42 protein-coding genes and 2 pseudogenes are annotated in these 46,108 nt (G+C 30.1%); 38 read left to right on the top strand and 6 right to left on the bottom strand.

The genetic code is table 11. The features are described from left to right. From N4A42_RS01770 to N4A42_RS01755, 4 genes and pseudogenes are all read left to right on the top strand, one after another. Positions 1 to 679: pseudogene (locus tag N4A42_RS01770) on the top strand (tRNA uridine-5-carboxymethylaminomethyl(34) synthesis enzyme MnmG); the annotation flags it as partial. A gap of 87 nt (positions 680 to 766) precedes the next feature. Next, positions 767 to 1,330 carry a hypothetical protein gene (locus N4A42_RS01765; protein ID WP_294069006.1) on the top strand — a complete coding sequence of 188 codons (564 nt, stop codon included), beginning with the start codon at positions 767 to 769 and terminating at the stop codon, positions 1,328 to 1,330. Beyond that, the gene (locus N4A42_RS01760) at positions 1,323 to 2,180 is read left to right on the top strand and encodes a class I SAM-dependent methyltransferase (RefSeq protein WP_294069003.1); all 858 of its coding nucleotides are present in this window, start codon (positions 1,323 to 1,325) and stop codon (positions 2,178 to 2,180) included. The genes N4A42_RS01765 and N4A42_RS01760 overlap by 8 nt, the downstream gene beginning before the upstream one ends. A gap of 211 nt (positions 2,181 to 2,391) precedes the next feature. Beyond that, positions 2,392 to 2,970 (top strand): OmpH family outer membrane protein, encoded by a 579-nt coding sequence (locus N4A42_RS01755; protein WP_294069000.1) that lies wholly within the window; start codon positions 2,392 to 2,394, stop codon positions 2,968 to 2,970. 34 nt (positions 2,971 to 3,004) lie between these two features. Here the strand turns inward: N4A42_RS01755 and holB are convergent, their stop codons facing one another. From holB to N4A42_RS01740, 3 genes are all read right to left on the bottom strand, one after another. After that, positions 3,005 to 4,162 (bottom strand): DNA polymerase III subunit delta', encoded by a 1,158-nt coding sequence (gene holB / locus N4A42_RS01750; RefSeq protein ID WP_294068997.1) that lies wholly within the window; start codon positions 4,160 to 4,162, stop codon positions 3,005 to 3,007. 216 nt (positions 4,163 to 4,378) lie between these two features. Next, positions 4,379 to 5,578, bottom strand: coding sequence for a T9SS type A sorting domain-containing protein (locus tag N4A42_RS01745; protein WP_294068994.1), 1,200 nt, complete (start codon positions 5,576 to 5,578; stop codon positions 4,379 to 4,381). A 102-nt stretch (positions 5,579 to 5,680) separates the two neighbouring features. Further along, positions 5,681 to 6,388 (bottom strand): helix-turn-helix transcriptional regulator, encoded by a 708-nt coding sequence (locus N4A42_RS01740; protein ID WP_294068991.1) that lies wholly within the window; start codon positions 6,386 to 6,388, stop codon positions 5,681 to 5,683. A 678-nt stretch (positions 6,389 to 7,066) separates the two neighbouring features. Between N4A42_RS01740 and pgk the strand changes: the two genes are divergently transcribed. Genes pgk through N4A42_RS01725 form a run of 3 tightly spaced genes read left to right on the top strand, consistent with a single transcriptional unit; the run spans position 7,067 to position 11,628 of the window. Beyond that, on the top strand, positions 7,067 to 8,257 hold the full coding sequence (gene pgk / locus N4A42_RS01735) for a phosphoglycerate kinase (protein ID WP_294068988.1): 1,191 nt from the start codon (positions 7,067 to 7,069) through the stop codon (positions 8,255 to 8,257). Continuing rightward, on the top strand, positions 8,250 to 9,278 hold the full coding sequence (locus tag N4A42_RS01730) for a hypothetical protein (RefSeq protein ID WP_294068985.1): 1,029 nt from the start codon (positions 8,250 to 8,252) through the stop codon (positions 9,276 to 9,278). The genes pgk and N4A42_RS01730 overlap by 8 nt, the downstream gene beginning before the upstream one ends. After that, a complete protein-coding gene (locus tag N4A42_RS01725; RefSeq protein WP_294068982.1) occupies positions 9,250 to 11,628 on the top strand; it encodes a hypothetical protein in 2,379 nt (792 codons plus the stop codon). Before N4A42_RS01730 ends, N4A42_RS01725 begins: the two co-directional genes overlap by 29 nt. Position 11,629: 1 nt before the next feature. Here the strand turns inward: N4A42_RS01725 and N4A42_RS01720 are convergent, their stop codons facing one another. Further along, a complete protein-coding gene (locus N4A42_RS01720) occupies positions 11,630 to 12,319 on the bottom strand; it encodes an SH3 domain-containing protein (RefSeq protein ID WP_294068979.1) in 690 nt (229 codons plus the stop codon). Positions 12,320 to 12,441: 122 nt separating this feature from the next. Between N4A42_RS01720 and N4A42_RS01715 the strand changes: the two genes are divergently transcribed. Next, complete coding sequence (locus N4A42_RS01715) at positions 12,442 to 14,088, top strand: LysM peptidoglycan-binding domain-containing protein (RefSeq protein ID WP_294068976.1); 1,647 nt, start codon at positions 12,442 to 12,444, stop codon at positions 14,086 to 14,088. 23 nt (positions 14,089 to 14,111) lie between these two features. Then, on the top strand, positions 14,112 to 15,092 hold the full coding sequence (locus N4A42_RS01710; RefSeq protein ID WP_294068973.1) for a DUF4837 family protein: 981 nt from the start codon (positions 14,112 to 14,114) through the stop codon (positions 15,090 to 15,092). 50 nt (positions 15,093 to 15,142) lie between these two features. Here N4A42_RS01710 and tatA read toward each other — a convergent pair whose 3' ends face one another. Beyond that, positions 15,143 to 15,331, bottom strand: coding sequence for a twin-arginine translocase TatA/TatE family subunit (tatA, locus tag N4A42_RS01705; protein ID WP_294068970.1), 189 nt, complete (start codon positions 15,329 to 15,331; stop codon positions 15,143 to 15,145). Positions 15,332 to 15,444: 113 nt separating this feature from the next. Between tatA and N4A42_RS01700 the strand changes: the two genes are divergently transcribed. The 29 genes from N4A42_RS01700 (at position 15,445) to N4A42_RS01560 (ending at position 45,740) form a co-directional block, all read left to right on the top strand. Next, positions 15,445 to 16,314 carry a M23 family metallopeptidase gene (locus N4A42_RS01700; protein ID WP_294068967.1) on the top strand — a complete coding sequence of 290 codons (870 nt, stop codon included), beginning with the start codon at positions 15,445 to 15,447 and terminating at the stop codon, positions 16,312 to 16,314. Then, positions 16,314 to 17,816, top strand: a complete 1,503-nt coding sequence (locus N4A42_RS01695) for a GH3 auxin-responsive promoter family protein (protein WP_294068964.1) — start codon at positions 16,314 to 16,316, stop codon at positions 17,814 to 17,816. The genes N4A42_RS01700 and N4A42_RS01695 overlap by 1 nt, the downstream gene beginning before the upstream one ends. Before the next feature lie 26 nt (positions 17,817 to 17,842). After that, complete coding sequence (locus tag N4A42_RS01690) at positions 17,843 to 19,534, top strand: hypothetical protein (protein ID WP_294068961.1); 1,692 nt, start codon at positions 17,843 to 17,845, stop codon at positions 19,532 to 19,534. Between the two features lie 3 nt (positions 19,535 to 19,537). Continuing rightward, a complete protein-coding gene (locus tag N4A42_RS01685; protein ID WP_294068958.1) occupies positions 19,538 to 20,590 on the top strand; it encodes a hypothetical protein in 1,053 nt (350 codons plus the stop codon). Next, positions 20,583 to 21,638: a dTDP-glucose 4,6-dehydratase gene (gene rfbB, locus N4A42_RS01680; protein WP_294068955.1), complete on the top strand. Its 1,056-nt coding sequence runs from the start codon at positions 20,583 to 20,585 to the stop codon at positions 21,636 to 21,638. The genes N4A42_RS01685 and rfbB overlap by 8 nt, the downstream gene beginning before the upstream one ends. A 2-nt stretch (positions 21,639 to 21,640) precedes the next feature. Further along, positions 21,641 to 22,510 (top strand): glucose-1-phosphate thymidylyltransferase RfbA, encoded by an 870-nt coding sequence (rfbA, locus tag N4A42_RS01675; protein WP_294068952.1) that lies wholly within the window; start codon positions 21,641 to 21,643, stop codon positions 22,508 to 22,510. Further along, a complete protein-coding gene (gene rfbC, locus N4A42_RS01670; RefSeq protein WP_294068949.1) occupies positions 22,507 to 23,052 on the top strand; it encodes a dTDP-4-dehydrorhamnose 3,5-epimerase in 546 nt (181 codons plus the stop codon). The genes rfbA and rfbC overlap by 4 nt, the downstream gene beginning before the upstream one ends. Further along, positions 23,049 to 23,912 (top strand): dTDP-4-dehydrorhamnose reductase, encoded by an 864-nt coding sequence (gene rfbD, locus N4A42_RS01665; RefSeq protein WP_294068946.1) that lies wholly within the window; start codon positions 23,049 to 23,051, stop codon positions 23,910 to 23,912. Before rfbC ends, rfbD begins: the two co-directional genes overlap by 4 nt. A gap of 23 nt (positions 23,913 to 23,935) precedes the next feature. After that, positions 23,936 to 24,742: a 3'(2'),5'-bisphosphate nucleotidase CysQ gene (cysQ, locus tag N4A42_RS01660; protein ID WP_294068943.1), complete on the top strand. Its 807-nt coding sequence runs from the start codon at positions 23,936 to 23,938 to the stop codon at positions 24,740 to 24,742. 1 nt (position 24,743) lies between these two features. After that, a complete protein-coding gene (locus tag N4A42_RS01655) occupies positions 24,744 to 25,178 on the top strand; it encodes a DUF2061 domain-containing protein (RefSeq protein ID WP_294069011.1) in 435 nt (144 codons plus the stop codon). Continuing rightward, a complete protein-coding gene (cysC, locus tag N4A42_RS01650; RefSeq protein WP_294068940.1) occupies positions 25,175 to 25,777 on the top strand; it encodes an adenylyl-sulfate kinase in 603 nt (200 codons plus the stop codon). Before N4A42_RS01655 ends, cysC begins: the two co-directional genes overlap by 4 nt. Then, entirely contained in the window at positions 25,770 to 26,675 is a 906-nt protein-coding gene (gene cysD, locus N4A42_RS01645) for a sulfate adenylyltransferase subunit CysD (protein ID WP_294068937.1), read from the top strand. The genes cysC and cysD overlap by 8 nt, the downstream gene beginning before the upstream one ends. A 53-nt stretch (positions 26,676 to 26,728) precedes the next feature. Further along, entirely contained in the window at positions 26,729 to 27,994 is a 1,266-nt protein-coding gene (cysN, locus tag N4A42_RS01640) for a sulfate adenylyltransferase subunit CysN (RefSeq protein WP_294069008.1), read from the top strand. Between the two features lie 44 nt (positions 27,995 to 28,038). Continuing rightward, positions 28,039 to 29,058 (top strand): UDP-N-acetylglucosamine 4,6-dehydratase (inverting), encoded by a 1,020-nt coding sequence (pseB, locus tag N4A42_RS01635; protein ID WP_294068935.1) that lies wholly within the window; start codon positions 28,039 to 28,041, stop codon positions 29,056 to 29,058. After that, positions 29,058 to 30,209 carry a UDP-4-amino-4,6-dideoxy-N-acetyl-beta-L-altrosamine transaminase gene (gene pseC / locus N4A42_RS01630; RefSeq protein WP_294068933.1) on the top strand — a complete coding sequence of 384 codons (1,152 nt, stop codon included), beginning with the start codon at positions 29,058 to 29,060 and terminating at the stop codon, positions 30,207 to 30,209. The genes pseB and pseC overlap by 1 nt, the downstream gene beginning before the upstream one ends. Next, positions 30,202 to 30,906, top strand: coding sequence for a pseudaminic acid cytidylyltransferase (gene pseF, locus N4A42_RS01625; protein WP_294068931.1), 705 nt, complete (start codon positions 30,202 to 30,204; stop codon positions 30,904 to 30,906). Before pseC ends, pseF begins: the two co-directional genes overlap by 8 nt. Continuing rightward, entirely contained in the window at positions 30,890 to 31,906 is a 1,017-nt protein-coding gene (pseG, locus tag N4A42_RS01620) for a UDP-2,4-diacetamido-2,4,6-trideoxy-beta-L-altropyranose hydrolase (protein WP_294068930.1), read from the top strand. The genes pseF and pseG overlap by 17 nt, the downstream gene beginning before the upstream one ends. After that, on the top strand, positions 31,900 to 32,535 hold the full coding sequence (locus N4A42_RS01615; RefSeq protein WP_294068928.1) for a hypothetical protein: 636 nt from the start codon (positions 31,900 to 31,902) through the stop codon (positions 32,533 to 32,535). Before pseG ends, N4A42_RS01615 begins: the two co-directional genes overlap by 7 nt. Then, complete coding sequence (locus N4A42_RS01610; RefSeq protein WP_294068926.1) at positions 32,528 to 33,214, top strand: methionyl-tRNA formyltransferase; 687 nt, start codon at positions 32,528 to 32,530, stop codon at positions 33,212 to 33,214. Before N4A42_RS01615 ends, N4A42_RS01610 begins: the two co-directional genes overlap by 8 nt. Further along, positions 33,192 to 33,902: a PIG-L family deacetylase gene (locus tag N4A42_RS01605; RefSeq protein WP_294068924.1), complete on the top strand. Its 711-nt coding sequence runs from the start codon at positions 33,192 to 33,194 to the stop codon at positions 33,900 to 33,902. Before N4A42_RS01610 ends, N4A42_RS01605 begins: the two co-directional genes overlap by 23 nt. A 3-nt stretch (positions 33,903 to 33,905) precedes the next feature. Continuing rightward, on the top strand, positions 33,906 to 34,964 hold the full coding sequence (gene pseI / locus N4A42_RS01600; protein WP_294068922.1) for a pseudaminic acid synthase: 1,059 nt from the start codon (positions 33,906 to 33,908) through the stop codon (positions 34,962 to 34,964). A gap of 73 nt (positions 34,965 to 35,037) precedes the next feature. Further along, positions 35,038 to 36,222 carry a hypothetical protein gene (locus tag N4A42_RS01595; RefSeq protein ID WP_294068920.1) on the top strand — a complete coding sequence of 395 codons (1,185 nt, stop codon included), beginning with the start codon at positions 35,038 to 35,040 and terminating at the stop codon, positions 36,220 to 36,222. Between the two features lie 32 nt (positions 36,223 to 36,254). Then, a complete protein-coding gene (locus tag N4A42_RS01590) occupies positions 36,255 to 37,601 on the top strand; it encodes a hypothetical protein (RefSeq protein ID WP_294068918.1) in 1,347 nt (448 codons plus the stop codon). A 5-nt stretch (positions 37,602 to 37,606) separates the two neighbouring features. Further along, positions 37,607 to 38,977 (top strand): O-antigen ligase family protein, encoded by a 1,371-nt coding sequence (locus N4A42_RS01585; protein WP_294068916.1) that lies wholly within the window; start codon positions 37,607 to 37,609, stop codon positions 38,975 to 38,977. Continuing rightward, positions 38,974 to 40,083 carry a glycosyltransferase family 1 protein gene (locus tag N4A42_RS01580; RefSeq protein WP_294068903.1) on the top strand — a complete coding sequence of 370 codons (1,110 nt, stop codon included), beginning with the start codon at positions 38,974 to 38,976 and terminating at the stop codon, positions 40,081 to 40,083. Before N4A42_RS01585 ends, N4A42_RS01580 begins: the two co-directional genes overlap by 4 nt. Positions 40,084 to 40,115: 32 nt before the next feature. Beyond that, a complete protein-coding gene (locus N4A42_RS01575; RefSeq protein WP_294068900.1) occupies positions 40,116 to 41,798 on the top strand; it encodes an O-antigen ligase family protein in 1,683 nt (560 codons plus the stop codon). Further along, positions 41,773 to 42,879 carry a DUF1972 domain-containing protein gene (locus tag N4A42_RS01570; RefSeq protein WP_294068897.1) on the top strand — a complete coding sequence of 369 codons (1,107 nt, stop codon included), beginning with the start codon at positions 41,773 to 41,775 and terminating at the stop codon, positions 42,877 to 42,879. The genes N4A42_RS01575 and N4A42_RS01570 overlap by 26 nt, the downstream gene beginning before the upstream one ends. A 566-nt stretch (positions 42,880 to 43,445) precedes the next feature. Beyond that, on the top strand, positions 43,446 to 44,042 hold the full coding sequence (locus tag N4A42_RS01565; protein ID WP_294068894.1) for a hypothetical protein: 597 nt from the start codon (positions 43,446 to 43,448) through the stop codon (positions 44,040 to 44,042). 342 nt (positions 44,043 to 44,384) lie between these two features. Continuing rightward, positions 44,385 to 45,740 (top strand): undecaprenyl-phosphate glucose phosphotransferase, encoded by a 1,356-nt coding sequence (locus tag N4A42_RS01560; RefSeq protein ID WP_294068891.1) that lies wholly within the window; start codon positions 44,385 to 44,387, stop codon positions 45,738 to 45,740. Here N4A42_RS01560 and N4A42_RS01555 read toward each other — a convergent pair. Beyond that, positions 45,737 to 46,108 (bottom strand): annotated as a pseudogene (locus N4A42_RS01555) (glycosyltransferase WbuB); the annotation flags it as partial. The gene N4A42_RS01560 and the pseudogene N4A42_RS01555 overlap by 4 nt on opposite strands.

Genomic DNA, 46,108 nt, shown 5'->3' with positions numbered 1-46,108 from the left:
TCCGTTTACTTTAAAAAGAGATGAAGCTTATATTGGTGTTTTAATTGATGATCTTATTACTAAGGGTACAGAAGAGCCTTATCGTATGTTTACTTCAAGAGCAGAATACAGAACACTTTTACGGCAAGATAATGCAGATTTTAGGTTAACACCAAAAGGCTATGATTTAGGTTTGGCTTCTGAAAAACGTTTAAGAAGAATGGAAGAAAAGCAATTAAAATCTGATGCTTTTGTTCAATTTTTTAAAGACACAAGCGTAAAACCAGATGAGATAAACCCTGTTTTAGAATCAAAAAAATCAGCAAAAGTTAAGCAACAAGATAAGATGTTTAAGCTATATGCGCGACCAAATATTACAATAGATGATATGCGAAAAGTAGCTTCTGTTGGTAGTTATATTTTAGATAATGATTTAGATGCTGAGGTGATTGAGCAAACAGAAATTCAGGTGAAATATGCTGGTTATATTGAAAAGGAAAAGAATAATGCTGATAAGTTGAACCGCCTAGAAAACGTAAAGATTCCATCTAATTTCGATTATTCAAAACTGAAATCTATGAGCATGGAAGCTAGATTGAAGTTAACTGAAATACAACCCGTAACCATATCACAAGCCTCTAGAATTAGTGGGGTTTCGCCAAATGATATTTCGGTTTTATTGGTGTATTTAGGGAGATAACAAATTTCTGCTTTAGTAGGAGTCTTATGAATTAAAGTATGTGTTCCACGTGGAACGATTTCTAAGGAATATAATTTTAACTGTAAATTGAATATTAAAATAAAGCTGTCTTTATGGTTCGTTGCTACAATTACTGTTACTGTAATTGTGGTTTATTTATTAAAGATGCTGCCGAAATATTTTCCTGTTGAAAGTTTTCTTTTTGCTTTTGAGCTGCATTTTTTATTAATGGCATGGTATGCTTTTTCATTACCTAAATTAAAATTGCAATACAATAGTTTTTACTATGAGCCAAAATCGTTTGAAAAAAAGGGTTTAATTTATAGTTGTTTTGGGGTGAATGTTTTTAGAAAGTTTTTAAAAATAATCCAATGGGAACGATTTAGTAATTCTGCCAATGGGAAAATAAAATATGATTTAACTCGACTTAAAAAAAGAGAAAAGCATACACGAGAAGCGGAATTGGCTCATATTATTTTGGTCTTTCATTTTATTGTTATTGCTTTGTTTTTTTGTCAAACATATAATGTGTTTTGGTTATTGTTTTTAAATGTATTATTTCACCTTTATCCCGTTTTTGTTCAACGCTATAATAGACCGCGTTATTTGCAATTAATTTCAATCATAGAGTTAAGAAAAAACCTTGAATAAAAAACCTACATACCTAACCGTAAAAGATCATTCTGTTTCAGGAGAAGATTTCCAATTGTTGTATAGTGAAGTATTAGATATGCTAGAAACTTTTCCACAGCCAAAAGCAGAAAATCTTTCAGAATATTATAAAAGTGAAGACTATATTTCGCATACAGATACTAAACGAAACCTGCTAGAAAAAGTTTACCATATAGTGAGGACTATTTCTTTAAAACGAAAATTAAAACTGATTAATTCATTTCAATCCGAATCAAAAACACTTTTAGATATTGGTTGTGGAACAGGAGATTTTTTAGCAACAGCACAAAACGACAATTGGAAAATCACAGGAATTGAACCTAATAAAAATGCAAGGCAAATAGCTAATTCTAAAACTAGCAACTCTGTTTTTGAAATAGAATACTTAGAAACTTTAGAAGAAAATAGTTTTGATGTGATTACGCTTTGGCATGTGTTAGAGCATTTACCAGAATTAGAATTGCACATTAAGTTATTAAAGCATCTTTTAAAACCAAATGGAACTTTAGTGATTGCTGTTCCAAATTTTAAAAGTTATGATGCTAAACATTATAAAAATTTCTGGGCTGCTTATGACGTACCTAGACACCTTTGGCACTTTTCAAAAACATCAATTGCTGAATTATTTAAAAAAGAAAATATAAAGTTGATTACAACTTTACCTATGGTTTTTGATGCATATTATGTAAGTCTACTTTCTGAAAAGTATAAATCTGGCTGGATGAACCCATTCAAAGCTTTTTGGGTTGGAATGCGTTCTAATTTAAAAGCAAAGCGTTCAAAAGAGTATTCTTCTCATATTTATGTGTTAAAACACGAGAATTCTTAATTTAAGCTAGCTTGTTTAACCATCTATTTACAAATTGCAATATCGTAAGCCTAAAAAATAAAATGCGCTTAAAAAGGCTTATTTAAAGTTGTTTTTAATTGATGTATTGAATGTGTAATAGTTTTATTATAGTTTTTATTTATAGATGAAGATTTCTATAAATCGCAATCTAACTTTTATACATTTGCAAAAATTTAATTTTAAAAATATCATGAAAAAAATAATTGGAGCATTAGTCGTTTTGGCATTATTATCTTCTTGTCAAGAACAAGATAAAGTTGCATTTATAGATAATTCTAAAGTGATTAACGATTTTCAAATGAAAATTGATATTGAAGAACGTTTCAAACTAAAAGATGAAGCTTTTAAAAAGAAAACTGATAGTATAGGGCAGGCTTTTCAGATAGAAGCACAAGCTTTTCAAATGGCAGCAGCTAAAATGTCTAAAAGTGCACAACAAAAGAAATATCAAGAATTAGGACAAAAACAACAAGTGCTCCAGCAACAATTTCAGTACGAGCAACAAATAATGCAACAAGAATTTAATACCGAAATAGATTCTGTAATTTCTAAAGTAAATAAGTTTATTGAAGATTATGGTAAGAAAAACGGTTACACGTTTATTTTTGGTAAAAATCAGGCAGGCAGTGTAATGTATGGTATTGATAGTAAGGATATTACAGAAAGTGTAACCAAAGCTTTAAATAGTGAGTTTACTAGCAAATCTGAAGAAAAAGCAGTTGAACCTACAGAAGAAAAATCTGAAGCTAAACCTGAAACTAAAGAGTAAGACTTAGTTATACAGAACTATATAAAAGCCGAGCTTATGCTTGGCTTTTTTTATGCAATAATCTAGTCAATTTAATTGATAAATCTGTAAGAATTATCTTAGAATTGCCATTACGCTCTATATGATAAATAGCATCTTGTAATTGATCAGAAATTTCAAGAATATTAGCATCGTGTACAAATGGCGCAAAATTTTCTAATTTAAAATTTTCAGCTTTAGGTTCTAAATAAACCAATTCGTTAGCCCTATAATTTAGAAGTAAAGCTTGTCTAAAATAGTTCAAACAAAAGGCTAAAAACTTCTTTTGAGTTTCGCGACCTGTTTTCGCTATTTCCTCTGACCAGGAAATTAAATCGTGTATAGCACTTTTATTGCCTTTAGCTTTAAATGCTGAGCGTACCCAAAGGATAAACCACTTTTCAAACTGAATATCTTCACTATCTTGATAAATTAAATCACAAGCTTTATTGTAATTACCATTGGCTTGATGCGCAATTTTTGTGGCAACTGTATTTTCAACTTGGTAATTTTTAATCAAAGCTTCGGAAATGGCTTCCTCTGCTAAAGGTGGAAAACTAAGGATTTGACAACGAGAACGAATGGTGTTTATAATTTGCTCTTCGTCTTCAGCAATTAAAATAAAAATGGTTTTTTCTGGTGGCTCTTCAATAAGTTTCAACAATTTATTTGCTGCAGCAATATTCATTTTTTCTGCCATCCATATAATCATAACTTTATAACCACCTTCATAAGATTTTAATGTTAATGATTTTACAATTTCGTGAGCTTCATCAACACCAATTTGCCCTTGTTTATTGTCAACACCAAGTAATTTGTACCAATCAAATAAGTTACCATAAGGTTGTTGTTCTAAGAGTTGTCTCCATTCTTCTAAGTAAAAATTAGAAACAGGTTTGCTTTTTACTTTATCGCTTGTAGTTACTGGAAAAGCAAAATGTAAATCGGGATGCGAAAAATTCTTAAACTTTAAATTACAAGCGTCGTTTCCGCCATTATTTTCACCATTTTTATTGCTGCAAAGTAGATACTGAGCATAAGCTAAAGCCATTGGTAATGTGCCAGAGCCTTCTGGTCCAACAAATAACTGTGCATGAGCAATTCTACCTTCATCTACACTTTTGGTAAGATGATTTTTTATGTGGGATTGCCCTAAAATATCAGAGAATAGCATGTAGCAAACCTACGTATTTTTTTATTATAAAATGAAAATATTCATTTAGCTCAGAAGATAATTTTATGGTATGAAGGCTAATAAAAACAGGGGTTTTATTGAAATTTTTAAAAGCCAAAACCTTTTAGATTTTGCAGAAGACCCAAAAATATAGTATAACTTTTTTAGAACACTTCATATTTAATTCACGTTACTTAAGTTTTTTAGTTTAAAGGATTAATGCTTAACAAACTTTAAGGTTGATTTTTTTCCTATTTGAATTAAATATACTCCTGGTTTTAAGTCTTCAACCTCTAACTGCTTATGCAATGTTTTTCCTTGCTTTATAAGTTGTCCTTGTAAAGTGTAAACGTTATAGACCTCATCATTAAGCATTCCTTGTACATTTAACGTAGTTTTCGCTGGATTTGGATACAATGTATAGCTATTCATTTTTGGTATTTCAGAAACACTCAATGACGATGGATTTGACAAATTCACCTCAATAGCATCAAAAGATTCGTAATAGTAATTAGGACTATCTTGATCTTTAGCAACAATATCAACAACACTCTCTGAGGCATCTAATTTTTTTATTGAAATATCCCAAGTAGATCCAGAAGGTGTATATTGTGTTCTCGTAGAGAAAAATACAGCCTCGTCTTCCTTACTTACGGTTATATCCAAAATACCTGACACCAAACCTTCTATATGCGAATAAATGAGTGTTGAGTTATTTCCGTTATCCTCCATTCGTCTTAGCATCATAACATCTTCAACAACATAAAGTTTTGCATCTAACCATTCTATTGCACCCAAATTAGTGCCTGTATATACTAAGGTTTGTGCTAACGAAGACAACCCAATTGCTGGGTCATAAGATATTTTATAAATATGATCTCCTGTGGTTACAAACATATTTAACGAACTATCTGTCTCAGAAACATAGCCTGTAATTCCTTTAATATCAAAAGTGAAATCCGATAGCATAATATCCGCTTCAAATGGATCATGAATAAACAACTGTCCGCCTTGATTGTATAACATATATCCATCCAATACCTCAATAGCATAAGTACTGTAAAATGTTGTGCCAAGTGTGCTGATATTTTCGTCTAATAATTCTAATCCATAACTATCTGAATTTAAAACACCAACTGTAAAACCTTGCGTTCCTGCAGCATATAAATCATACTCAAAAAATGAAAAACTTGGATAGCTATTAGCACCAAGCATAAAGCCACATTCTCCCAATAAACTGCCACTGCTATCCATACCATATATACCTACTTCTCCATCAGAACTGTTTTTTGAGAAATAAATGGTATGTGTAGGTGCGTCTTGTATAAGTGCTGAACAATCTTGAGCATAAACTTGAAAAGAATAGTTTATAAAAAATAATACAATTAAAATGTAGGTGCTTTTAGTGATGTGCATTTTCTGGATATGAGTTTTGATTTTTAATTCGTTGTCAAAACTATATACCTCTTATTCTTTACGGTCTTAAAAACTAAGCATCTTAAATTTTAAGACTCTTTTTTATAGGGATTGTTTGTATTGCGAAGGTGTTTGTCCTGTATGTTTTTTAAATGATGCATAGAAAGACGATTTACTATTAAAGCCAGATTCTAGTCCAATAGCCATTAAACTATAATTATCAAATTCGGGGTTTTTAAGCATCATTTTTACTTCCTCTATTCGTAATTCGTTAATATAGGTATTGAATGATTTTCCTAATTCTTGATTAATTAATGTAGAAAGGTGTTCTGGGCTTAAATCTAAATTTTCAGCAATATTTCTTTGACTAGCTAATGGATCTAAATACTTTTTTTCTCCTTTGACTAGAGCTTCAAAAGCCATGATTTTTTTGTTTTTTGACTTTGATTTAAACTCCTTTTTTTCCGACTGGTATTTTAAAACATGAATTTGATCTGCCTCTTTTAGTATGCCATATTTATATATTCCCACATGACCTAACCAATAAATAATTACAGAAACCAAAATCCATAGGAAATAATAATTTTCATCAAAAACAACCGAAACAAACCATAAGACTGTTGCCAATGTTATTGCTGTTAAAGCATATTGTAACCACTGCTTTTTATATATGTTTTGTGTTTTGCTTAAAACTTTATATGCATAGACAACAACAGCTAAATTAAACAGCATGGCAGCATATTCTCCATAAGCAACTAAAAGCTCCGCAAAACCAATTATAATTGCATTGCTTTGGCCTGTATAGCTCATAATTTTGTACGCTACTAAGCCAACACTGCTAACTATAAAAAGAGAAAAAAGTAATAGATACTTGGACTTAAACTTAAAATTGGGCTTGATAAATGAAACCGCATATAACCAAAGAAAAGTTGGTATTAACAAAGACCAATTAAGGTAAATTGTTTTATAAAACTGTGCATAAGTCTCAATCAAATTAATGTCCAATACATAAAACTGAAGGTTACTTAATGAGAATACTAAAATTAAACACACTAAAAATATTGTACTTGTCGTTTTATACCTTTTATTGATTAAAACAACCAATGAAAAGATAAATCCCTGCAAAACACCTGCAAGGATTATACTATTAAAGAGGTTAAACGTAAATGTAGATAAAGCCATTAGTGCTTGACGACTAAACAGTTATTAAAACGTTACCTCAGCCTCTACAACTTCGTCTCCACGTTTTAATCTGCGCTAAATTACTAATTCTATCATAATGAAACACATGTATAACTTTAAATTTTAAAGGGTGTTGTTTTTGCAAAATTGAAAAAAGACCATTAGATTTTATATTGACAAAATTTGATAAAATTGAGTTTTTTAAAAGTGAAAAATTTTAGAACATTACTTCATAAAAAAACAGTTTTTATCCGTTAGTTTTATTAACTACTTTTGTGTCTCAATCTTCAAAAATAAAGACTAGATATGAAAACCTTAAACGACTTCAATTTCGAAAACAAAAAAGCACTAATTAGAGTAGATTTTAATGTGCCTTTAAATGACAAATTTGAAGTTACAGATGCTACAAGAATTCTTTCTGCAAAGCCTACAATCATTAAGATTTTGGAAGATGGAGGAAGCTGTATTTTAATGTCGCATTTGGGACGACCAAAAGGTGTTCAAGAAGAGTTTTCATTACAACATATTGTTAGTAAGGTTGAAGAAATCATTGGTGTAGAAGTAAAATTTGCTTCTAATTGTGTTGGAGAAGAAGCAGAACAAGCTGCTGCTAATTTGGAAGCAGGACAAATTTTATTGTTAGAAAATTTACGTTTCCATGAAGAAGAGAAAAAAGGAGATGAAGCTTTTGCTCAAGCCTTATCTAAACATGGAGATATCTATGTTAATGATGCTTTTGGTACTGCGCATAGAGCACATGCATCTACAACTGTTGTAGCGCAATATTTTGAAGATAACAAGTGTTTTGGGACGTTATTAGCTAAAGAAATAGAAAGCATTAATAAAGTGATGAATACAGGAGAAAAACCTGTTCTAGCTATTTTGGGAGGCGCTAAAGTATCTTCAAAAATTACCATTATCGAGAACATTTTAGATAAAATCGATCACCTAATTGTTGGTGGAGGAATGACTTTTACATTTATCAAAGCACAAGGTGGAAACATTGGTGACTCTATTTGTGAGGATGATAAAATGGAATTGGCTTTAGAGATTTTAAAACAAGCTGAAGCTAAAAATGTCAAAGTACATTTACCTGTAGATGTCGTTGCTGCAAATGCATTTAGTAATGATGCTGAAACGCAAATCGTGGATGTTAATGCAATCCCTGAAGGATGGCAAGGATTAGATTGTGGACCAAAATCTGTAGCAAATTTTGATGATGTGGTTAGTGCATGTAAAACGATTCTTTGGAATGGACCATTAGGTGTTTTTGAATTAGAATCTTTTGCTAACGCTACTATTGAATTGGGTAATTCTATAGCCAATGCTACTAAAAATGGTGCATTTTCACTTGTTGGAGGAGGAGACTCTGTTGCAGCAGTGAAACAATTTGGTTTTCAAGATAAAGTAAGCTATGTAAGTACTGGAGGAGGAGCTATGCTAGAAAGTCTAGAGGGTAAAACTTTACCAGGAATTGCGGCTATTATAAATGATTAAAAATAAATGTATACATCTTGTTTTTGTCCTATTTCTGGGATTGATTTCTTGTGAAAACAATAAAGTAGTAACATATAGCTTCTACCATTGGAAAACAGATTTCAATCTATCTAAAGAAGATAAATTAATAATTAAGAACGGAGGTGCAAATAAATTGTATCTCCGTTTTTTTGATATCTACTATAATGCTAAGCAAAATAAAGCTTTGCCAATTGCTACAACACAGTTTAAAATAAAAATAGATGATGTTGCTAAAGATATAATTCCAGTAGTTTTTATAACCAACGAGGTGTTTAATACCTTAGATGAATCTGCTTGTAATGATTTAGCCAAACAGGTTTCGTATAAAATAAAACGTTTGCTAAAGACTCATTTAAAAAATGGTAATTCATGTAGCGAAATTCAGATAGATTGCGATTGGTCAAGATCCACAAAGCATAAATATTTCAGTTTTTTACAACAATTAAAAACATATTTTAAAGCTTATAAGCTTTCTGCAACTTTACGTTTGCATCAAGTAAAATATAGAGAAGAAACAGGTATTCCTCCAGTAGATTCTGCAGTACTAATGGCTTATAATGTAGGAAATATTGAAAATATTGAAGAAGAAAATTCAATTATTAGTGCTTCTATTACTGCAAAATATTTAGAGCGTTTAAGTGATTATCCTTTACCTTATGACGTTGCATTACCTGTATTTGAATGGGCAGTTTTATATAGAAGAGGTAAAGTTGTAGCAATTTTAAACCAGTATAATTCAGAAGACTTAAAGGTGAACTTTAAAAAGACAAATACAGAAAACATCTATAAGGCAAAACACGATTGTTATATTAATGGTACATTTATATACCAATCAGATTTATTAAGAACAGAAACGGTATCTAAAAATGATCTTAAAGTTCTTTCAGATATTATTCGAAAGGCTTCACAGCATCCTTACGAAACAATTTTTTATCATATTAGTTCGCCTTTAATAAAACAATTTTCAAACAATGAACTTAAAACGTATTGTTATTACTAATCTTTTTGGGTTGCTATTTGTTATAAATAGTAATGCAAATAATAGATTACCATCGTTTTGTGGTTGGGATCCTGCTTGGGAAGATGTGTATTATCCTATAATTAATCAATACGATTTAGTAGATGAACCATATTGGGCTTTTTTAAACTGCCCTAATGTTGTGTTCTGCGAATTTATTCCAGACAGTGCTTACGATAGTAATATAGAAGAATGGCATAATTATTTTAAAGGAAGTTTTTCTCAAGATGAAATATTACAGCTTATCTATAAAAAAACAGTAGCGTGGATACAGGGAGAAGAAACAATTAATACAAGAGAGAAACTGTTGTTTCAAAAAATAAACCAAAAAAAGTATGCATATTTTAAGCGTTATTTATTGTTAGCAAAAAGTACAGAGCATCTATCTAGTGATAAAGGATATGCTGAAGGATGGTATCAAGGAGAAGTTCATAGTTCAAATGATAAATCTTATTGGATAGAAAAAGCTTTTCTTTTAATGAAAGATGCACCCAATCAGTTTTTTAAAAACCGTGTTGGATTTCAAATTGTAAAACTAGCGCATTATAAGCAAGATAATGCATTAGCTATTGAAGTATTTAATAAGTATTTAAAGTTAAAGAACAATTCTAAGTATATTTATTATAGAGCTTTAGAACAAGTTTCAGGTGCTTACTTTAATATAGGAAAGCATACAATAGCCGCAAAAAATTATATAAACATTTTTGACAAATTACCAGACAGAAGAGAGAGCTGTGCACTAAGTTTACGATATATAGATTGGTCACAGTTTACTGAAACAAAAAGACAATTTAAAAGCCCTGTTCATAAAATAATATTTTCATTTTTTAAGGCCTATTATGGTCGAGGAGATTTACTTAAGGAAATGCAAAATATTGCAAATGTTAATCCTAATTCTCCATATTTAAAAGTATTAATAGCTAGGCAAATTGATGAGCTTCAGGCTAATATTTTTCAACATGGATATAATAGTTATTACTTTGATAACAACAAAACCATTAACAAAGAGGTTGTTAATTCTATTTTAAAAACAACAAACACCATTCTTTTAAATGAAGATTTACAAGATAAATCTGCACTTTTACTTTTAAAAGCAATTGCCAAAATAAGTATAGGGAAATATAATGAAGCTAAAGTAATATTAAATGCTCCAGGCAAGTGGTTAACCAATAAAGCGCATAAAAAAAGATTGCATTTTGCTATAGATGTTATGGCTATTAAAACACCAAATTCTAATCAAATAAACTCTATTTTTAACAAAATAGATAAAGATAAAGAGCTTAATTCTTACAAGCCAACAGTAGCAGTGTTTTTTAATCATATTAGTGCATTGTATTCTCAAGAAAACCCGATTTTAAGTGCTTTTATTGCTACAGATTATGACAGTTATACTCCAAATAAAACTTTTAATTGGAACACCATAAATAAAAGTTATGCTTACAATTATAGCTTAGAAACTAAATACCCATTCTTAGATATTAATGTTATTAATAGTTTTGATAAATTTTTAAAGTTACCAATTCACAATGCTTTTGAGCAAACTATATTAGATCGTATTCAGATTAACGCAGCTGATTTTGTAAACGAATTACGAGGCACGTATTATTTAGGTCAAAATGAATTGAGTAAAGCATTAAAAGCATATGAAGCAATTAAAAATCCATCAGAGTTTTGGGAAGAGGAAGTTCGTTCCGAAATTTTTTCAGGTTCAATAAAAGAATGGATGAATGTTGATTTTGAAAGTATTTCAGATAAAATTCATCTGGATTATACCGAAGAATTAGGATTAAATCAGGTTCCTAACCTAAAAGAAGACCCACAGCTTTTTAGAGAAAATTATAATGACAATAAAATAAAGCTTATAAAAATTCTAATGAAGCTTAAAACTTTAGCTAAAAAGAATAAAGATAATGCTGCAGAATATTATTATATGTTGGGTAATGCTTGGTATAACATGAGTGCTTCCGGTTGGTTTGTAAATAATCTTTACTATATAAGCAACGATAGTAGAAATAATTTGTGGGATACATATTCAGAAAATAATATTGAAGCGCCAGATCATGCTATGCTTTGGGCAGAGCAATATTTTAATGAAGGCTTGAGCTCTAAAGGTGATAATGAGGTAAAAGCAAAACTTACATTTATGCTTGCTAAAACTATTAGTTGTTTTGATTTAAGTTGGAATAATACTAATAATACATATGATTTTGATCTCTGTGAAAATCACAAAGACTACTTTAAAAATCTAAGAGAAAATTATTCAAAAACCAATTACTATAAAGAGGTTTTAAAAGAATGTAGTTGGCTTAGATGGTATAATAATAACTATTAAGTTAGCAGCCGCCAGACCAAACAATAATAACGAGTTCATCAAGACTGGTAATACTAAAATCACAACCTATGTCATTTCTTAAAACACGAATATAGGGCAAAGGTTCTTTTGAATACACCGTTTCAAATTCTTTATACATATCACAATATTTAGCCGCTAATAAAAAACCATGAAGCATATTAGATTTTGGTAACGATAAAGTTTCTGTTCCACCTCCTTCTTCTTCCCAGTAAGTATGAACAATACCGTTTTCGAAAGTGAGTATGTACTCTTTAGCACAATCCTGCTCTTGGCAATCATCGCTATATGTTGTAATAATTTTAGTATCTAGTAGTTTAAATGTGTTTTTTAGATAGTTTAATAATGAGGCATTTTGTAATTCGGTACTTGGTGTTTTTAGCATAGATGTATAGTCTGAAACCACATAACCTTGAAAGGATTTGTATGCCACTTTCATCCATTTAGACGTGTGTTTAAAACCTTTAAACTCTTCGGTTGTATAAGTGTTACTATCATAACTGATAAATTGAAGTGAACTGCCAAAGGGAATAGTAGTGATTTTTTCGGAATCAACCCTTGGCTCAGATCTTAATGACAAGCCATTTTCTGCCCAAACAAAAAATGGGTTTAGGTTTATTTCTTGTCCGTAACTTAAAAATGAAAAGCTAAATAAAAATAAAAAAAATCTCATATAGTTGTGTTTAAGAGCACTATGGTTTTTAATAACAAAATCAGTTAAATAAAGAGGTTTAAAAATCTATAAAAAAGATACCATAATTTAAGAATTTGCGTTTTTTTTATAAATTCGGCACCATGCGGATAGTTTACAGTTTAATAGTATCGTGTATTGTAAGTTTAGGTTGGGCTCAAAAAGAGACCTTAAAAACTTCAAATAAAAGAATTACAAAAGAGAATTTTGTTCCAGGTAAAACTTATGCTAAAGATACAATTATTAATGGTGTTATTTATTATAAAGAATCCGTTGATAACTCATCAAAACCTGTAACAGCTAACCTAAAAATAGATGGTGAACAGATAGGTAACCAAAAATCTATTCCTGCTGAGATAGATTCACTAGGAATAAAAACACTTGAAGATTTACCAGAAGTAGTAGAATTAGATCAAAAATGGCTAGAAGAATTGTATAGCAATGCATTATATGATACCATTTACAAATCTGTAACCGAGTTAACTTATGAACCAATTGATTATCCAGAGTTAACAACAGATACTTTAAAAGCAAGACTAAAACGGTTAAATGCCAGAACTCCTTTTAATGTTGAATACAATCCATCTTTAGAAAGTGTTATAAAACGTTATTTAAAACATAGAAGAGTTTCAATGGAAAGACTTATGGGTCTAAGCCATTTCTACTTTCCAATGTTTGAGCAAGAGTTTGATAATTATAACATTCCACTAGAGATGAAGTATTTATCTATAGTAGAATCTGCGTTAAAACCTAAAGCAAGATCTAGAGTTGGAGCAACAGGTTTATGGCAGTTTATGTTTGGTACAGGTAAAGAATATGGGCTTGATGTTAGTAGTTATGTAGATGAGCGTATCGACCCAATAAGCTCTACCAATGCAGCCGCAAAATATCTTGCCAGATTGTATAAAATTTTTGGAGATTGGGATTTAGCATTGGCAGCTTATAATTCTGGACCTGGAAATGTAAATAAAGCTATTAGACGTTCAGGAGGCTATAAAAACTATTGGAATATTCGTCAAAACCTTCCACGTGAAACAGCAGGTTATGTGCCAGCGTTTTTAGCAACCATGTATATTTTTGAATTTGCCGAAGAACACGGATTTAAACCAGAGCGACCACTTTTTCAGCATATTCAAACCGATACAGTGCATGTAAAGCAAATGATTACTTTAGATCAGGTTGCGGAAACCACAGGTGTTAATATAGAAGAACTACAGTTTCTAAATCCTTCGTATAAATTAGATATTATTCCTAAAATAGAAGGTAAAACTTATGCTTTACGTTTACCGAGAGAAGCCATAGGAATTTTCACTTCAAACGAAGATAAAATTTACGCCTTTGCTAAAGCTGAATTTGATAAAAGAGAAAAGCCATTGCCACAACTTTTTAATGCAGATGATAAGGTAAGATATCGTGTTAAGAGTGGAGATTATTTAGGTAAAATAGCAAGACGATATGGAGTAAGGGTTAGCCAGATAAAACGTTGGAATGGACTTAGAAGCAATAATCTTAAAATTGGGCAACGTTTAACCATTTATCCACGTAAACCAGTTATGAATGTGTCAAAGCCTAAAACCACTAAAAAAACGGTAAGTTCTAAAGGTAAAAAGACTTATAAAGTAAAGTCGGGAGATTCATTTTGGAGTATTGCTCAAAAATTTTCTGGAGTTTCTGTTCAAAATCTTAAAGATTGGAACGATATTAGTGGTAACAAACTCAAAATAGGAATGACGCTTATTGTGTCTGAGTAATAAACCAACAAAAACAAGGATTTATGAGAACATTATATGCATTATTATTTTGCGTGTTTTTAACAGCATGTGGAAATGAAAAAAAAGGAGATAAAACAGCTTATCTTCCAGCTTCTAATGGTAATTTAAATAGTATTTCGGTTGTAGTAGATAATTCTCTTTGGGATGGGAGTGTTGGCGAGAGTATTAGAGCTATTTTTGCTGCTCCACTTAATGGCTTACCAGTAGATGAACCAATGTTTAAATTGCGTCAAATTCCACCTCAAGTATTTGATGGTTTTGCAACACGAAGCCGAATTGTTTTAAAAATTGAAAAAGGAAATGTTGAATCTACTACTAAAATAGCCAACAATCCTTTTGCTAAACCACAAACAGTTGCTGTAGTTGGCGGAAAAACAAATAAGGATATTATTGCCCAATTAAAAGAAAATAAAGCTAAGATTATTGATGCTTTTAATAAAGAAGAGGTAAAAGAAAAGCAAAGACGTATAAAATTAGATTTATTAAATGTTAGCGATATAGAGAAGAAAATGGGCTTTACGCTAAACATTCCATCAGCCTATAGAATATCAAAAGCAGAAGATGATTTTTTCTGGTTAAGAAAAAACTTGAGTAACTCCAAAACCATTGAAGTTATGTTTTATGAAGTACCGTTAGAAACCATTTCAAAAGGAGATAGTACTATAGTAGATATTATAAAAATGAGGAATGCGATTACCAAAACAAAAATTCCTGGAGAAGATGGTATATACATGGCTGTAGAAGATGCCTTTGCTCCATCAATGTTTAAAACCATAATTGATAACAAGCAAGCTTATGAAGTAAGAGGTATATGGGAAATGAAAGGCTTTACTATGGCAGGTCCTTTTATTACCTACGCAATAGAAGATAAAGTTAATAAACGTTTCCTTATTGCAGATGGTTATGTTTATGCGCCATCACTTAATAAAAGCGAGTATGTTTTTGAGCTCGAATCTATTATTAAATCTATAGCAATTAAATAACAAAAAAGCCAACTGAAACAGTTGGCTTTTTTGTGTTTGATAAAATATTTTTATTCTTTGTCCTTATTGTTTTCAGAAGACTCTTCTTTGCTTGCGTCTTTAAACTCTTTAATTCCACTACCTAGACCTCTCATTAATTCAGGGATTTTTTTACCACCAAATAATAACAAAATCGCTAAAGCAATTAAAACCCAAGAACCAGGACCAATTGCACCTAAAAATATACTCGATGAAATCATAATTTTTAATTTAGACTGCAAAGTTAGTAATTATACTTTAATTATTACGTTGTAAAGCTAACTTTAGTAGGTATTGGTAGTGGTATTTCACTATTTTAACTAATTTTGTTTTAATGGCGAGAGATAAAAAAAAGGAAAAGAAATTTACTAAAAAGTTACTTCATCAGTACCGTTTGGTTATACTAAATGAAGATACTTTTGAAGAGCGTTTTGCAATAAAGCTAACACGCCTCAATGTGTTTGTATTAACATCTATATCTGCAATTTTTCTAATTGTCTTAACGATACTTTTAATTGCATTTACTCCCTTACGAGAATATATACCTGGTTATTCTTCAGCAAAGCTTAAAAAAGAAGCTTCAATTTTAAATTACAAAACAGATTCACTTGTACAAGAATTAGAGCTAAATAAGCGTTACTATGCTTCAATCCGAAAGGTTTTAACAGGAGACGTTACTATGGTAGAATTTAATAGAGATTCTGTTTTAGAAGTCGCAAAAAACGATTTAGATTTATTGCAGGTAGCCACAAATAAAGAAGACTCTTTACTAAGAGCTAAAGTAGAAAAAGAAGATAAATACAATTTGTTTGAAGAATCTATAGACCAAAACAACTTTGTGCTTTTTCCGCCTGTAAACGGAACAATTTCAGAAGGCTATAGTATTGAAGATAAGCATTTTGCTGTAGACGTTGTTGTAGCAGCTAATACTCCAGTTAAAGCCACGGCAGACGGAACGGTTATTTTTGCAGAATGGACCATTGAAACAGGTTATGTGGTTATTATAGAGCACAATCAAGAATTAATATCAGTATATAAACACAATTCTGCAATTACTAAAGCTCAAGGAGATTTGGTTAAAGCAGGCGAAGTTATTGCTATGTCTGGCAATGCTGGCGAATTAAGTACAGGGCCACATCTTCATTTCGAACTTTGGAGCAAAGGTTATCCTGTTAATCCAACTAATTTTATTGATTTTCAGTAATGGCATCGGTTAAAGCAGCACTCTCAAAACCATTTGCTAAGCTCATAGCAAAACGTATTAAAAAATGGGCTTTAAAACCAATTGAAACCCAAGACAAAGTGTTTCAAAATCTTATAAAAGAAGCCCGAAACACTGTTTTTGGTAAGGATCATAATTTTAGAGACATAACAACTTATGAAGATTTTAAATCTAACGTTCCTGTAAGAGATTATGAAGCACTTAGACCTTATGTGGAGCGTGTTGTTGATGGAGAAGAAAATATACTTTGGAAAGGAAAACCAATATATTTTGCTAAAACATCAGGAACAACTTCTGGAGCAAAATACATTCCAATAACAAAGGAAAGTATGCCAACACATGTTGAAGCTGCAAGAAATGCAATTTTGTTATACATTCACGAAACAGGAAATTCAAAATTTGTAGATGGTAAAATGATTTTTCTTCAAGGAAGTCCTATTCTCGAAGAAAAAAACGGTATAAAACTTGGGCGACTTTCTGGCATTGTAGCGCATTATGTGCCAAAATATCTTCAAAAAAACAGAATGCCTAGCCTTAAAACTAATTGTATAGAGGATTGGGAAACCAAAGTAAATGCTATTGTTGATGAGACAATAGAAGAAGATATGTCAATTATTTCTGGCATTCCGTCTTGGGTTCAGATGTATTTTGAAAAGCTAATTGAAAAGAAAAACAAGAAGGTTGGTGAAATCTTTAAAAACTTTAATCTATTCATTTTTGGTGGAGTAAATTATGAACCTTATAGAGCAAAATTTGAAAACTTAATAGGAAGACGCGTAGATAGTATAGAACTGTATCCTGCCAGTGAAGGCTTTTTTGCTTTTCAAGATAAGCAGAACGAAAAAGGCATGTTGTTGCAGTTAAATTCAGGTATTTTTTATGAGTTTATAGAAGCAGAACACTTTTTTAAAGACCATCCAGAACGTATTACTATTAAGGATGTAAAACTAGGTGTTAATTATGTAATGATTATTTCTACTACAGCAGGTCTTTGGGCATATAATATTGGCGATACGGTTCAGTTTACTTCACTTAAACCTTATAGAGTTATTGTTAGTGGAAGAATAAAACATTTTATTTCCGCTTTTGGAGAACACGTTATAGGAAAAGAAGTGGAACAAGCTTTAAAAGAAGCGACAGAAAATACTAATATATCAGTTAATGAGTTTACTGTGGCACCTCAAATTAGTCCAGAGGAAGGTTTGCCATATCATGAATGGTTTATAGAATTTGAAAATGAACCAGAAGATGAGTTGACGTTTATTAACGATTTAGAGCAATCGCTTCAAAACCAAAACAGCTATTATTTTGATTTAATTGAAGGGAAAGTATTGCGACCTTTAATGATAACTAGAATAAAAAAAGATGGGTTTCAGGTTTATATGAAATCTATAGGAAAATTAGGCGGTCAAAATAAAATTCCAAGATTGTCTAACGATAGAAAAATAGCAGATAAAATGTATGAGTTTAAATTAACTAAATAAAGTATATTTGTAGGTTAAAATAGGGTATGGGTACAACTAAAAAAAGACACGAAAGAACAAGGGCTCAAGAAAGCTCAAACGCTATTGAGCGCATGTACATTACCATGCGTCATTTATTTAATCGTGGATTTTATAAACCCATGGGAGTTTCTGGAGAAACTCTAAGAGAAGCTTTATTATTATTACGACCAGAAATCTATGGCTCAATAGCAGATGAGAAGGCAGAATTAGATGGATTGCTATATGTTATAGATCGTTTACCTCAAGGCATTGAAGAATGTACATTCATAAACCTAACTAGTGATGAAGGTTATGCTAATTCTCATTTTAAGCCTATAATTCCTCCAAAACGAAGACGTAACTGTTATCGTATAGACGATGAGCAGATGAATATTGAAATCACTAGAGGACGCTCAGAGATTTATGACATTTTAACCCATTTAACCTTTTTGTTTGTTGAGTCTCATAAAATTAGTAAGCGCGTACTAATCAATGAAGAGGGAGATACAGTAAGAGATTGGCAAAAGTTAGAAACGGCCGTTACAACAAAGAAAAAACTAACTCAAAAAGAACGCGAAATAGCCATAACGCATACGGCAAATATTTTAGGCAGAACCTTTAATGAATTAACAGAAGCCTACCCGAAATTTGCCACCGAAAACCAACCAGAACGTTTACTGCATATTGTTTATTGGTTAGGTAAATTGGCTATAGAAGAGGTGGTTAATAGCAATAAAAGAACAATAACTTTTAGCCCTGTATTAAGAGAGCGTTTAGGACATCATATTCACGGAGAAATTTGGGCAGATAATATAAAGTCTGTATTGCATAAGCAAGGTTTATTACAAAGACCTATTCATATCATAAGCGCCAATATGCATAGTGTTATGAACTCATTGTTTGTAAAAGGAACTTTAAAAGGAACAGAGTCTGAAAAGAACATTTTTGAGATATACGAAACACTTAGTGATTCTAAAAGTGTCTCAATGCGCAATAAAGTAGAAAAATCAGCGTTGCAAAACGGAATGATCTATATAAAAGACACTTCTGGAACCAACATTGATGTACAAATTTTTGATACAGATAAAATAGATTTTTCTAAGACAGATTTTGATTACAAGGAATCAGACAAGGATAACAAAGCCGTTATTTTTGTAATGGATTATGCTTTTGGAGAACAAGCTTATGAAACCTTAGATGAGTTTTTAAAACCTGTTATAATAGATGATCAAAAGATCCATTTAGATGTTAAATCAATATCTATTATGGGTAAAGCAGGTATTCTTGAAGGAGGAAAAGGAGATGTAATGATACCATCAGCTCATATTTTTGAAGGCACAGCAGATAATTACCCATTTAAAAATGAGTTAAACAAAAGCGATTTATTAGATTGTGGAGTTGACGTTTATGAAGGCACTATGATAACCGTTTTAGGCACATCTTTACAGAATAAGGAGATTTTAAAGTTTTTTAAAAATTCTACATGGAATGTCATAGGTCTTGAGATGGAAGGTGCGCATTATCAAAAAGCAATTCAAGCTGCATCTAAAGTAAGAAGCAGCATTAACGAAGATGTAAAAGTTAGATATGCGTATTATGCAAGTGACAACCCTTTAGAAACAGGAAGCACTTTAGCTTCTGGAGGATTAGGCACTTCAGGTGTGAAACCAACCTATGTAATAACAAAAAAAATACTTGAACAAATATTTAATTCATAATATATGAGTGATAAATTACCAGAAAATACTCAAAACGAAGAAGTAGATTTAGGGCAATTATTTAATGCAATAGGACGGTTATTTGAAAAATTCTTTTCATTTATAAAGCAGATTTTATTAGGTGTTTTTAAAATTATAATTTATGCACTAAAACCAATTGTAAATAATTTTAAATTAATTGCGGTAATTCTAATGGTTGCAGCAGTAATAGGATTTGTTTTAGAAAAATTTAATAAGCCTGTTTATGCATCTGATATGTTGGTTAAACCTTATTTTGATTCAAAATATCAATTAGCAAATAATGTCGATTACTTTAATGCCTTAATATCATCCAATGATTATAATCAGCTATCTAAAATATTTGAACTTGATACTTTAGATGCTAAAGAATTAATTTCTTTTGAGATAGAAGTGGGGCCTGAAACACCTAATGATATTCTTGTGGAGTATGATTCCTATTTAAAGAATATCGATAGTACTATTGCTAAAGATGTTACATTTGAAATTTATATAGAAAATAGAAATATTTTATCTGGAACTACGTTTTCTATTACCGCATCATCTTATAAAAAAGATATTTTTACGAGTCTAGAGAAAGGCTTTGAAAAGACATTTAAAAACAAGCACTCTGAAAAGCAAAAAAACTTAAGAGATAGATTTTTTGAGATTAAAAGAAAGACATTTTCTAAGCAGTTAGAACGAAATGATAGTTTACAGAAAATTTATTTAGAAGTTTTAAAAGAACAGTCAAAAGAAGAAGGTTATAAAATAGGTGTTGAAGGACTTCTTCCTTTAACTAACGAAAAGCCTATAACAAGGGAGTACGATTTGTTTAGTCAAGAAGTAAGGTTAAGGGATTCAATAAGAGACATAGATCAGCAAATGATTATAGAAAGTGAATATTATGATGTTTTGTCTAGTTTTGAAGAGATGGGAACACCTCAAAAGAATTTTATGAAGAGGTACTCGGTATTATTTCCTATCGTAGCTTTAGCTATAATTGTTTTCACATTTATTTTTGTAAAAGTCTTTAATTATATCAAAGATTATGAGTAGAAGTAAGACAATACTAATTACAGGTGGTGCAGGTTTTATAGGTTCTCATGTAGTTAGACTATTTGTCCAAAAATATCCTAATTATCATATTTATAATCTAGATGCATTAACTTATGCTGGGAATCTAGAAAATTTGAGCGATTTAGAAAATCAACCTAATTATACTTTTATAAAAGGAGATATTACAGACGAATTATTTATACAAGAACTTTTCGATACTTATAAGTTTGAAGGTGTAATTCATTTAGCAGCTGAATCTCATGTTGATCGCTCAATTACAGATCCATTAGCATTTGTAAAAACAAATGTTATAGGAACAATTGTGTTGTTAAATGCATTTAAGGATTGTTGGAAAGATGATTTTGAAGATAAATTGTTTTACCATATTAGTACGGATGAGGTTTATGGGACTTTAGGTGAAACAGGATTGTTTATTGAAACTACACCTTATGACCCTAATTCGCCTTATTCTGCTTCAAAGGCAAGTTCAGATCATTTTGTAAGAGCTTATGGTGAAACTTATAAGTTGCCCTATGTTATTTCTAATTGCTCAAATAATTATGGACAAAATCAGTTTCCAGAAAAATTAATACCGTTGTTTATCAATAACATCATTAATAATAAACCATTACCTGTTTATGGAGATGGAAATTATACAAGAGATTGGCTGTATGTTAAAGATCATGCCATTGCTATAGATTTAATATTTCATAAAGGAAAACAAGGTGAAACCTATAATATTGGTGGATTTAATGAGTGGAAAAACATTGATTTAGTAAAGTTGTTGTGTAAGCAGATGGATCAAAAACTCAATAGAGCATCAAAAGCATCAGAACAATTAATCACTTTTGTTAAAGATAGACCAGGTCATGACTTAAGATATGCAATTGATGCTTCAAAAATTAAAAATGAATTAAGTTGGGAGCCATCTGTAACTTTTGAACAAGGTTTAGAATTAACGATAGATTGGTATTTAAATAACAAAAGATGGTTAGCTAATATTATTAATGGTGCATATCAAGCTTATTATCAAAAACAGTACGGATAACAATGAAAGGAATTATTTTAGCTGGGGGTTCAGGGACTAGACTACATCCATTAACCTTGACTATCAGTAAACAACTTATGCCTGTTTATGATAAGCCCATGATTTATTATCCTTTGTCTACATTAATGTATGCAGGTATCAAAGAGATATTAATTATTTCTACGCCTAAAGATTTATTGTTTTTTAAAGGTTTATTAGGAGATGGGGGAAAATTTGGTTGCCAGTTTGAATATGCAATCCAAGAGCACCCAAATGGTTTAGCCGAAGCCTTTATTATAGGTGCTGATTTTATAGGAAACGATAAGGTTGCACTTATTTTAGGTGATAACATATTTTATGGCTCTGGACTTTCAAAATTACTTCAAGCAAATAATAATCCTAATGGGGGTATTATTTATGCTTATAGAGTTCACGATCCTGAACGCTATGGCGTAGTTGAATTTGACGAAAATGGACAAGCCATATCTATAGAAGAAAAACCTAAAGTTCCAAAATCTAATTTTGCAGTTCCTGGTATTTATTTTTACGATAATTCTGTGGTTGAAATTGCAAGAAACATAGCGCCAAGCCACAGAGGAGAATTAGAGATTACAGATGTCAATAAAGCTTATTTAGAGCAAAATAAACTTAACGTAAGCATATTAGATAGAGGCACAGCTTGGTTAGATACAGGAACCTTTCAATCTTTAATGCAAGCTTCACAATTTGTTGAAGTTATTGAGGAACGCCAAGGTTTAAAAGTAGGCTCTATTGAAGCTGCAGCTTACGAAATGGGGTTTATTAATGAAAATCAATTTCGAGCTTTAGCAGAACCACTTATGAAGAGTGGTTATGGCAAAAACTTGCTAGGATTACTTAAAGGTAGAACATGAATATTATAGAAACTAAATTAAAAGGCTGTTTTATTATAGAACCAAAGGTTTTTGGAGATAGTAGAGGTTATTTTTTTGAAAGCTTTAATCAAAACACATTTAATGATAGTTTAAAACTAAAGGTTAACTTTGTTCAAGATAACGAGTCTTTTTCTTCAAAAGGCGTAATTAGAGGACTACATTATCAAAAAGGTGAGTTTGCACAAGCTAAGCTTGTAAGAGTTGTTAAAGGGTGCGTGTTAGATGTTGTTGTAGATATTAGAGAAAACTCTAAAACCTTTGGAGAGCATTTTTCAATTGAATTATCTGAAGATAATAAAAAGCAATTATTTATACCTAAAGGTTTTGCTCATGGTTTTTTAGTATTAAGTGATACAGCTATCTTTTCGTACAAATGTGATAATTATTATAATAAAGCTTCAGAAGGTGGTATTATTTATAATGATAAAACGCTTAATATTGATTGGAATTTTAAAGATGTAGATTTAATAATTTCAGAAAAAGACACATTATTTCCTAACTTTAATGATGCTAAACTATGACAAATGTATTAGTTACTGGTTCAAAAGGTCAATTAGGAACATGCATTAAGTCTATTCAAGATAAGTACTCAAATATTAAGTTTTTATTTGCTGATAAATCTTTTTTAGATATTACTAACACATCAGAGTTAGATGATTTTTTTAAATCTAATAACATCAATTGGTGTATTAATTGTGCTGCTTATACTTCGGTTGATAAGGCTGAAGAAGATACAGATGCTGCCTATAAAGTAAATGAAATAGGAGTAAAACATTTGGCTAAAATCTGTTCAGAATATAATGTGGTTTTAATTCATATTTCAACAGATTTTGTGTTCGATGGAAATGCTTCAAAGCCTTATAACGAAACATATGAAACCAACCCACTTAGTATTTATGGTCTTAGTAAGTTAAAAGGTGAAATAGCAATACAAGAAACATGTAGTCAGTATTTTATTATTAGAACCTCTTGGTTGTATTCAGAGTATAATCATAACTTTTTAAAAACCATGCTTCGTTTGGCGAATACTAGAGATGAGATTAGCGTGGTTTCAGATCAAATAGGTACACCAACTTATGCTAAAGATTTAGCTCAAATATTATTAGAAATTATAAATAAAAATAATAATGCTTTTGGATTATATCATTTCAGTAACGAAGGTGTTGCTAGTTGGTACGATTTTACAGTTGCTATTTTTGAAGAAACTAAAACAGATATTAAAGTTTCACCTATTAAAACAAAAAATTATCCTACACCTGCTACGAGACCAAATTTTAGTGTACTAGATAAGACAAAAATAAAAGCAAGTTTAGATATTACTATTCCGCATTGGAGAAAAAGTCTCAGGAAAGCCATTTTAAATTTAAATAAACTTTCATAATCAATACCCAAAACAATCTTTCCGTGAAAGAACTAAGCATAGATAAAAACTTAACTATAGCTATTGAAGCATCTCTTAAAGCAGGTGAAGCAATAATGGATGTTTATAACTCAGTAATAGAGGTAGAATATAAAGATGATAAGTCACCATTAACTCAGGCAGATAAAGAAGCAAATGACGTAATAAATAGCTGCTTGAAACCAACTCATATTCCTATAATTAGCGAAGAAAATAAACAAATTGATTATGCTATTAGAAAATCATGGGGTACATGTTGGATTGTAGACCCAGTTGATGGTACAAAAGAATTTATAAAACGAAATGGTGAGTTTACCGTTAATATTGCGCTTGTAGAGCAAGGTAAGCCAAGGTTAGGTGTTATTTACGTACCAGCAACCCAAACCTTATATTTTGCAGACGTCACAAAAAAACGAGCTTACAAAGCTGAGTTACTTTCACATAAGGCATCATTAGAAAGTATTTTTAATAATACCATTGAACTTCAACCCAAAAGGGCTTCAAATAACATTGAAGTTGTAGGTAGTAGGTCGCACATGAGTCAAGCAACATTAGATTTTATAGAAAGTTTAAAATCTTCTGGGAAAAAAGTGAGTATAGTTTCTAAAGGAAGTTCATTAAAATTTTGTTTAGTAGCAGAAGGCAAAGCAGACATTTATCCGCGTTTTGCACCAACAATGGAATGGGATACGGCAGCAGGTCAATCTATTTGCGAAGCCGTTGGTGTAAAGGTAATTTCTAATGAAACCAACGAAACATTACAATATAACAAAGAAAATTTACTTAATAGCTATTTTATTGTCAGCAAGTAATATGGCAGATGTTTCGTACAAAAGACATATAGCAAAAACAATTACTTGGCGCATATTAGGAACCTTAGACACTATTATGCTTTCTTGGATTATCATAGGAAATCCATTAGCAGGTTTAAAGATTGGCTTAGCTGAAGTAACAACCAAAACTGTATTATACTATTTGCACGAGCGTGTATGGTATAAAATAAATTTTTCTAAGAATGGAATAAAACTAGAAAGCAGAAAGCGTCATATAGCAAAAACGATTACTTGGCGTTTTATAGGTACATTAGATACAATGACTTTAGCTTGGATTATTTCAGGAGATTCATTTGTAGCGCTACAAATAAGTTTTGTAGAAGTGGTTACAAAAATGATTCTGTATTATTTACATGAACGTGCTTGGTATAAAATAAACTTTGGGTTGTCTAAAAGAAAAAGAAGATTAAAATGAAAGATAACATCGTACCTCATAATTATCAAATATCTAAAAACGATAGAAGACAACGTAATAATCACAATTCTTTTTTGTTATGGTTTACAGGTCTTTCAGGTTCTGGAAAATCTACAATAGCAAATGTAGTAGAGCAAAAGTTGTATCAAAAAGGAATAAAAACCTATTCGCTTGATGGTGATAATATTAGAAATGGTATAAATAATGATTTATCGTTTTCACCTAAGGATAGAACAGAGAATATTAGGAGAATTGCAGAGGTGTCTAATTTAATGATTGATGCAGGTTTAGTAACACTAGCTGCTTTTGTTTCTCCCTATAAAAAAGACAGAGATAATATAAGAACTATAGTTAAAGATGTTAACTTTGTTGAGGTTTATGTCAACACAAGTATTGAAGAGTGTGAACGTAGAGATGTGAAAGGGCTTTATAAAAAAGCAAGAGCAGGAGAAATAAAAAATATGACAGGTATTTCAGCACCTTATGAGGCGCCAGAAAATCCTGATATAGAAATAAAAACAGAAGAAGAGTCTGTTGAAGCAGCCGCTCAACGGATTGTAGATTTTATAACATTAAAATTAAAACTCAACGATGAGTAAATATTATTTAAATTACCTTGACGAGTTAGAGAGTGAAGCGATATATGTTTTACGAGAAGTTTGGGCACAATTTGACAATCCAGTCATATTATTTTCGGGTGGTAAAGATTCTATTGTTGTAACTCATTTAGCCAAGAAGGCGTTTCATCCATGTAAAATTCCTTTTTCTTTAATGCATGTAGATACAGGACACAATTTTCCTGAAACTATTAAGTTTAGAGACGATATCATTGAAGAACTTGGTGTTAAACTTATTGTTGGGTCTGTACAAGAGTCTATAGATGAAGGTAGAGTAGCAGAAGAAAAAGGAAAAAATGCCACACGAAATGCACTTCAAATTACTACACTTTTAGATGCTATAGAGCATAATAAAATAGATTGCGCTATTGGAGGAGGACGAAGAGATGAAGAAAAAGCAAGAGCTAAAGAACGTTTCTTTTCACATAGAGATGATTTTGGGCAATGGGATCCAAAAAACCAAAGGCCAGAGCTTTGGAATATTTTTAACGGAAAACATTTTGAAGGAGAACACTTTAGAGCCTTTCCTATTAGTAATTGGACAGAAATGGACGTTTGGAATTATATAAAAAGAGAAAACATAGCAATACCTTCACTTTATTTTGCACATGAGCGCGAAGTAGTTAGAAGACAAGATTCCTGGATTCCAAATTCTGAATTCCTAATATTAGAAGATTCCGAAGAAATTGTAACAAAAAAAGTACGCTTTAGAACTTTAGGTGATATTACAATAACAGGCGGAATTGAATCTGATGCAGATACCATAGAAAAAATTGCACTTGAGGTCTCTGGAATGCGTCAAACAGAACGCGGAAACCGTAGTGATGATAAACGTTCTGAATCTGCCATGGAAGATCGTAAGCGTCAAGGATATTTTTAATTTAAAGTAAAAATTTTAATGTTGTTCCGATTACTATCGGAAACATTTCATATATAAAACACATGTTAGATAACAATCAGCTTTTAAGGTTTACCACAGCAGGTAGTGTAGATGATGGTAAGAGCACTCTCATAGGAAGGTTGCTTTATGATTCTAAATCTATTTTTGAAGACCAATTACAAGCCATAGAAAATACAAGTAAGAAGAAAGGTCATGAAGGAGTTGATTTAGCTTTGTTTACTGACGGATTAAGAGATGAAAGAGAACAAGGTATTACAATAGATGTTGCCTATAGATACTTTACAACACCTAAGCGTAAATTTATTATTGCAGATACACCTGGTCATATTCAATACACAAGAAACATGGTAACAGGTGCTTCTACGGCAAATGCAGCTATTATTTTAGTAGATGCTAGATATGGTGTTATTGAGCAAACTAGACGTCATGCTTTTATAGCTTCACTTTTACAAATTCCACATATTATTGTTTGTGTCAACAAAATGGATTTGGTGGATTATAGTGAAGAAGCATATAACAAAGTTATTAACCAATTTGAAGAATTTTCGTCAAAAATGTTGGTAAAAGATGTTCGTTTTATTCCAATTAGCGCATTAAAAGGAGATAATGTAGTAAACAGATCTACAGCAATGAGTTGGTATCAAGGAGCTCCCTTATTACACACATTAGAGACCATGCACATTAGTAGTGATATTAATAAAGTAGATGCACGTTTTCCTGTGCAAACAGTGTTAAGGCCACAAAGTAATGATAATAACAGAGACTATAGAGGTTATGCAGGACGTATAGCAAGTGGTGTATTGAGGCCTGAAGATGAGGTTACAGTTCTACCATCTGGTTTTACAAGTAAGATTAAAACTATTGAAACCTATGCTGGTGAAGTTAAGGAAGCATTTGCGCCTATGTCTGTATCTATAACTTTAGAAGATGATATTGATATAAGTCGTGGTGATATGATTGTACGTTCTAACAATAAACCAGATACTTCTCAAGATATTGAAGTTATGTTATGTTGGCTAAATAATAGTCCGGCTAAACCTAGAGCAAAATATACCATAAAACATACTTCAAACGATCAAAAGGCAATGATTAAAGAAATTGTCTATAAAATAGATATTAACACTTTGGATCGAAATAGTGAGGATAAAGAATTAAAAATGAATGATATCTCTAAGGTGAAAATTAGAACCACTAAGCCTTTAATGACTGATACTTACCGAGAAAATCGGACAACAGGCAGTATTATTTTAGTTGATGATACTACGAATGAAACGGTTGCAGCAGGAATGGTTGTGTAATAATTTTGAAATAAAATATAAACTTATAAGTTAAAGAAATAAATATGTTTACATTAAATAACAAATCAATCTTAATTACTGGAGGAACAGGCTCTTTAGGAAAGGCACTTACAAGTCATATACTTAAAAATCACCCAAATATTAAAAAGTTAGTGATATTTTCTAGAGATGAGCAAAAGCAATTTCAAATGGCTCAAGAGTTTCCTATAGAGAAGTACCCACAAATTAGATTTTTTATTGGTGATGTAAGAGATAGAGAGCGATTGGTAAGAGCTTTTCAGCATATAGATTACGTTATTCACGCAGCAGCAATGAAGCATGTACATATAGCTGAGTATAACCCAGATGAGTGTATAAAAACAAATATAAATGGTGCCGAAAATGTTGTTGATGCTTGCCTTAGAACTAATGTAGAGCGCGTAGTAGCTTTATCTACAGATAAAGCTTGTGCACCAATAAATTTATATGGAGCAACCAAACTAACATCAGATAAGTTGTTTATCGCTGCAAATAATATAAAAGGGCAAAACCCAATTAGATTTTCTGTGGTAAGATATGGCAATGTAATGGGGTCAAACGGCTCGGTAATTCCGTTTTTTATTAACAAGAAAAAAGAAGAAAACAAATTACCTATCACAGATCCTAATATGACAAGGTTTAACATATCTTTACAAGGAGGTGTAGATATGGTAATGCACGCTTTAGAACATGCTTGGGGAGGAGAATTATTTGTTCCTAAAATTCCTTCATATAAGATTTTAGATGTAGCTGAGGCTATAGGACCTAATTGCGAAAAACCAGTAATAGGTATAAGACCTGGTGAAAAAGTACACGAAGAAATGATAACGGCTTCAGATTCTTTTTATACTTATGATTTAGGAAAATATTATACTATTTTACCAGCAACTCATCAATGGAGTTTACAAGAATATATAGAAACATTCAATGCTAAAAAAGTACCTTTAGGTTTTAGTTATAACTCTGGTGGGAATGAAGATTGGGAAACAATACAAAGTTTAAGAACGCTAATAAAAGAGCACGTAGACCCAACCTTTGAAGTATAATGAAAAATTCTATTATTCCATACGGACGTCAATATATTGACCAAAAAGATATAGAAACTGTAATAGAGACACTAAAAGCAGATTTTTTAACACAAGGACCAAAAGTTAAAGAGTTTGAAGAAAAATTTGCAAGTTATGTTGGTAGTAAGTATGCCGTAGCTGTATCTAATGCTACAGCAGGATTGCATATTGCTGTTATGGCTTTAGGGCTAAAACCAGGCGAAAGAGTAATAACCACACCAATAACTTTTGCAGCATCTGCAAATTGTGTAAGATACTGTGGTGGTGAAGTATGGTTTGCAGATATAGATCCAGATACTTATACGCTTTCTTTAGAAAGTACTAAACAACTTATAGAAAGTAAGCCTAAAGGTTTTTTTAAAGGAATTATTCCTGTAGATTTTGCTGGTTTACCAGTAAACCTAGAAGCATTTAGAAGCCTTGCAGATGAGTATAATTTGTGGATTATAGAAGACGCTTGCCATGCACCAGGTGGATATTTTACGGATTCAAAAGGAGATAAGCAATTATGTGGAAATGGCATGTATGCCAATATTGGTATTTTTTCATTTCACCCAGTTAAACATATAGCCTGTGGTGAAGGCGGTATGGTTACAACCAATGATGAGGTATTGTATAACAAATTATCTAAGCTTAGGACTCATGGCATCACAAAAGAAAATATGAGTGAAAATCATGGAGGTTGGTATTACGAAATGCAAGAGTTAGGTTTTAACTATAGGCTTACAGATATCCAATCGGCTTTAGGAATAACTCAATTAGAGAAAAACGATGCTGGTGTTAAGCGTAGAAATGAAATAGCTCAAAACTATAAGCAAGCATTTGATGGTAAAATTAAGTTTCAAAGTTTACCACAAGGAGTTTATAATGCACACCATCTATTTGTTATTGAGGTTGAAAACCGTAAAGGGCTTTATGATTATTTAAGACAAGCAGGTGTATTTGCTCAAATACACTATATACCAGTTCACACCTTACCTTATTACAAGACCATAGGTTATGGCAATGCTGATTTAAGTAATTCTGAGGTTTATTATTCTAAGTGTATTAGTTTACCAATGTATCCAACTTTAACCGATGATGAACAAGAGTTTGTCATAGAAAGAATATTTAAATTTTTAAATGACTAATTTAGCTGTCATACCTGCACGAGGTGGAAGTAAAAGAATTCCTAGAAAAAACATAAAATCTTTTTTAGGAAAACCAATAATAGCATATTCAATAGAGACAGCTTTAAATAGTAATTTGTTTAATGAGGTAATGGTCTCTACAGATGATGATGAGATTGCTGAAGTAGCTAAACAATATGGCGCGAAAGTACCATTTTTGAGAAGTAAAAAAAACTCAGATGATTTTGCTACAACTTTTGATGTTATCAAAGAAATTATAGAGTTTTATAAGAGAGAAGGAAAAATTATTAAAAGAGCATGTTGTATTTATCCTACGGCTCCTTTTGTTACATCAGAAATATTAAATCAAGCGAGCAATTTATTAGACAATAATAATTTCGATTGTGTATTTCCTGTGTTACCTTTTTCTTTTCCAATACAAAGAGCGGTAAGAAAAAATTCTTTTGGAAAAATGACAATGTTCTATCCAGAACATCAATCTTCAAGATCTCAAGATTTAGAAAAAGCATTTCATGATGCAGGTCAGTTTTATTTTTTTAAACCAGAAACTATTATAAAAAAACAAGTATTATGGACCGATAATACTGGAGTTATTGAAATTGATGAACTTAAAGGGCAAGATATAGATACGCTTATGGATTGGAAACTTGCTGAGTTAAAATATAAATTGTTAGTTGATAATGAAACTAATTTTTAGAGCAGATGGTAATTCAGAAACAGGCTTAGGCCATATGTTTAGATTATTTGCTTTGGTTGAAATATATAAAGACAATTATGATTATATTTTTATCACAAGAAGCAATTCTACACTTGATGTTATTCCTAAAGAGTACAACTTACAAGTTATTCCAGAATCCATAGAAATAAATGAGGAGCCAATTTGGCTTGAGGAGAATTTCACTTCTAATGAGTATTTCATTATAGCTGATGGATATCATTTTAATAGTAATTATCAATTAGCATTAAAAAACATGGGGTATAAGCTAATGTATATCGATGATTTAGCAAAAGAAAAGATGTATGCTGATATTGTTGTAAATCACTCATTAACATTAACCCCTAGTGATTTTGAAGGTTCAAAGGATACTATTTATGCGCTTGGTGCTAAATATGCAGTTTTAAGACCTTCCTTTTTGCAAGAAGCATCTCAAAAAAGAGAAATTAATAGTATTAAGAATATTTTTGTGTGTTTTGGAGGAGCTGATTTCTATAATCTTACAGAGAAATGTGTTAAAGGTTTGTTGAAATTGAAAACCATAGATAAAATATCTGTAGTTGTTGGAAGCGCCTATAAGCACAAAGAAATTTTTGATCTAGAAAAAGACAATAAAGATAAAATAACAATTCATAAGAGCTTATCAGAACAGGACATGATTAAGTTAATGAAGAATTGCCAATTAGCAATAGTGCCAACTAGTACGATAAGTTATGAAATATGCGCTGTAAAAATGGTTGTATTAGGAGGATATTATATCGATAATCAATATAATATATACAAAGGGTTTGTAGAAAACGAGTTGATATATGCAGCGGAAGATTTTAATGAATATACACCAGATGATTTTAAAAGCCAGGTTGATATGATATTGAATGATGACAAGAATAATTACCACCTAAAAATAAACCAACAACAAAAACTATTTGACGGAAAGCAAAAAACGCACTTTTTAGAACTAATACAACAAGCCATATGTTAATTCAAATACTTGTAGATAATCCTACATCATGGATTATTCCATATGCAGAAGAACTAAAGCAACAGATTGAAAAAGAATTTGGATATGACGTTGTGTTTATTAATGAGCATAAAGATGTAAAGAGAGGTGATGTTTTGTGCTTGCTTTCTTGTGAAAAAATATTTAAACATTTATCTTATAACAATTATAATTTGGTTGTTCATGAAAGTGATCTTCCAAAAGGAAAAGGTTGGTCACCTGTAAGTTGGCAAGTGTTAGAAGGAGTGTCAAGAATTCCTGTAACACTATTTGAGGCTGCAGAAAAAGTAGATTCGGGAAGAATTTATGGAAAGCAGTACATGGAATTGGAAGGTCATGAATTGTTAACTGAAATTAAACACCAACAAGGTATAAAAACACAAGAATTAATCTTAGAGTTTTTAAGAAACTTTCCTGTTGAAGGTAAAGAACAAGAAGGGGAAGAGAGTTTCTACCCTAGAAGAACTAATAAGGATAGTGAGTTAGATATAAATCAAACAATTAAAGATCAGTTTAATTTGCTTAGAATATGCGATAACGAAAGGTATCCTGCATTTTTTAATTATAATGGGCAAAAGTACTTTTTAAAAATATATAAGGAAGATGAATAATTATCTGATATTATCACATAAAAGTTGGAATGCTTCATTACCTAATATGATGAAGAGCCTTTTCCCTAATGATACTTGGTCTTTTATTAACGATAAGAATGATTTTAATTATGAGTTGGTAAAAGAAATAAACCCTCAGTATATTTTTATTCCACATTGGTCATATTATATACCAGAACAAATTTATTCAAACTTTGAGTGTATAGTATTTCATATGACTGATTTGCCTTTTGGTAGAGGAGGTAGTCCACTTCAAAATTTGATAGCAAGAGATATTGAAACTACAAAAATAAGTGCTATTAAAGTAACAGAGGAGATAGATGCAGGAGATATTTATTTAAAGAAAGACCTTAACTTGAATGGAACTGCTGAAGAAGTTTTTTTAAGAGCCAATAAAGTAGTGGCGATTGCTATTACTGAAATAATAGAAAAAGGAATGCAACCTGTTCCTCAAGAAGGAGAATCTACCTTATTTGTAAGAAGAACTCCTGAAATGAGTAATATTGCTACAGATCAAATAATAGACTTAGAGTCTTTATTTGATCATATTAGAATGCTGGATGCTGAAGGATATCCTCATGCATATTTAGAAACAAATCATTTTAAAATTGAATTTACAAGAGCTTCTCTAAAAGCTAATCAATCTATAATTGCAGATGTTAGAATTACTAAAAAATAAAAGAATACTTGTAGTCGTAGCGCACCCAGATGATGAATTATTAGGCTTAGGTGCTACTATGCATAAATTAATACATGAACATAATGCTATTGTTAGAACCATTATACTTGGAGAAGGAATAACATCTAGATCAGATAAAAGAGATCCAGAATTATGGAAAGAACAACTGGAGGAGCACAAAAAAAATATTGAAAGTGCAAGATTAGCAATAGGATATGAATCTGTGGGAGTTTATGATTTTCCAGATAATAGATTTGATGCGGTTAACCTATTAGATATTATAAAAGTTATAGAAGCAGAAAAAACACAGTTTCAACCCGAAGTTATATTTACACATCACGGAGGAGATGTAAATATAGATCATCAACGCACGTTTGAAGCTGTAATAACTGCTACTAGACCAATGGAGCATGAAAAAGTGTCGACTATCATAACCTTTGAAACTCCTTCAGGAACTGAATGGCGTGCCAGTACAGATCCAAGACACTTTATTCCAAATATGTTTATAGAAGTATCTCAAAAGGACATTGATGCGAAAATAAAAGGGATGGAAAGTTATGAATTTGAAAAAAGAAACTATCCGCATCCAAGATCACCAGAAGCCTTAACTATATTAGCAAAACAAAGAGGTGTAATGGTAGGAAAGCCATATGCGGAAGCATTTAATATTGTTAGAATAATAGCTTAAGAAATGAAAATAGGAAATAAAAATATAGGAAAAGATTATCCATCTTTTATTATCGCAGAATTATCAGCAAATCATAATGGAAATTTGGATGTTGCCATAGAAACAATAAAAGCAGCAAAAAGATGTGGAGCAGATGCAATAAAGCTTCAAACGTATACTCCCGACACTATGACAATAGATGTAGATAACAAGTATTTTCAAATTAATGAAGGTACTTTATGGGATGGTAAAACTTTACATGAATTATATGGTGAAGCATATACTCCTTGGGAATGGCACGATCAGTTATTTGAAGCAGCAGAGAAAGAAGGTTTAATTTGTTTCTCATCACCATTTGATTTAACAGCTGTAGATTTTCTTGAGAAATATGATATGCCTGCTTATAAAATAGCTTCTTTTGAGATACAAGATATTCCATTAATTGAATATGCAGCTTCAAAGGGGAAGCCAATAATAATGTCTACAGGTATTGCTACGGAAGAAGATATTCAATTGGCGGTAGAAACATGTAGAAAAGTAGGGAATAATGATATTATATTGTTAAAATGCACATCAAGTTATCCAGCCCCATTAGAGTTGGCTAATCTTAATACAATACCAGACCTAAAAACACGTTTTGATGTAGAAGTTGGATTTAGTGATCATACTTATGGTAGTTTGGCTCCAACTATAGCTGTTACTCTTGGTGCAAAAGTTATAGAGAAACATTTTATATTAGATAAAAATATTGGCGGTCCTGATGCTGATTTTTCTCTTGATGTTAATGAATTTAAAGAAATGGTAGATCAAGTAAGAGATGCTGAAAAGTTATTAGGAAAAGTGTCTTACGAAGTTTCTGAAAAAGTAAAAAAGAACAGAAAATTTGCAAGATCATTATTTGTGGTTAAAGATGTTAAAGCCGGAGAAATTATTACTTCCGAGAATGTGAGATCAATACGTCCTGGTTATGGGTTGCACCCTAAGTATTATAATCAAATACTTGGAAAATCATTTTCTAATAATATAGTTAAGGGGACTCCTTTAAATTTGCAATTTATCGAAAATTTCGATGTAGAATTTTAATGTTTTTCAGTATTAATTTATGTTGAAAAGAGCAAAAAAACTTTTTATAAGCAATAAAGACTTATTTAGGTTCATGGCTTTAAGCTATCTAGATAAAGCTATTGTTTTTTTGCTTCCTCTATTGGTTTTTCAACTTTTTAAAGATCAAAAAATATACATATCAATTGAATATATATATTCAATAACAACAGTCGTTATTCCTTTAATAGATTTAGGGTTGTCGGGATATTTCTTTTATGCGTATAGAAATAGTGATGATAAGGAATTCACTGTAAATATTTTTGTTAAATCTTTTCAACGGCTATATATAATAGTTTGTTTTATCGGTTTAGGTTTAATTGCTTTAAATTATTTTAGTTTTGAGTTTGAGTCATTTATAGTTTTTATAGTTTCTAGATTACTGTTTGTTTTAGCTACTGTTTTTTTTGCATCTTATTATCGACTTACCAATAGGCCAGAAAAGGCTGTATATATTACACTTGCTTCAAATATTATATCATTGTCATTTCTTTTTGGATATTTCTTTTTAAGTTTAGAGTTTTCATTATGGCTAATATTTATTGGTCAGATTTTATTTTCTATTATCTATTTTTTTAAATGTATTATAGATGTTTTATTAAAAAATAATACAAAATCTTATCAAGAGCAGATAAAGAAAATATTTTTAAAAGCATTATTATTTTCTTGGCCATCAATAATGCAAGTTTTTATTATGATGTTTATTACAAATTTTGGTAAAATAAATGTTTTAACCAAAATGTCTTTGGATGATGGCGTCTTGCTATCTTTAGTTCAACGTTTTTCTATGGTCATTTTTTTAACACATTCATCTATATGGGCTTTTGTTTTAAAAGATCTTTATGTGGAAAAAAATGTATTGATTATAAGACGGAATTTATTGTATAAATACTTAGCGTTTTTAACACTTGCTTTAAGTTTTGTAATTTTTGTAACAGAAATATATCTTGCAAATAATTATAATGATTTATTTAGAGTATCTTATATTTCTATTTTAATAATAGGCCAAACATTTTTAGCGTGTGTATATGCTTATTTAGAAGTGCATTATGGTAGAGAAAATAAAAATATTATTAAGTTATATTTAGCATTGTTTAGCGCTTTTGTATTTCTTTTTATTTTAATCGTTTTAGACATGAATTTTTTAGAAAAAATATCAATAGCGATGTTTGTTAGTACTTTTTTGTCTTTATTGGTAAGTATCTTTATTCTTTATAAGAGAAATTATAAAATAGCATAACGTAAGTATTATATACCCAACATGGAATGGATATGAAGAGTGTATGTTTTATCGCAAACTATTACAAAACAGATGTTTTTGTTGAAATTGCTAAAAACTTAAAAAAGCATAATATAATTAGCTATTGGATAATTCCAAATAGAAAACAATATGAAAGTTTAAAGACAAAATTTTCAAAAAATCAATTATTATATATTGGGAAAAAAGAAGTGCTAGCGTCAAGTATTGATGAATTAAGTATTGATTTAAAAATTAACGAGCTTATTTTTGGGGATAGAGTCTTAAGAGAAGAACCTAAGTCATGGACGTTTAAGTATTTGTTAAAACTTCAGAGTTTAGTGCATCATTTTATTAAAACTAATAATATAAAATTTGTTTTTGGAGAAGTAACATGGGCTCACGAATTAATTATACATAGATTAACTAAAGCAGTAAATGAGCTTGATTGTCAGTTTTTAAACCCTCACACAATTAGAATGCCAAATGGGAGGTTTACATTTTTTACTGATGAATTTCAATCAAATATTAAAGAAGTTTTTAATTCACCATCTATTGAAAATTCTCAGATTAAACTTGAAAAACCTTCATATCTTGAAATAAATGATAAATTAATAGCAAAGAAAGGTACATTTAAACACAATTTAACTCTATTAAAAAACTTTGTTTTAAGAACGAATCAAGATGTTAACGACCCAACATTATATACAAAACCACTTACTCAATTTAAAATTAGAATTGTAGAAGTTTATAATCGATTTTTATTTAAAAGATTTGTTGACGAAACATTAATTAAAGACTTACCTGAAAATAAAAAAGCAGTTCTTTTTACGTTACATAAGCAACCAGAAGCTTCAATTGATGTTATTGGCCGATACTATGAGAGTCAATTAGAATTGATTACAAATATTTGGAGAATATTACCTCAGAATTATATTCTTTTAGTTAAAGAGCACTCTAATGCTATTGGAGATAGAGGGGTGAGTTTTTATAAATCAGTAAAAAGCTTACGTAACACCTATCTAATTGATAATAAGTCAGATTCGCATAAATTGTTAGATGAGGTTGAAGCTGTTTTTACAGTTTCAGGGACTATAGCTTATGAAGCTGCATTAAAAGAAAAAAAAGCTTTTACTTTTGCCCCTGTTTTCTTTAATAAAATGCAAGGGTGTATAGAGATAACCTGGAAAGACTTTAAGAATAATTCATTGACGACTTTAATAGAAAACAATAGTAGTGGTATAGCTGTTAATGAGTTTTCTAATTGGTTATTAAAAAATTCGTTCGAAGGCATCATGTCTGATGCGTATGGTGACCCACGATGTATGCAAGTAGAAAATATTAAAGCTTTAAGTAGTGCATTTTTAACAGTTATTAAATAAATATTTTGAAACATTTAAAAGTTGATTATTATCTCTTTATAATTCTTTTACTTATAATAGTCGTATTTAAAGCTCCTGAATATGCGTTTATACTCATTTTACCTGTTTTAAGTATTTCGTATTATAGAATTATTATTAAAAGAGACATTACTACGGTCTTAATATTGATGCTTTCTGCACGACTTATAATGGGACCATTTATTATTAATAATAATGTCTCTTTTAATATTCTTAATTTAGTGTGTAATTATATACCAATATTAATAATATTATTCTATAATTTTAGTGAAACTAAAACTGTAAATGTTGAGAAAATAAAGTCTTTAAAATGGACAATTTTATTTTTATTGTTCATGATGTTATTTAGTTTTTTGCATATTTCTTTTGCAATAACTGAATTTGCAAAAGAAATACTTCCATTGTTATTTTTTCTACTAGTAATATTCTCTAATGGTGAAAATAAAATAAATTACACTTATCTGCTAAAGTTTTTTAGATACACATTTATAGCTAGTATCTTAATTTATTTGTCACCATATTTTTACGATCAAATGCGCCATTTGTTCTCAGGCGCTATTATTTTTAAAGAGCCATCTTACACAATAGCATTAAGAATTAATCGGTCTATTCCAAGAAATACAGGTTTTGTTTTTGATTTCAGAATTATGGGTCAATTAGCCTGTTTGTATTTAATAATCTTATATTATTTAGGTAAGACTAAAAGTTATAGAGATGTAATATTGCTTAGTGTAGTGGCTGTTTTAACATTTTCTAGAGGGCCATTGACAATCTTGGTGTTGTTGCTGATGGCTGTTTATTTGCCAAAAAAAATCAGAATAACAAAGAAGCTATTGTTAATTGTAGGCGTATTATTTATTTTGTTAGTTAGTAGTATTATTTATATTATTAATGATAATAATCTTCAAAAATACGTTGCAACTTTTAATCCATTTACAGAGAAAAACGTGTTTTCACAGCGATCAGCATTTACAAATTATTCATTAAATAAGTTTTATGAAAACCCATTAGGAAATGGTATTGGTGCGCTGTCTTCAACTAATGCAAATAACAAAATTTACGCAGGTATTACAAATTTACACAAAGAAATACCAGATAAAGTCTTTTATTTTAAGGTTACAGATGCCTATTTACTAATGTCTTTAGCTGAAAAGGGGGTTATAGGTTTTGTACTAATGCTGCTTTCATTTTCAGAGTTGTTTTTTCATAATAAAAATAGATTATCACTCTTTTTCTTAATCGCGTTTTATCTTAATATAATAGGAACAGATATCCCAAAACAAGGGTTTTATTATTTTGTGTTAATAATGGTATATTATGGGCTTAGTACTAATAATATAAAACCTAAAACGTTATGAATTTATTAATTGATGCACATGTGTTTGATGATAAATTTCAAGGTACAAGAACATATTTAAAAGGGCTTTATTCTCAACTTTTTCTTGTTTCCAGAAAGATTCATTTTTTTATGGCTGCAAGAGATATAAATAATTTAAAAAATGAATTTGGAGAACACGAAAATGTAACATATATACCTTTAAAAAGCCAAAACAAATTTTATCGTTTGTTAATAGAATTACCCCAAATCATAAAAAAGAATAAAATTGACTATGCACATTATCAATACATATGCCCACCATTTAAAAACTGTAAAGTAATAATAACAACTCATGATATTCTTTTTGAACAAAAAGAATACAAGCTTTTTTTTCCATTAAAATATAGAATTATTAACGGTATTTTATTTAAATGGTCTGCTAAAAGGGCGGATGTTTTATTAACGGTTTCTAATTATTCTAAGAAAAAGATTTCCGAAATATATAAGATTCCTGAAGAAAAAATTAAAATAACACCTAACGCTGTAAATTTGATTTATGAAGAAGAAAGCTCTAAAGATTTGTTGGTTAAAAATAGATTAGGAAAATATTTATTATACGTTTCAAGAGTAGAACCAAGAAAGAATCATTTAAACTTATTAAAGGCATTTGTTGAATTAAAACTAGCCTCAAAAGGATATAAGATTATTTTTATTGGCAAAAAAGATATATCATTTTCTAAGTTGGAAGAGTATGTCGATAAAATTCATCCGAAAGAAAAAGAATCTATATTATGGTTAGAAAATGTTTCAAATGATATGTTGAAAATGTATTATAGAAATTGTGAACTTTTTGTATTTCCTTCTTTTGCAGAAGGTTTTGGAATTCCCCCTTTAGAAGCAATGACTTATAATAAAAAAATACTGTGTTCAAAAAACACGGCAATGGAAGATTTTAAATTACCAAACACAATAACATTTGACCCTGAAGATGTGAATGAACTAAAGCAAAAAATTGAAATCCAGTTGAGAAGTTCATTTAGTTTAAAAGAAGATTATAAGAAAATCCTTTCTAGATATAATTGGAAAATAATATCAAAAGAATATTATCATCTTTTGATAGAACATAGCAAAAACATCAAAAATTGAGAAAACACTTTTATATATTAATATTTCTTGCTATGACTGGTCTTATATTAAGTTATAGCTATTATAACTATTTCTTTTTTAATACTCATGTTAACGCTATTGAAGTCACTTTTAATAAGGATGTTACTAAGAAAGGACTCCCTATTATGTATATATCGGAATCGAAACAATCTAAGTTAGATTATTCAAAGGTTTTTCGATTTAATAGGCTTAGAGACAGTGTTTATATTGTAAGTTTTGAAGATCCGATAATATTAAGAAAATTCAGATTGTATTTTGAATACCCCAATGAGCAAGTTACAATATCTAATTTCACAATTATAACTGATAAACAAAAACACATATTAGCAGTAGAAAAGCTAAACAAATCAGAGCACTTAAAGCAAATAATAAAAAGGGATAAATTAAAATTAGAGATTCATAAATCCAATGCTTATATAGAAGCTTCAAAGTCAATGTTGTATACTTCAGATTTTAAAGCTATTTACTTACTTCTAATACCCTTGGTAATAATTGCTTTTATTTTAGCTAAAATAAAATTTTGGGTATCTTTTAAAATACGAGACTTACATGAGTTGTCAATAGTTTTTTTGTTGACGAGTATATTTTTACCACCACCAATTTATAATATTGCTTTAATATTAGCAGTTATTCTTAGTGTAAAAAACTTTAAGGTTAGCATATTATTAGCAAATAAAAATAACATACTAGTAGTTGTGTTTTTTTTTATTTATTTATTTAACAACTTATTTGTTTCACAAGAAGGTTATGCAAGTATGAGGACAATTGAAAGGTTTTTGCCGTTTTTAATATTACCTATAGCCTTGCATAGAGTATCCAATAGAAAATTGTTGAATTTTTTACCATCATCTGCTATTGTAATTGGTTTTGGTTTTCTTATAACATCAATTTATGATGTATATGTGTATAAAAATATTGAATTTTTATCTTTTGAAAATTATACCAAGTATTTGCATCCAGTATACTTTTCATACCTATTGTTTTTTTCAATTTGCTATATTGATGCATATATGAAAGGTTGGTTAAAATATATTATAGAATTTATTCTTTTTGTTTTTTTAATATTTAGCGGGTCTAAAATGGTGTTTGTATTTTCATTGTTAGTAGTTTTAATAGGGCTTTTAAAGAACAAAAAAACAATCTTTGTTGCTATTCCGCTAATACTAATTACTCTGCTGTTCTCTCCTCTAAAGCGTAGGTTTAAAGACATTTTAAATAAAGAAGATTTAACGATTCTGAAGGAGGAGCACATAGAAAATGAAAACGATCCTAGGATTAACGGTTTAACGTTGCGGTTAATTTTATGGAAAGAAGCACTAGCGACCATGAGTGGAATAGATTATATTATTGGTAAAGGGGTAACTAAACAAACGGATATGCTTTTAGAAAAAAGAATATTTAATTTAGGATTGCTAGAGCATAAAAGCTTTAATCCTCATAATCAGTATGTCGATACGTTTTGGAGAACAGGAATTATTGGGCTAATTTTGCTGATTTTAATTCCTGCTTATAGTTTTATAATAGGGCTTAAAAATAAAAATAAATTATTAGTTCAGTTTTCATTATTTATGTTTGCTGTAATGTGGTCAGAATCTGTTTTTGGTAGAGTAAACGGGATCTATTTTTTTACCACAGTGCTTTTAATACTTATGAATTCAAATACAATCAATGAAAATAGCCATATTAGGGACTAGGGGAGTGCCAAATAATCATGGAGGCTTTGAGCAGTTTGCAGAATATTTTTCGGTGTATTTAGCTTCAAAAGACCATGATGTTTATGTATATAACTCCCACGATCATCCTTATCAGAGTAAAAAATATAATGGAGTACATATAATTCATTGTTATGACCCTGAATATAAAATAGGAACTACTGGTCAGTTTATTTACGACTATAATTGCATTAAAGACTCCAGAAAAAGAAATTTCGATGTCATATTGCAATTGGGCTATACTTCAAATTCTATTTGGTATAAGTTGTTGCCTAAAAAGTCTATTATTATCACTAATATGGATGGTATGGAATGGAAGCGTTCTAAATATTCTAAAACGGTAAGAAGGTTTTTAAAAGTGGCGGAACGCTTAGCGGTAAAAAGTAGTGATTATTTAATTGCAGACTCTATTGGTGTTCAGGATTATTTAACAAAAACGTATAAAAAACCTTCAGAATTTATTGCCTATGGGGCTTCAGTATTTAATGCACCCAATGATGCTGTTTTGTCGGAGTACAAGGTGGTGAAAAATCAATATTGTATAATTATTGCAAGGTTAGAGCCAGAAAACAATATCGAAACCATTGTACGTGGCTACATAAAGTCAAAAATAACATTTCCTTTAATTATTTTTGGAGGATTAAACGAGTATGGCAAAAGATTAAAAAAAACCTATTCTAATGATTCTAGAATACGGTTTGTTGGTGCTAATTATAATCAGGATCAATTAAACAATTTAAGATATTTTTCAAGGTATTATTTTCATGGCCATTCAGTAGGCGGTACTAATCCTTCGTTGTTAGAAGCAATGGCATCAAACACATTGATTATTGCAAACGATAATGTTTTTAATAAAAATATTTTAGAAAAAGATGCGTTGTACTTCAATGATTCTAAAGATATAGAAGAGCTATTAAATGAGGATAGTTTATTTAATTTAAAAGATGATTTTTCTAATGCAAATATTAACAAGGTTCGTAACTTTTATAATTGGGATTTAATAAATTTTAAATACGAACAATTTATAGTTCAGAGGATAAGAACCAATAAAAAGAAAAAATGAGATTAAATCTTAAGAGTGTAAATTATAGCCACCCTTTGGCGCTTTTTTTATTCTTAATATTAAGTTTTTTTACCGATTTTATTGACAAGGTTTGTATCTTTTATAAGATAGATTTTATTAAGTTAAATAGATTATTAAAAATTGTTTTTTTGATTTATTCTATAGGTTTTTGTATTACATACTATAAATTCATTTTTAAAAAGATAAAATTTGTAATGATTTCATTATTAATTCTATCGATTGTGTTTTTTTTAAAAGGAGAAAATTATAATCTCTATAAAGTGGAGTTTCTAAGATATATTATTTTATTTATTTCATTCCCTCTTTTGTTTTATGTAGTATCGTACAGTAAAATCAGTATTACTACGTTGTTTTATAGTTTTTTAAAGTATATTATTATTCTAAATGCGGCACTTATATTATTGGGAATATTATTTGATATACAAATTTTTAAGACATATAATGCGAACAGGTTTGGCTTTAATGGAATCCTTTTAAGTCAAGGCTTTACTCCTTTTGTTTATTTGTGTGCAAGCATAATGTTTTGGCATCTAAAAGATAAATTAATGCTTTTAATTATAGCCTTAATTGCGTTAGTTTCTGGTATAAAAGGGGTTTATATGGCTGAGTTTATGGCTATGACATTAATTGTATTTTGCGACAAAACACTAGATAGAACCTTTAAAGTTAAGTCAATATTTGTGCTGTTCTTTGTTTTTATATTGGTGACTTTGGTTACTCTAAGTATGTCCCCTTTTAAGGAATTGATAAAATCTGGAGAGCTTCTTACAGCAATTTTTTCATATAGAACAGATAATCTCGTTTTGCTAATTTCAGAATTGACTAAAGAGAATTTTAATGTTTTGATTGGCGCAACGAGATTGCTTAAAATAAGACTAGAGCTTCAGTTAGTTGATATTGTTTTGTTTTTTGGGGTTATTGGTTTAATGGTTTACACGTATTTTGTTTTCAATCTATATAAAATTATAAGAAAAAATTATTTGGCAATTATCTTGCTTGTAACTGCACTCACTACATCTTTTTTTACAGGAAATTTATTTTATTTGCCCTTAGCTTCGTTGCTGCTTATTTTAACATTATTTTGTCTAAACGAAAAGGTGTTAGGTGCTGATAAGCAAATAGAAAAGAGTAACTCTTTGTAAATACCAAATCTGGTTAACCGTAAAATCTATTTTTCTTAATTTACGGATAATAAGGTCATTATAAAGTGTTATTTGACAACTGAATGAAGATTTTCACATTTTTTTTTAAAAAACCAAATTTCAACGAGAAATCATACTATATTTGATAAAAACCAATAAATGAGTAAGGTGTTAATTTATTAATATAAATAAGCGTCTCTCGATCATGTGATTAGCTTTTTTTGTCTTGCTGAATTATTGTGGTTTTTATTTAAAAAATTACAAAGTTTAAGAAAATTAAACATTTTAGAGCGCTAGGTTTTAAAAAGTGTTTTGTGTTTAAGAGCAAAAACTAGTTAGAAATTGAGTCTATTTAAACAAGGCAGATATTCAGGCTATTTAAGGCCAATTTCATACTTAATAGATTTAAGTATTATTAATGGTTTAGGTGTATTATACCTTTTACAGGATAAAGACCCTGTCATTTTTACTTCGTTTATATCTATAGGTTGGATACTTTTATCTATTTATTCTAAATTTTATGAGGTTTATAGATATACGAGACCTGTCAATATTTTTTCATTAATTTTAAAGCAGTCTATTTTATTTTTACTTTTTGTATTTGCTTTTGCGGGTTTATACCATGAATTTAAAATTTACCCTCGGCCAATAGTAAAATACACGTTATTTTGTTTTGTGTTAATTACAATTCTAAAATTTGCAATTTATTATTTACTTCAAAGATATAGGGTTTCGTTAGGAGGAAATTATAGGTCTACAGTTATTTTGGGATTAAATAAAAAAACGATAGCTTTAGAAAATTTCTTCAATAAAAGCCCAGAATATGGTTATTCTCATAAAAAAACTTATGATTTTAAGAATAAAAAACAAGCATTAGAAGAGTGTTTTGAATATGTTATCGGTGAAGGTGTTGATGAGATCTATTGTTCCATTTCAGAATTAACAAACTCTCAAATTGCTGATATTGTAGATTTTGCAGATAATAATCTTAAAATCTTAAAATTTATACCAGATAGTAAGGAGATTTATTCAAAAAAACTCCGTTATGAATATTACGATTATATACCAATCTTAACATTGAGGACTATTCCGTTAGAAGATTCTGCGAATACAATTATAAAGCGCACTTTTGATATATTGTTTTCAAGTTTTGTAATTTTATTTGTTTTATCATGGATAACTCCTATAATAGCAATATTTATTAAGCTTGAGTCTAAAGGACCTGTTTTCTTTAAACAATCTAGAAATGGGTTTAATTACAAAGAATTTGATTGTTTTAAGTTTCGCTCAATGACACCAAATAAAAATGCTCATTTGCATCAGGTGACAAGAGGTGATCAACGTGTAACTAAAGTAGGGAAGTTTTTAAGAAAAACAAGTTTAGATGAGCTTCCTCAATTTTTCAATGTGCTTTTTGGAGATATGAGTGTTGTAGGTCCAAGACCTCATATGGTAAGCCATACAAACATGTATGCAAAAAAAATAGATAAGTTTATGGTGAGGCACTTTGTAAAACCAGGAATTACTGGTTTAGCTCAAGTCAGTGGTTTTAGAGGCGAAGTAGAAACAGATAAAGATATTATTGGTAGAGTAAAATACGATATTTTCTATATTGAAAACTGGTCTTTATTGCTAGATATAAAAATTATAATTCAAACCTTTATACGCTCTGTAAAAGGCGACGACAAAGCTTATTAAAGCTTTTTATTAAGACTATTTAGTTGGTTTTTAAAGTCAAAATTTTCATACGCAACTCTTTGAATTGCTTGTTTTCTTTCCTGTTTTACTTCAGTTTTATCAATAGAATTTATAATCGAATTTAAATTACTGTAATTACCTGCTTCCGCAATCCAGCCTAATTTATAATCTTTAATAATTATTTCGCCTTCTCCTCCACCAAAGTATAACATAGGCATGCCTAATTTAGCATACTCAAAGATTTTAGAGGGCACAGAGCCGTAAATTCTATTTAATAAAGGGATAATAGCAACATCATACTTTAGCAATTCTTTATGTAAAACATTTCTATCAACTCTACCATAAAAGAATACAGGTAATGTTGTATT

This window comes from Winogradskyella sp. (assembly GCF_025210595.1).
Lineage (GTDB): Bacteria > Bacteroidota > Bacteroidia > Flavobacteriales > Flavobacteriaceae > Winogradskyella.
The sequence above is the reverse complement of the archived record's forward strand: the minus strand, read 5'-3'. Positions and strand labels throughout refer to the sequence as shown.

Bases quoted from the DNA above. Each gene is read 5' to 3' on its own strand.
- N4A42_RS01720 (WP_294068979.1), bottom strand. From the start codon at position 12,319: ATGAGATTTTTTTTATTTTTATTTAGCTTTTCATTTTTAAGTTACGGA.
- N4A42_RS01755 (WP_294069000.1), top strand. From the start codon at position 2,392: ATGAAAAAAATAATTGGAGCATTAGTCGTTTTGGCATTATTATCTTCT.
- cysD (WP_294068937.1), top strand. From the start codon at position 25,770: ATGAGTAAATATTATTTAAATTACCTTGACGAGTTAGAGAGTGAAGCG.
- pseI (WP_294068922.1), top strand. From the start codon at position 33,906: ATGAAAATAGGAAATAAAAATATAGGAAAAGATTATCCATCTTTTATT.
- N4A42_RS01605 (WP_294068924.1), top strand. From the start codon at position 33,192: ATGTTAGAATTACTAAAAAATAAAAGAATACTTGTAGTCGTAGCGCAC.
- pseB (WP_294068935.1), top strand. From the start codon at position 28,039: ATGTTTACATTAAATAACAAATCAATCTTAATTACTGGAGGAACAGGC.
- N4A42_RS01580 (WP_294068903.1), top strand. From the start codon at position 38,974: ATGAATTTATTAATTGATGCACATGTGTTTGATGATAAATTTCAAGGT.
- N4A42_RS01570 (WP_294068897.1), top strand. From the start codon at position 41,773: ATGAAAATAGCCATATTAGGGACTAGGGGAGTGCCAAATAATCATGGA.
- N4A42_RS01700 (WP_294068967.1), top strand. From the start codon at position 15,445: ATGGCGAGAGATAAAAAAAAGGAAAAGAAATTTACTAAAAAGTTACTT.
- pseC (WP_294068933.1), top strand. From the start codon at position 29,058: ATGAAAAATTCTATTATTCCATACGGACGTCAATATATTGACCAAAAA.
- pseF (WP_294068931.1), top strand. From the start codon at position 30,202: ATGACTAATTTAGCTGTCATACCTGCACGAGGTGGAAGTAAAAGAATT.
- N4A42_RS01725 (WP_294068982.1), top strand. From the start codon at position 9,250: ATGAACTTAAAACGTATTGTTATTACTAATCTTTTTGGGTTGCTATTT.
- N4A42_RS01690 (WP_294068961.1), top strand. From the start codon at position 17,843: ATGGGTACAACTAAAAAAAGACACGAAAGAACAAGGGCTCAAGAAAGC.
- N4A42_RS01715 (WP_294068976.1), top strand. From the start codon at position 12,442: ATGCGGATAGTTTACAGTTTAATAGTATCGTGTATTGTAAGTTTAGGT.
- N4A42_RS01610 (WP_294068926.1), top strand. From the start codon at position 32,528: ATGAATAATTATCTGATATTATCACATAAAAGTTGGAATGCTTCATTA.
- rfbA (WP_294068952.1), top strand. From the start codon at position 21,641: ATGAAAGGAATTATTTTAGCTGGGGGTTCAGGGACTAGACTACATCCA.
- N4A42_RS01730 (WP_294068985.1), top strand. From the start codon at position 8,250: ATGATTAAAAATAAATGTATACATCTTGTTTTTGTCCTATTTCTGGGA.
- rfbB (WP_294068955.1), top strand. From the start codon at position 20,583: ATGAGTAGAAGTAAGACAATACTAATTACAGGTGGTGCAGGTTTTATA.
- pgk (WP_294068988.1), top strand. From the start codon at position 7,067: ATGAAAACCTTAAACGACTTCAATTTCGAAAACAAAAAAGCACTAATT.
- N4A42_RS01740 (WP_294068991.1), bottom strand. From the start codon at position 6,388: ATGAGCTATACAGGCCAAAGCAATGCAATTATAATTGGTTTTGCGGAG.
- N4A42_RS01590 (WP_294068918.1), top strand. From the start codon at position 36,255: ATGAAGAGTGTATGTTTTATCGCAAACTATTACAAAACAGATGTTTTT.
- holB (WP_294068997.1), bottom strand. From the start codon at position 4,162: ATGCTATTCTCTGATATTTTAGGGCAATCCCACATAAAAAATCATCTT.
- rfbD (WP_294068946.1), top strand. From the start codon at position 23,049: ATGACAAATGTATTAGTTACTGGTTCAAAAGGTCAATTAGGAACATGC.
- cysC (WP_294068940.1), top strand. From the start codon at position 25,175: ATGAAAGATAACATCGTACCTCATAATTATCAAATATCTAAAAACGAT.
- pseG (WP_294068930.1), top strand. From the start codon at position 30,890: ATGAAACTAATTTTTAGAGCAGATGGTAATTCAGAAACAGGCTTAGGC.
- N4A42_RS01655 (WP_294069011.1), top strand. From the start codon at position 24,744: ATGGCAGATGTTTCGTACAAAAGACATATAGCAAAAACAATTACTTGG.
- rfbC (WP_294068949.1), top strand. From the start codon at position 22,507: ATGAATATTATAGAAACTAAATTAAAAGGCTGTTTTATTATAGAACCA.
- N4A42_RS01710 (WP_294068973.1), top strand. From the start codon at position 14,112: ATGAGAACATTATATGCATTATTATTTTGCGTGTTTTTAACAGCATGT.
- N4A42_RS01595 (WP_294068920.1), top strand. From the start codon at position 35,038: ATGGCTTTAAGCTATCTAGATAAAGCTATTGTTTTTTTGCTTCCTCTA.
- N4A42_RS01565 (WP_294068894.1), top strand. From the start codon at position 43,446: ATGCTTTTAATTATAGCCTTAATTGCGTTAGTTTCTGGTATAAAAGGG.
- N4A42_RS01695 (WP_294068964.1), top strand. From the start codon at position 16,314: ATGGCATCGGTTAAAGCAGCACTCTCAAAACCATTTGCTAAGCTCATA.
- N4A42_RS01615 (WP_294068928.1), top strand. From the start codon at position 31,900: ATGTTAATTCAAATACTTGTAGATAATCCTACATCATGGATTATTCCA.
- tatA (WP_294068970.1), bottom strand. From the start codon at position 15,331: ATGATTTCATCGAGTATATTTTTAGGTGCAATTGGTCCTGGTTCTTGG.
- N4A42_RS01685 (WP_294068958.1), top strand. From the start codon at position 19,538: ATGAGTGATAAATTACCAGAAAATACTCAAAACGAAGAAGTAGATTTA.
- N4A42_RS01745 (WP_294068994.1), bottom strand. From the start codon at position 5,578: ATGCACATCACTAAAAGCACCTACATTTTAATTGTATTATTTTTTATA.
- N4A42_RS01575 (WP_294068900.1), top strand. From the start codon at position 40,116: ATGACTGGTCTTATATTAAGTTATAGCTATTATAACTATTTCTTTTTT.